This window comes from Streptomyces sp. NPDC057307 (assembly GCF_042667665.1).
Lineage (GTDB): Bacteria > Actinomycetota > Actinomycetes > Streptomycetales > Streptomycetaceae > Streptomyces.
The window spans coordinates 1-56,138 of the sequence record NZ_JBHUZM010000022.1 but is presented as its reverse complement, the minus strand read 5'-3'; the positions used below and the strand labels follow the sequence as shown (position 1 = coordinate 56,138).

50 protein-coding genes and 1 riboswitch (1 of these 51 running past the window's edge) are annotated in these 56,138 nt (G+C 69.6%); of the genes, 29 read left to right on the top strand and 21 right to left on the bottom strand.

Features of this window, described 5'->3' with window-relative positions:
- Positions 1 to 117: the end of a pentapeptide repeat-containing protein gene (locus tag ACFUN8_RS11730; protein ID WP_383634731.1), read on the top strand. The gene continues 687 nt to the left of window position 1, outside the view; only the last 117 of its 804 coding nucleotides appear in the window; its start codon lies beyond the left edge, outside the window; it ends in the stop codon at positions 115 to 117.
- A 17-nt stretch (positions 118 to 134) separates the two neighbouring features.
- Here ACFUN8_RS11730 and ACFUN8_RS11725 read toward each other — a convergent pair whose 3' ends face one another.
- Both ACFUN8_RS11725 and ACFUN8_RS11720 read right to left on the bottom strand, forming a co-directional pair.
- Positions 135 to 908 (bottom strand): SDR family NAD(P)-dependent oxidoreductase, encoded by a 774-nt coding sequence (locus ACFUN8_RS11725; protein WP_383634729.1) that lies wholly within the window; start codon positions 906 to 908, stop codon positions 135 to 137.
- A gap of 122 nt (positions 909 to 1,030) precedes the next feature.
- The gene (locus ACFUN8_RS11720) at positions 1,031 to 1,366 is read right to left on the bottom strand and encodes a YnfA family protein (RefSeq protein ID WP_383634727.1); all 336 of its coding nucleotides are present in this window, start codon (positions 1,364 to 1,366) and stop codon (positions 1,031 to 1,033) included.
- Positions 1,367 to 1,463: 97 nt separating this feature from the next.
- Between ACFUN8_RS11720 and ACFUN8_RS11715 the strand changes: the two genes are divergently transcribed.
- Positions 1,464 to 1,970 (top strand): hypothetical protein, encoded by a 507-nt coding sequence (locus ACFUN8_RS11715; protein ID WP_383634725.1) that lies wholly within the window; start codon positions 1,464 to 1,466, stop codon positions 1,968 to 1,970.
- Positions 1,971 to 1,994: 24 nt separating this feature from the next.
- On the opposite strand, the gene ACFUN8_RS11710 is transcribed toward ACFUN8_RS11715, so the two are convergent.
- Complete coding sequence (locus tag ACFUN8_RS11710; RefSeq protein ID WP_383634723.1) at positions 1,995 to 2,729, bottom strand: Mut7-C RNAse domain-containing protein; 735 nt, start codon at positions 2,727 to 2,729, stop codon at positions 1,995 to 1,997.
- 169 nt (positions 2,730 to 2,898) lie between these two features.
- Positions 2,899 to 3,423, bottom strand: coding sequence for a GNAT family N-acetyltransferase (locus ACFUN8_RS11705; RefSeq protein WP_383634721.1), 525 nt, complete (start codon positions 3,421 to 3,423; stop codon positions 2,899 to 2,901).
- A 59-nt stretch (positions 3,424 to 3,482) separates the two neighbouring features.
- On the opposite strand from ACFUN8_RS11705, the gene ACFUN8_RS11700 reads away from it, so the two are divergent.
- Positions 3,483 to 4,124: a hypothetical protein gene (locus ACFUN8_RS11700; RefSeq protein WP_383634719.1), complete on the top strand. Its 642-nt coding sequence runs from the start codon at positions 3,483 to 3,485 to the stop codon at positions 4,122 to 4,124.
- Here ACFUN8_RS11700 and ACFUN8_RS11695 read toward each other — a convergent pair.
- Positions 4,118 to 4,957 (bottom strand): DUF6597 domain-containing transcriptional factor, encoded by an 840-nt coding sequence (locus ACFUN8_RS11695; protein WP_383634717.1) that lies wholly within the window; start codon positions 4,955 to 4,957, stop codon positions 4,118 to 4,120. The genes ACFUN8_RS11700 and ACFUN8_RS11695 overlap by 7 nt on opposite strands.
- 62 nt (positions 4,958 to 5,019) lie before the next feature.
- Between ACFUN8_RS11695 and ACFUN8_RS11690 the strand changes: the two genes are divergently transcribed.
- Positions 5,020 to 5,598, top strand: coding sequence for a TIGR03086 family metal-binding protein (locus ACFUN8_RS11690; RefSeq protein ID WP_383634715.1), 579 nt, complete (start codon positions 5,020 to 5,022; stop codon positions 5,596 to 5,598).
- On the opposite strand, the gene ACFUN8_RS11685 is transcribed toward ACFUN8_RS11690, so the two are convergent.
- The 3 genes from ACFUN8_RS11685 to ACFUN8_RS11675 form a co-directional block, all read right to left on the bottom strand.
- Positions 5,588 to 10,582, bottom strand: a complete 4,995-nt coding sequence (locus ACFUN8_RS11685) for a DNA repair ATPase (RefSeq protein WP_383634713.1) — start codon at positions 10,580 to 10,582, stop codon at positions 5,588 to 5,590. The genes ACFUN8_RS11690 and ACFUN8_RS11685 overlap by 11 nt on opposite strands.
- 97 nt (positions 10,583 to 10,679) lie before the next feature.
- Positions 10,680 to 12,695: an SPFH domain-containing protein gene (locus ACFUN8_RS11680; protein ID WP_383634711.1), complete on the bottom strand. Its 2,016-nt coding sequence runs from the start codon at positions 12,693 to 12,695 to the stop codon at positions 10,680 to 10,682.
- 151 nt (positions 12,696 to 12,846) lie between these two features.
- Positions 12,847 to 13,491, bottom strand: a complete 645-nt coding sequence (locus ACFUN8_RS11675) for a hypothetical protein (protein ID WP_383634709.1) — start codon at positions 13,489 to 13,491, stop codon at positions 12,847 to 12,849.
- A gap of 274 nt (positions 13,492 to 13,765) precedes the next feature.
- Here ACFUN8_RS11675 and ACFUN8_RS11670 point away from each other — a divergent pair, with 274 nt between their 5' ends.
- The 5 genes from ACFUN8_RS11670 (at position 13,766) to ACFUN8_RS11650 (ending at position 19,118) form a co-directional block, all read left to right on the top strand.
- Positions 13,766 to 14,857 (top strand): PucR family transcriptional regulator, encoded by a 1,092-nt coding sequence (locus ACFUN8_RS11670; protein WP_383634707.1) that lies wholly within the window; start codon positions 13,766 to 13,768, stop codon positions 14,855 to 14,857.
- 117 nt (positions 14,858 to 14,974) lie between these two features.
- Positions 14,975 to 15,370 carry a DUF1992 domain-containing protein gene (locus ACFUN8_RS11665; RefSeq protein ID WP_383634705.1) on the top strand — a complete coding sequence of 132 codons (396 nt, stop codon included), beginning with the start codon at positions 14,975 to 14,977 and terminating at the stop codon, positions 15,368 to 15,370.
- 196 nt (positions 15,371 to 15,566) lie between these two features.
- Positions 15,567 to 17,003, top strand: a complete 1,437-nt coding sequence (locus ACFUN8_RS11660; protein WP_383634703.1) for a hemolysin family protein — start codon at positions 15,567 to 15,569, stop codon at positions 17,001 to 17,003.
- The gene (locus ACFUN8_RS11655) at positions 17,000 to 18,019 is read left to right on the top strand and encodes a hemolysin family protein (protein ID WP_383634701.1); all 1,020 of its coding nucleotides are present in this window, start codon (positions 17,000 to 17,002) and stop codon (positions 18,017 to 18,019) included. Before ACFUN8_RS11660 ends, ACFUN8_RS11655 begins: the two co-directional genes overlap by 4 nt.
- A gap of 145 nt (positions 18,020 to 18,164) precedes the next feature.
- Positions 18,165 to 19,118 (top strand): IS481 family transposase, encoded by a 954-nt coding sequence (locus ACFUN8_RS11650; protein ID WP_383634699.1) that lies wholly within the window; start codon positions 18,165 to 18,167, stop codon positions 19,116 to 19,118.
- On the opposite strand, the gene ACFUN8_RS11645 is transcribed toward ACFUN8_RS11650, so the two are convergent.
- Positions 19,115 to 19,720, bottom strand: a complete 606-nt coding sequence (locus ACFUN8_RS11645) for a histidine phosphatase family protein (protein WP_383634697.1) — start codon at positions 19,718 to 19,720, stop codon at positions 19,115 to 19,117. The genes ACFUN8_RS11650 and ACFUN8_RS11645 overlap by 4 nt on opposite strands.
- A 181-nt stretch (positions 19,721 to 19,901) precedes the next feature.
- Positions 19,902 to 19,993: riboswitch (cobalamin riboswitch) on the top strand.
- Positions 19,994 to 20,052: 59 nt separating this feature from the next.
- Between ACFUN8_RS11645 and ACFUN8_RS11640 the strand changes: the two genes are divergently transcribed.
- From ACFUN8_RS11640 to ACFUN8_RS11610, 7 genes are all read left to right on the top strand, one after another.
- Entirely contained in the window at positions 20,053 to 20,289 is a 237-nt protein-coding gene (locus ACFUN8_RS11640) for a CbtB-domain containing protein (protein WP_382568803.1), read from the top strand.
- A gap of 36 nt (positions 20,290 to 20,325) precedes the next feature.
- Entirely contained in the window at positions 20,326 to 21,141 is an 816-nt protein-coding gene (locus ACFUN8_RS11635) for a CbtA family protein (protein ID WP_383634694.1), read from the top strand.
- Between the two features lie 285 nt (positions 21,142 to 21,426).
- On the top strand, positions 21,427 to 21,516 hold the full coding sequence (gene kdpF / locus ACFUN8_RS11630; protein WP_382568807.1) for a K(+)-transporting ATPase subunit F: 90 nt from the start codon (positions 21,427 to 21,429) through the stop codon (positions 21,514 to 21,516).
- Between the two features lie 6 nt (positions 21,517 to 21,522).
- Entirely contained in the window at positions 21,523 to 23,187 is a 1,665-nt protein-coding gene (gene kdpA / locus ACFUN8_RS11625; RefSeq protein ID WP_383634692.1) for a potassium-transporting ATPase subunit KdpA, read from the top strand.
- The gene (gene kdpB / locus ACFUN8_RS11620) at positions 23,184 to 25,445 is read left to right on the top strand and encodes a potassium-transporting ATPase subunit KdpB (protein WP_383634690.1); all 2,262 of its coding nucleotides are present in this window, start codon (positions 23,184 to 23,186) and stop codon (positions 25,443 to 25,445) included. Before kdpA ends, kdpB begins: the two co-directional genes overlap by 4 nt.
- Positions 25,446 to 25,450: 5 nt before the next feature.
- Positions 25,451 to 26,161 (top strand): potassium-transporting ATPase subunit C, encoded by a 711-nt coding sequence (locus tag ACFUN8_RS11615; protein ID WP_383634688.1) that lies wholly within the window; start codon positions 25,451 to 25,453, stop codon positions 26,159 to 26,161.
- Positions 26,162 to 26,620: 459 nt separating this feature from the next.
- The gene (locus ACFUN8_RS11610) at positions 26,621 to 28,417 is read left to right on the top strand and encodes a hypothetical protein (protein WP_383634686.1); all 1,797 of its coding nucleotides are present in this window, start codon (positions 26,621 to 26,623) and stop codon (positions 28,415 to 28,417) included.
- A 130-nt stretch (positions 28,418 to 28,547) separates the two neighbouring features.
- Here the strand turns inward: ACFUN8_RS11610 and ACFUN8_RS11605 are convergent, their stop codons facing one another.
- Together ACFUN8_RS11605 and ACFUN8_RS11600 are read right to left on the bottom strand one after the other, a co-directional pair.
- The gene (locus ACFUN8_RS11605) at positions 28,548 to 29,822 is read right to left on the bottom strand and encodes a sensor histidine kinase (RefSeq protein WP_383634684.1); all 1,275 of its coding nucleotides are present in this window, start codon (positions 29,820 to 29,822) and stop codon (positions 28,548 to 28,550) included.
- A complete protein-coding gene (locus ACFUN8_RS11600; protein WP_383634682.1) occupies positions 29,813 to 30,484 on the bottom strand; it encodes a response regulator transcription factor in 672 nt (223 codons plus the stop codon). The genes ACFUN8_RS11605 and ACFUN8_RS11600 overlap by 10 nt, the downstream gene beginning before the upstream one ends.
- A 136-nt stretch (positions 30,485 to 30,620) precedes the next feature.
- Between ACFUN8_RS11600 and ACFUN8_RS11595 the strand changes: the two genes are divergently transcribed.
- The 5 genes from ACFUN8_RS11595 to ACFUN8_RS11575 all read left to right on the top strand — a co-directional run bounded on the left by ACFUN8_RS11595 (position 30,621) and on the right by ACFUN8_RS11575 (position 40,163).
- A complete protein-coding gene (locus ACFUN8_RS11595) occupies positions 30,621 to 31,865 on the top strand; it encodes an ABC transporter permease (RefSeq protein WP_383634680.1) in 1,245 nt (414 codons plus the stop codon).
- 32 nt (positions 31,866 to 31,897) lie between these two features.
- Positions 31,898 to 33,274, top strand: coding sequence for an ABC transporter permease (locus ACFUN8_RS11590; protein ID WP_383634678.1), 1,377 nt, complete (start codon positions 31,898 to 31,900; stop codon positions 33,272 to 33,274).
- A gap of 5 nt (positions 33,275 to 33,279) precedes the next feature.
- Positions 33,280 to 33,966 (top strand): ABC transporter ATP-binding protein, encoded by a 687-nt coding sequence (locus ACFUN8_RS11585; protein WP_383634676.1) that lies wholly within the window; start codon positions 33,280 to 33,282, stop codon positions 33,964 to 33,966.
- Positions 33,967 to 34,062: 96 nt separating this feature from the next.
- A complete protein-coding gene (locus tag ACFUN8_RS11580; protein WP_383634674.1) occupies positions 34,063 to 39,297 on the top strand; it encodes a caspase family protein in 5,235 nt (1,744 codons plus the stop codon).
- Positions 39,294 to 40,163, top strand: a complete 870-nt coding sequence (locus ACFUN8_RS11575; protein ID WP_383634672.1) for a hypothetical protein — start codon at positions 39,294 to 39,296, stop codon at positions 40,161 to 40,163. Before ACFUN8_RS11580 ends, ACFUN8_RS11575 begins: the two co-directional genes overlap by 4 nt.
- A gap of 34 nt (positions 40,164 to 40,197) precedes the next feature.
- On the opposite strand, the gene ACFUN8_RS11570 is transcribed toward ACFUN8_RS11575, so the two are convergent.
- From ACFUN8_RS11570 to ACFUN8_RS11535, 8 genes are read right to left on the bottom strand one after another with little or no spacing between them, the layout of a single operon-like run.
- Positions 40,198 to 40,638 carry an NUDIX domain-containing protein gene (locus ACFUN8_RS11570; protein WP_383634670.1) on the bottom strand — a complete coding sequence of 147 codons (441 nt, stop codon included), beginning with the start codon at positions 40,636 to 40,638 and terminating at the stop codon, positions 40,198 to 40,200.
- Entirely contained in the window at positions 40,635 to 41,288 is a 654-nt protein-coding gene (tmk, locus tag ACFUN8_RS11565; RefSeq protein ID WP_383634668.1) for a dTMP kinase, read from the bottom strand. The genes ACFUN8_RS11570 and tmk overlap by 4 nt, the downstream gene beginning before the upstream one ends.
- Positions 41,285 to 42,832, bottom strand: coding sequence for a B12-binding domain-containing radical SAM protein (locus ACFUN8_RS11560; RefSeq protein ID WP_383634666.1), 1,548 nt, complete (start codon positions 42,830 to 42,832; stop codon positions 41,285 to 41,287). Before ACFUN8_RS11560 ends, tmk begins: the two co-directional genes overlap by 4 nt.
- 12 nt (positions 42,833 to 42,844) lie before the next feature.
- Positions 42,845 to 43,648 (bottom strand): hypothetical protein, encoded by an 804-nt coding sequence (locus ACFUN8_RS11555; protein WP_383634664.1) that lies wholly within the window; start codon positions 43,646 to 43,648, stop codon positions 42,845 to 42,847.
- A gap of 9 nt (positions 43,649 to 43,657) precedes the next feature.
- Complete coding sequence (locus ACFUN8_RS11550; RefSeq protein ID WP_383634662.1) at positions 43,658 to 44,119, bottom strand: hypothetical protein; 462 nt, start codon at positions 44,117 to 44,119, stop codon at positions 43,658 to 43,660.
- Positions 44,120 to 44,161: 42 nt separating this feature from the next.
- Positions 44,162 to 44,332 (bottom strand): hypothetical protein, encoded by a 171-nt coding sequence (locus tag ACFUN8_RS11545; RefSeq protein ID WP_383634660.1) that lies wholly within the window; start codon positions 44,330 to 44,332, stop codon positions 44,162 to 44,164.
- On the bottom strand, positions 44,329 to 44,475 hold the full coding sequence (locus ACFUN8_RS11540) for a hypothetical protein (RefSeq protein ID WP_383634658.1): 147 nt from the start codon (positions 44,473 to 44,475) through the stop codon (positions 44,329 to 44,331). Before ACFUN8_RS11540 ends, ACFUN8_RS11545 begins: the two co-directional genes overlap by 4 nt.
- On the bottom strand, positions 44,475 to 44,864 hold the full coding sequence (locus ACFUN8_RS11535; protein ID WP_383634656.1) for an ATP-binding protein: 390 nt from the start codon (positions 44,862 to 44,864) through the stop codon (positions 44,475 to 44,477). The genes ACFUN8_RS11540 and ACFUN8_RS11535 overlap by 1 nt, the downstream gene beginning before the upstream one ends.
- 207 nt (positions 44,865 to 45,071) lie before the next feature.
- On the opposite strand from ACFUN8_RS11535, the gene ACFUN8_RS11530 reads away from it, so the two are divergent.
- Positions 45,072 to 46,421: a tol-pal system YbgF family protein gene (locus ACFUN8_RS11530; protein WP_383634654.1), complete on the top strand. Its 1,350-nt coding sequence runs from the start codon at positions 45,072 to 45,074 to the stop codon at positions 46,419 to 46,421.
- A gap of 35 nt (positions 46,422 to 46,456) precedes the next feature.
- Here the strand turns inward: ACFUN8_RS11530 and ACFUN8_RS11525 are convergent, their stop codons facing one another.
- Both ACFUN8_RS11525 and ACFUN8_RS11520 read right to left on the bottom strand, forming a co-directional pair.
- Entirely contained in the window at positions 46,457 to 46,999 is a 543-nt protein-coding gene (locus tag ACFUN8_RS11525; protein WP_383634652.1) for an NUDIX domain-containing protein, read from the bottom strand.
- 236 nt (positions 47,000 to 47,235) lie between these two features.
- Entirely contained in the window at positions 47,236 to 47,826 is a 591-nt protein-coding gene (locus tag ACFUN8_RS11520; protein ID WP_383634650.1) for a hypothetical protein, read from the bottom strand.
- 272 nt (positions 47,827 to 48,098) lie between these two features.
- On the opposite strand from ACFUN8_RS11520, the gene hemL reads away from it, so the two are divergent.
- From hemL to ccsB, 7 genes are all read left to right on the top strand, one after another.
- Entirely contained in the window at positions 48,099 to 49,427 is a 1,329-nt protein-coding gene (gene hemL, locus ACFUN8_RS11515; RefSeq protein ID WP_383634648.1) for a glutamate-1-semialdehyde 2,1-aminomutase, read from the top strand.
- The gene (locus ACFUN8_RS11510; protein WP_383634646.1) at positions 49,424 to 50,101 is read left to right on the top strand and encodes a histidine phosphatase family protein; all 678 of its coding nucleotides are present in this window, start codon (positions 49,424 to 49,426) and stop codon (positions 50,099 to 50,101) included. The genes hemL and ACFUN8_RS11510 overlap by 4 nt, the downstream gene beginning before the upstream one ends.
- Positions 50,102 to 50,259: 158 nt before the next feature.
- Positions 50,260 to 51,513 (top strand): hypothetical protein, encoded by a 1,254-nt coding sequence (locus ACFUN8_RS11505; protein ID WP_383634644.1) that lies wholly within the window; start codon positions 50,260 to 50,262, stop codon positions 51,511 to 51,513.
- Between the two features lie 109 nt (positions 51,514 to 51,622).
- Positions 51,623 to 52,252 (top strand): TlpA family protein disulfide reductase, encoded by a 630-nt coding sequence (locus tag ACFUN8_RS11500; RefSeq protein ID WP_383634642.1) that lies wholly within the window; start codon positions 51,623 to 51,625, stop codon positions 52,250 to 52,252.
- A gap of 31 nt (positions 52,253 to 52,283) precedes the next feature.
- Positions 52,284 to 53,021, top strand: coding sequence for a cytochrome c biogenesis CcdA family protein (locus tag ACFUN8_RS11495; RefSeq protein WP_383634640.1), 738 nt, complete (start codon positions 52,284 to 52,286; stop codon positions 53,019 to 53,021).
- Between the two features lie 4 nt (positions 53,022 to 53,025).
- Entirely contained in the window at positions 53,026 to 54,888 is a 1,863-nt protein-coding gene (locus tag ACFUN8_RS11490; protein WP_383634638.1) for a cytochrome c biogenesis protein ResB, read from the top strand.
- On the top strand, positions 54,885 to 55,976 hold the full coding sequence (gene ccsB, locus ACFUN8_RS11485; RefSeq protein WP_383634636.1) for a c-type cytochrome biogenesis protein CcsB: 1,092 nt from the start codon (positions 54,885 to 54,887) through the stop codon (positions 55,974 to 55,976). Before ACFUN8_RS11490 ends, ccsB begins: the two co-directional genes overlap by 4 nt.
- Positions 55,977 to 56,138 lie beyond the last annotated feature (162 nt).

Genomic DNA, 56,138 nt, shown 5'->3' with positions numbered 1-56,138 from the left:
CTGCGGGGCGCCGATCTCACCGGCGCCCTGTTCCTCACGCAGTCACAGCTCAACGCGGCGAGGGGCGACGCCGCGACCGTACTGCCGGCCGCCTTGGCGCGCCCCTCGCACTGGTGACAGCGCGCCCGTGGCCGTCAGAGTTCCCTGTGCACCTTGGTGTTGGACGCCTGCGCCCGGGGGCGGACCACCAGGAGGTCGATGTTCACGTGGTGGGGGCGGGTGACCGCCCAGGTGATGGTGTCGGCCACGTCGTCCGCGCTGAGCGGCTCGGCGACCCCCTCGTACACCTTCTCCGCCCGCTCCGTGTCCCCCCGGAAGCGCGTGGACGCGAACTCCTCCGTCTTGACCATGCCGGGCGCCACCTCGATCACACGGACCGGCGTGCCCACGATCTCCAGCCGGAGCGTCTCGGCCAGCACGTGCTCGCCGTGCTTGGCCGCGACATAGCCGCCGCCGCCCTCGTACGTGGCGAAGCCGGCGGTCGAGGAGAGGATCACGACCGTGCCGTTGCCGCTCGCGGTGAGCGCGGGGAGCAGGGCCTGGGTGGTGTGGAGGGTGCCGATGACGTTCGTCTCGAACATCTGGCGCCAGTCGTCCGGGTCGCCGCTGGCGACCGGGTCGGCGCCGAGCGCGCCGCCCGCGTTGGCGACCAGCACGTCGACGGACGGGAGGCTGTCGAGTTCGGCGGCGAAGGCGTCCACGGCCGCGCGGTCGGTGACGTCGAGGACGTACGCCGTGGCGGAGTGCCCGGCCGCGTTGATCTCGGCGGCCAGCGCCTCGATACGGTCCTCGCGGCGGGCGGTCACGACGACGTGCAGGCCCGCGGCCGCGAGCTGGCGGGCGGTGGCGGCTCCGATGCCGCTGCTTGCTCCGGTGACGACAGCGGTGGGTCTACCGGCGGCGGTCATGACGTGCTCCTCGCGCGTGTGGGCTGCTGATGCGTGCGGTCGGGCTGATCGACTTCCGGCCAGGATAGGCACGCGGTACGGGTCGTGGTCACGCGGTACGGCTCATAGGCGCGCGGTACGGGTCAGTGGTCGCGCGGGGCGTACATCAGCACGGCCATGCCGACGAGACAGATCAGCGCGCCGATGATGTCGTAGCGGTCGGGGCGGTAGCCGTCGGCGACCACGCCCCAGGCGATCGATCCGGCGACGAAGACGCCGCCGTACGCCGCGAGGATGCGGCCGAACTCGCCGTCCGGCTGGAGGGTGGCGACGAAGCCGTACAGGCCGAGCGCGATGACTCCGGCGCCGATCCAGATCCAGCCCTTGTGTTCGCGTACGCCCTGCCAGACGAGCCAGGCGCCGCCGATCTCGAAGAGGGCGGCGACGGCGAAGAGGGCGACGGAACGGGCCACGGGCATGGGATCAGCCTGCCACGCGGGCGGCAGGGCCGACTCGCCACACTGACGGTTGGTCAAGTATGCGAGGCTTTAGCGGTATCTTCCGATTATGGGCGTAATGCGTAGAGCGGTGTTGGTGGTGTCCACCGCGGCCACGGCCGTGGTCCTGAGCGCGGGTTCGGGCGTGGGTTCGGGCGTCGGGTCCGGTGTGCACGTGGACCTGGGGTCCGAACGGGGCCCCGTGGAGGCCGACGTGGCGCACCACGGGCATGTCTCCCTGTGGGGCGGACGCCTCGCCGTACGGCTCTCGACCGGCAACCACGGTCCGTCGGACCTGGCCGGCGCGACGGCCCGGCTGGGCTTCTCCGTACCGCTGGCCGTCGGGCAGAAGCTGCCGGACGCCTGCCTGTGGGGCGGGAACCAGGTCGTGTACTGCCAGGCGGGCGCGTTGCGGGCGGACGGGCGGGACAGCGAGTTCCTGCTCGACCTGCGGACGGTCGGCGATCCCGCCGAGGTGTCCGTGGACATCGCCACCGTCTGGAACGGCGGCGCCGACGACCGCAACCCGGACAACGACAAGCACCATGTGCTCGTCCCCGCGACCGGCGATCTGTACGTGTACTGAACCGCGCCTGCCGGGCCGTTCCAACTACGCCGCCGCGCCGCCGAATTCGCGTACGGCCTCGTCCACGATCGCCGCCAGACGCGCGTGGTGCGCACCGCGCCAGTAGACCCTGCCGCAGGCCGTGCACTGCGCGAACACGTCGTACGTACGCTGCGTGCCCTGCTCCAGCCGGTCCTCGACCGAGTCCTTGTCCGCCGCCCCGAGCGGCCCGTTGCACGCCGTGCAGCGCGTCCACGGGGCGAGCGCGGGCGCGAACCGTTCCAGCACGTCCCGCAGCTGGTCGTCCGTGCGGTCGCTGTAGATGTACGCCCCCGCCCAGATCTCCCGGCGCCGCAGCAGACCCCGGTCGCGGGAGAGCATGGCCCGCCGCTCCCCGGCCGAGAGCGTGGCCAGCGCCGCGTCCCCGATGTCCTCGCTCTCGTACGCCGCGTCGATTCCCAGCAGCCGCATCCGGCGCGCGAGGGTGCCGAGGTGGACGTCGAGCAGGAAGCGCAGCGGCGCGCCCGGCACGGGCTGCGGGCGGACCACCGCCCGTACCTCCACCGACTCGCCCGCCGACGGGATGTGCGAGGTGGCCACCGGGCGTCCGTCGACGAGGAGTTGGCCGGCCTCGGTGAGCGGGACGCCCAGGGATTCCACGACATGGCCGAGCGTGGACGAGCCGTCCGTGGCCACGGCCGTCGGTCCGTCACGCCGCCCGGCCGGGACGAAGACATGCAGCTCAGGGGCGAAGGTGAGGTGGATCTCCGGTCCGTTCACGCCGTCAGCATGACATCGGGCCGGGAGGCGGGCCAGGGCTTTCCGCGCGGGTGCGTCCCCGGGCGGAAAGGTGCTTCGTTCCGTATCGCGCTTCGTTCCGTACGGCGCTTCGTTGCTGGTCGTGCCTTTGTTCCGTGACGCGCCTCGTGCCGTGTCGCGTCCGTGCGGCTCACGCCGCTTCGAGGTCCAGCCGCCACTCGTTGCACCGCATCATGTGGCCGACCGGATACTCGAAGTCGCTCTCCCCGATCAGCTCGAAGCCCGCCTTGCGGCACACCGCGTTCGACGCGCCGTTGCCCACCGACGGGTACGCCATCAGCCAGCGGTGCTTGCGCTCCGCCCGCGCCTGCTCGACCACCGCCCTCGTCGCCGCCACCGCGAGCCCGCGGCCCTGGAACTCGCCGAGCACGCCCCACCCCGTCTCGTACACGTCCTGCCCCTGCCAGGTGGTCTCCCAGAAACCGGTGTTCCCCACCGGCACCTCCTCCGGCAGCAGGACGATCCGGAACATCCTGCCCCGGCCCGTCCGGTCGGCGCTCAGCGTGACGTACCTGTGGTGCCTGGCCAGCACCTGGTCCTCCGTCTCGGGACCGCCGAGATGCGTCATCAGCTCCGGCGCGTTCCCGGCGCGCAGCAGCCCAAGATCCCCCTCCGCCCATGGCTCCAGCCGCACCCGGGGTGCTTTCATCTCCATGGAACCGACTGTAGATCGAGGCACTGACAACGGAACCTCTGAACGGGAGGTGCGGTCGTATGAGCTACACCGGCGTCTGGTCCGTCGGCGCCGTCCCCGACGCCGAGGTCGTCGCGCTGCCCCGGCGGTTCGCCCATCTCGACGAGACCTGGACCGTTCCGGACGGCTGCGCCGACGACCTGCGCTGGTGGCTCGGCGGCGGCGACCGTGAGCCGTACTTCACGCCGGGACCGACCGCCGCCGCGCATCGCTTCGCCGCCTTCGCGCGCGGCGGCGGCCCCACCGCGCCCGCCGTGGTCGCGATGCGGGAGGCGGCGACCGACCTCCTGGGCCGGGCCGAAGCCGACGGGACCGACCCGGACGGGCTGTTCGCCGTGGCCGTACGCAAAGGGGAGCCCGCGACCGCGCTCCTCCACGGACTGGGCGCCGAGGCGTCCGCCCAACTGCCGGGCTGGTTCGGGGACTTCCTCCTCACCGCCGACGAGGTGCGGGCCGTGCTGCCGGACGCCGAGTCCGTGCTGGACCTGACGGGGCCCCGCCGTACGGAAGTGCTCGCCCGCGTCAATGCCTGGGCGTACGCGATGACCGACGCGCCGGAGGGGGAGTTCGACGCCGCCGGACTGCTGGCCGGGCCGCTTCGGGTGCTCCGGTACGCCGCCGCTCATGGCCTGGGCGTCGTCGCCGTGACCGGGGCCTACTGAACCGGGTGCCCCTGCGCGTACGCCGTCGGCGGCACACCCACCGTCGCCGTGAAGTCCCGCACCAGATGCGCCTGGTCGCTGTAGCCCAGCTCGGCCGCCAGAGCGGCCCAGTCCAGCTCCTCGTCCGCCTCGGCGCGCTCCAGTGCCTCGTGGATGCGGTGGCGGAGGATGACCCACTTCGGTCCCACTCCCACGTACGTGGCGAACAGCCGCTGCAACGAGCGCACCGAAAGACCGGCGGCGCTCGCCAGCTGCGCCGCCCGCCGGATCGTGCGGTCCTCACCGAGCAGGCCGACCACCCGCATCGCCTCGTCGGCCCCCGGTTCCGGCCGCGCGCCCAGACCCAGCAGGTACGTGTCGAGCGCGGCGACCCGCGCGTCCTCCTCAGGAGGATCGAGGATCGCCGCGACGTCCGTGGTGGTGTCCGTGGCGGCGTCCGTGTCCGTCGCGGGCAGCACCTCGTCGATCGGCACCCGCCGCCCCGACCACTCGGAGACCGGCCACGCGGGCGCGAAGGGGTGGAAGCCGCCGGGGCGGAACTTCACCCCGCACACCCGCCCGCGCGCCTCCAGCTTCTGCGTGAACAGTTCGAGGCCGATCCCCGCGACCTCACCCCACGGCGGCGCCGTGCCGAACCGCTGGAAGACCACGTTCACCGAGGGGTGCGGGACGACGTGGGAGGCGTACGGATCCGAGAGATCCCAGTCGATCAGCCAGTACAACTCCACGTAACGACGCAGCTCCGGGGCCGGCAGCCGACGGCGGAAATCGACCCGTGCGAAGAGCGCGGAGGCATCGACGATGCCTCGTGTGTCGCGCCGTGGAGCTGTCATGGCCGGATCCTATGTCGCGTTTGTTCAAGACGCCGAGATGCGCCGTCCGTAGCGTCGGACGCATGAACGCCAAGATCAGCACTCTCATCGAAACGGCCGCCGCCGACGCCCTCCCGGTGCTCCGGGGAGTGCGCGACGACCAGCTCACCCTGCCCACGCCGTGTGCCGAGTACGACGTGCACGGCCTGCTGGATCACCTGTTCCAGGTGATCACCAACTTCCAGGCGCTCGCCGCCAAGGGCGAGTCCGACTTCGGCGCGGCGGCGGAGCGGCTGGCGGACGACCGGCGCGAGCGGTTCGCCGCCGAGATCGCCGAGCTGATCAAGGCGTGGGACGCGCCGGGTGCGGAGGACGGCCTCACCGGAGGCATGAACATGCCCGCGCGGACCGTCGGCGCGATGGCGCTGGGCGATCTGGTCGTGCACTCCTGGGACCTGGCGCGCGCGACCGGGCAGCCGTACGAGCCGGACGCCGTCGTCGTGGCGATGCTCAACGACGAGTTCACGGCGCTGGCGCCGACGGCCCGGAAGATGGGCGTCTTCGGCGAGCCCTTCCCCGTAGGGGAGGACGCGCCGCCGTTCGAGTCCCTGCTGGCCGAGACCGGGCGCGACCCGGCGTGGCGGCCGTCCGTCAGCGCGTAGCGCCCTCGGCCCGGCCGGCAGGGGCCTCGGTCCGGCCGAAACCGGTGATCGCCGACTCCACCGCCGCCACGCGGTCCGCGAGCAGCCCCAGCGCCGCGACCGCCCGTGTCATGGGGTCGCCCTCCGGGCCGCCGAGTGCCTGCCTCCGTACGTAGGTCGCCTTGATCTCCGCCCAGCGGTCGGCCTGTTCCGGTGTCAGCGACGACCGAAGCTCGGCCAGCCGCAGCAGGTTCGCCTCGGCGCCCGTGGTGAGCGTCTGGGCCTCTCCCGCGTAGTGGTCGTCCACGACCGCCGCCAGCTCGGCGTCGTTCATCACCGGGTCGATCCGCGCGGCGATCTTGTTCATGTCGCGGTACGAGCCCTGGAGCCGGAACGGCGGTGCGGTGCGCGACTCGTCCGTCCGCGCCGCCGACGCGATGTACGCCTCGTTCACGGCGAGGACCGTGCGCCGGGCCGTCAGCAGATGCCGCAGGACGGCGACGACCCGGTCCACCTCGGCGGGGGCGTACGGATGGACCAGGGTGTCCGACACGGCCGTCGGGTCGCCCTCCGCGAGGCGCACCAGGACGTCGAGATCGCGCCGGTCGCGGCCCGCGAGCGGCGCGAGCACCGGGTTGGACGTCAGCGCGTTCTCCACGAAGCTCAGCGCGAACACGTCCTCCTTGCCGGTCAGTACGTCCCCGAGGTTCCAGACGTCCGCGCGGTTCGCGAGCATGTCGGGGACCCGGAAGCGCCCGCCGGCCCCGGTGTACGGATTGCCGGCCATGCAGACCGCGAACCGCTTGCCCCGCAGGTCGTACGTGCGCGCCTCGCCCTGCCACACGCCCTCGATACGGCGTTGCGCGTCGCACAGCGCGATGAACTTCTGCAGCAGCTCCGGTGACGTGTGCTGGATGTCGTCCAGGTACAGCAGCGTGTTGCTGCCCGCCGCCAGCGCGAAGTTGATCTTCTCGACCTCCTGGCGCGCGGTCGCGTTCGGCGCCTCTGCCGGGTCGAGCGAGGTGACGGCCGTCCCGAGCGCCGGCCCGTCGATCTTCACCAGGAGGAGGCCGAGGCGGTCGGCGACGTACTCCATGAGCGTCGTCTTGCCGTAGCCGGGCGGTGAGACGAGCAGCAGAAGGCCGTTGGTGTCGGTGCGCCTGCTGTCGTCGGAGGTGCCCAGCTGCTTGGCGAGGTTGTCGCCGACGAGCGGCAGGTAGACCTCGTCGACGAGCCGGTTCCGTACGAAGGAGGACAGGACCCGGGGCCGGAACTCGTCCAGCCGCAGCCGGGCCCGCTCGGCGGCCACCAGGGCGGTGCGCTGCCGCTGGTAGGCGCGGAAGCCGGGCACCGTGCGCTCACGGAAGTCCCGCGTCCTGAGGAGGAGTTCGTCGATCCGTACGGTCATCCGGCGGCCGGTGACGCGCGGATGGCTGCCGAGCAGGCCGTCGACCTCGGTGGTGAGGCGCGCCGTGGAGCCGTGACGGTCGAGTTCCGGGCAGAGTTCGACGGCCACCGCCTCGGTCAGATCGCCGGGGTCGGTGTCTTCGCCGGAGGTGGCGCTGTACGAGGTGAGCCAAGCCTCCACGAGCTGTCGGCGGGCGGTGAGGCCGTCCTCCCGCGCCTGCTTCAGGTCCTCGGCGAGCGCCGGGCCGCCGGGGGAGCGGTGGAAGCCGTCGAGCAGCGCGCGGGCCGCCGCACCCGTGACGAACCCGGGCGGGCCGCTCGTCAGCTCCTCGAAGAGGTAGTCGGCGACGTGAAGGGGGTCGGCGGCCGTGCCGGTGTCGCTGTTCGCGCCGAACTCCCTTACCGCCGACGCCACCTCCGTAAGGAAGGCGTCGATCGCGACAGCAGGCCCGAACGTCTCGCGCACCCGCGCCAGCGACACCGCCCGGCGGGTCCAGCTCTCCCCGGCCTCCTCCGTCACGCCGTACGCCCAGAACAGCTGCGCCGCCGCGCGGGCCGCCGGCGGGTGGCGCAGCAGGCCCGCCTCCTCGTGCAGGCGCAGCAGCGCGGTGAGGACGGCCGTCGCGTCGTGGTCGTGGACGCCGCGCTGATGGCCCTCGTCGTACGCGGCCTCCGCCGCCGCCCTGACCAGCGCGGGGAGGTCGGCCGTGGCCCGGAGCCCGGCCGCGCCGTGTTCGGCCAGCAGACGGGCGGCCAGGTGCTCCGCGCGGTAGACGTCGGGGGACTCTGAGGGCAGCAACTGGTCCCAGTACGGGCGGGTCGCCTCGAACGCCGGGTCCGTGACGGGGCTGCGGTAGTCGGTGCCGGTGAGCGCGAGCGCCGTGCGGTCGCCGTGCGGGACGAGGGTCAGCTCCGGGACCCGGGTGTTCACCGCGAAGGTGTGGCGGCCGAGCCGGATCGTGGCGCCGCCGTCCGCGTACAGGTCGGTGCGGTCGCGCAGGGCCCGCGCCGCCTCCTGGCGGGCGGACATGAGCCGCCCGTCCAGCTCCTCCGCCCGCACCCGGTCGCCCAGCTCCCGCAGTTCGTCGGCCGTGCGGCGGACCTTGGCGACCATCGGGTCGGCGGCGAAGTAGGTGTTGACGGCGTCGGTGTCGGCGAGCGAGGGGAGCCGGCGGGAGATCGAGCCGAGCACGCGGACGGCCGAGTCGGCCAGCCGCTCGGCGCGCCGGGCGCGGGTGTCCTGGAGGGACTGCCTGCGGGCGGCGAACGCCTCGTAGACCTCGGTGCGCTTCGCGTCGAGTTCGGCGAGGAAGCCCTCGTACTCGACGAAGCGCGACTCCAGGTCCTCCAACTGCAGCAGCAGCCCGGCGAGTTGTTCGTCGCAGGTCTCGGGGGTGTCGGCGGCGGCGAGCGCGCCCGTCACCGCCTGCCCCAGCAGGGCGAATTCGGCGGCGAACTCGGCCCGGCCCTCGTGGTCGAGCAGTTCGGCGCGGCGCGCTTCGAGCGTGGCGCGGGCCCGGTTGACGCCGCCGAGGACGTCCGCGACGCGCTCCAGGACCGATGTACGGACGACGGTGTCGCCGATGTCGAGTCCCGTGACGACCTCGGTGACGGTCCGCAGCCCGGCGGCGTGCTCCTTGAGACGGGCGGCGACCGGCGCGGCCTCGGCGACCGTCGTGACGGCCGCCGCGTCGGCCGTCAGCCGCTCCACCTCGGCGTGGTGGTCCCCGAACGCGTCCTCGCGGCCGAGGAAGGCGACGGCACGGCGCGCGGCCGCGTCGATGTCGCCCTCGGTCGCCGCGACGAGGCTGTCGATCCGCTCGGTGTCCGCGTACCGCAGCTCTTTCAGGGTCATCAAGTGGCCCTGCGCGCGCCGGAGTTCGGTGAGCCGGTCCACCCAGTCGGCCGCGCTGCGGGGTGCCTCCCCGCGGACGCGGCGTACGAGCGCGGCGACCTGTGCGGCGGACTCGGTGAGCGCGTCCGCCGCCCGCCGGGTGAGGGTCCGTACGGTCCGGAACTCGCCCAGCACCTGCTCGGCGGTGGCCCGGATCTCGGCCAACAGGCCGTGCGGGGCGCCCAGTTCGGGATCGGTCAGCCAGTGGTGGCGGTCGGCGGCGCGGGCGCACGCGGTGACGAGCGCGTCGTACGCGGCCGTCGTCGGGGTCGCGGTGGGCGCCGTCGTCGCGGCGACCGCGCGGGCGATCGACAGGCAGTCCGCGATACCGCGCACCAGGTCGGCGTTGCCCACGCGCGCGAGGGGGCCGGTGCCGGCGGGGCGGGTCGCGGCGTACGTGTCGGAGACGTACGGCGACCGCCAGAGCTGGAGCGGATGCACCCGCGCGGGCTCCTGGGCCGCGCGCAGGGTGATGAGGGTGCCGTCGTCGAAGACGGCGTAGCCGCTGCCGGTCAGGGGCGCCGCGGCCTCCTTACGGATGACGTTGTACGGAAGGAGGAGGGTGCGGCCCTCGGCGCGGTCCTGGAAGACGTACAGCACGTCCTCCCCGTTGGGGGAGTGCACCGCCCGCTCGAACTCCAGGTCTCCGGCGGATCCGGAGGCCGTGCCCGCGCCCGCGCCCGCGCCCGTGTCCGTGTCGAACGTCTTGGGCGTGCCCGCGGCCGCCAGGTAGTAGCCGCCCGGGAAGACGACGCCCTGTTCCTCGGGGAGCCGGCGGCACGACCTGCCGATGCCGTCGAGGCGGACGACCGTCCCGGAGAGGGTGTTGAGGACGAGATGGCGCCAGGCGTCCTCCTTGTAAGGACGCACGCGCAGCAGGAGCAGCGCGCCCACGCGCGCGTGGGCGACGTCGGCGTCCGCGAGGGACTGGAGGGGTTCGGCGACGGGCTCGGAGTAGATCCCCTCGGCCGTCTCGGTGTCGTCGGCCGTCTTGAGGGTGAGGGCGCCGCCGACCGTGGAGACGTACACCTCGCCGCCGACGCGGATGTGCGGATGGCGGCCCGGCACGTGGTCGTCGCGGGTGGCCGCCGTCCACTGCACGTCGTGCGACGGCGGGAAGACATGGTCCCGGTCGCCGCGCGCGTCCAGGAACTCCGCCGTGCCGTCGGTGCGCAACGCCCACCGCAGTACGCGGATGTCGGCGGCCTTCTCGCCCGTACGGAACACCGCCAGCAGTTTGCCGCCGAGATGGCGCAGCCGGAGCAGCCGCGCGCCACGGTAGTAGCGGAACAGCGCGCCCAGCTCTCTTACGAAGGCGGGGTCGTCCAGCAGCCCGGGGACCGCGTCCTCCGGGAGCGGTTCGAGAGCGCGGTCGTGGAGGGCGAAGACGTCCGAGACCGCGATCTCGGGGCCATGGTCCGCGGCCGTGGCGGTGTCGACGGCATGGCCGAAGAGGAGCGTGTCCCCGACGGCGACGATGTCGCGCGGCACGCTCGCGTACGGCGTCCGGACCTGTCCGGTGCCGGTGAGGCGCAGCTCGGTCGAGCCGAAAGCCTCGGTGCGGCGGGAGTTGAGCGCTTCCGTACGGAGGGCGAGTTCCCCGCCCCGCGCGGCGAGCCGGTCACGCAGCACCTCGTAGGCACCGGCGTCGATGCCCGTATCTGTACCCGTACCCTCGCCCGCCTCGTTGGCCGTCGTCGTCATGTGTGGTCACTCCCTGCGGGGTCGTCGGCGAAGAAGGGCCGGAGCTGCCACACCCCCGTGGCGGCAGCTCCGGCCGGTCTTGATGAGAGGGCGGCCGTCAGGCCTTGAGCGCGCCGTTCACGCCCGCGCTCGCGCCCGTACCGCCCAGCTCCGCGATCGGCATGTCCGCGAGCCCCAACTGCTTCGCCTTGTCGAGCAGTTCACCGAGCTGCCCGCTCCGCGGCCCCGTACCGCCGCCCGACGCCATCAGCTTCGTGAGCAGTGCCGACACCGTCAGATTCCGCACGTCGGCCGTCGACACCGACCCGAGCATCTTCGCCAGGTCGTCCGTGAAGCTCGCCGACCCGTCCAGCCACGGGCCCGCCAGCGCCTGCGCCGTGTCCGAGTGCCGCATGAAACCGTCCAGCCCCTTGCCGAGCGAGATCGACGACACGAGCCGGTCGAAGAAGACGGTGTCCCCGCCGACGATGCTGATGTCCGCGCTCTCCAGGCCCGTCGCCAGCACGGCGGCCTGCGCCTCGGCGACCTGCCGCTGCGTCTCCAGTCCCGCGAGCCGTACCTCCTTGTCGGCCTCCAGGCGCAGCCGGTACTCCTCGTGCCCCCGCGACGCCTCGTCCAGCGCGGCCATCGCCGCCGCCTTCTCGGTCAGCCCGGCCGCCTCGGCACGCAGGCGCGCCTCCGTGGCCCCGGCCTCCGCGCGGCCGGCCTTCTCGACCGCGTCGGCCTCCTTCTCCCGTACCTGCACCGCCGCCAGGCCGACGGCCGCCGTCTCGGCCTGGATGCCCTCCGCCAGCCGGGTCTTGGCCGTCGCGTCGAGGTCCGCCGACTTCACCCGTGCCTCGGCGAGCGTGATCTGCTCGGCGGCCCGGTGGACCGCCGCCTGCTCGGCGGCCTCGGCCGCCTTGATGTCCTTGACCAGCCGCTCCTGGGCTTCGGCCTCGGCCGCGATGATGATCGACTGGCGGTCGCGCTCGGCGGACTCCACGGCGCGCAGCCGCTTGATGGACTCCTCCTGCTCGGCGACCGTACGGTCCACGGCGATCCGCTCGCGGATCACCTCGGCGATCTCCCGGCGCTCCGTCTCGACCTCCTTCTCGGCCGAGATACGGGTCAGTTCGGTCTCCCGCTCGCGGGCGATGACCTCAAGGAGGCGGTCCTTCTCGATGCGCTCGGTCTCGATGGCGATGACCCGCTCGCGGTTCTTCTCGGCGACGGCGACCTCGCGCGCCTGGTTCTCGCGCTGGACGCCCAACTGCTCCTCCGTACTGAGGAAGGCACTCTGCGCCCGCAGCCGCTCCTCCTCGCGCACGCGCGCCGTCTCGGCCTCCTCGCGCGCCCGTACGGTGTCGATCTCACGCTTCTGCTTGCTCTCGGCGTCGGCCTGCCGCCGCTCCAGCTCCAGGATGGCCTCGCGGGCGTCGACGTTCTGCCGGGTGGTCTCCTTCTCCTCGGTACGGAGGAACTCGTTGGTGCGGACATGCTCGATCGCCGTCAGCTCGGTGATCTTCCGGATGCCCTGCGCGTCCAGGATGTTGTTCGTGTCGAGCTGTGCGAGCGGCGTCTGCTCCAGATAGTCGATCGCCGCGTCCTCCAGGCTGTAGCCGTTGAGGTCGGTGCCGATGACCTGGATGATCCGGTCCCTGAACTCGTCGCGCTTGGTGTAGAGATCGGTGAAGTCGAGCTGCTTGCCGACCGTCTTCAGCGCCTCCGAGAACTTGGCGTTGAACAGCTCCTGCAACGTCTCCTTGTCGCTGGCCCGCGCCGTGCCGATGGCCTGCGCGACCTTGATGACGTCCTCGGTGGTCTTGTTGACCCGGACGAAGAACGAGATCCGGATGTCGGCGCGGATGTTGTCCCGGCAGATCAGTCCGTCCCGGCCGGTGCGGGTGATGTCGATGGCCTTGACGGAGATGTCCATCGTCTCGGCCTTGTGGAGCACGGGCAGGACGACCTGGCCGGTGAAGGTGACGTCGACCTTCCGCATCTTCGACACGATCAGGGCCTTGCCCTGCTCGACCTTGCGGAAGAGCCGGCTGACGACCAGGAGCAGGGTCACTGCGATGAGCAGGACGACGGCGACGAGCACGCCGACGCCCAAGGTGATGGCATCCATGAGAAGTCCTTGCGTGGAGGCATGAGGAGGCATGAGAAGGCGTTGAGCAGCCATGGCGAGGCACGGGGGCCGACCGACGAGGGTCGGGTGAAGGACCAGATGAAGGGATCGGGCGAAGGGATCGGCCGAGGGGAGTGGGTCGCGGCAGCGGTCAGGCGGCCGAGGCGCGCGGGTCGAGCGCCGTGTCGTACGGCGCGACCCAGAAGAACTCACCGGCGTCGTCGTAGGCGTACAGCAGCCCCGTGCTGCCGTTGCCCAGCGCCGGCGCGCCGGCCTTCGCGGTGTCCGCGCGGTGCTGCCTGACCTGTACGACGGCGGTGGAGCCGTCCCGCGCGGCGACCTCGGCCTGGCCGAACCAGGCATCCACCCGTCCTGTCCGGATGGTGCAGGTCAGTCCCACGAAGTCGAGCCGGGACGGCCCGGGTTCGTCGGGGAAGAGCGTGTGCAGCGGCCGTACGAGCAGCCGGGTGGCCCACCAGGCGAGCAGTACCGCGCCGACAAGGACGGCGAGAGCCGACACGGCGCGGACGAGACCGGAGGCGCCGAAGGCACCGAAGCGGTGCAGAGTCACGGAAGCGGCGAGGCTGGTGAACCACGCGACGGCTGTCAGCAGTGAGAAGGCCACGGTGACCGGCACTCCGCCGATCCCGGCGGTGTCGAGGTCGACGTCCGAGTCGAAGCTGTCGGTCTCGGCGACGCCGGTCAGCACCAGCAGCCAGAAGCCGACGACCACGATCAGTGCGGCGGTGAACAGGAAGGTGGGGAATCCGAGTGCCGCGTCGATGAATTCACGCATTCCCGTTCCCCCTCGCCCCCGGCGCTCCGCCGCCGTACCGACCGGACCGGCTCCGGATGCCGGAGTGCGAGTGCGCGCACTCCGGCACCGGAATCCGTCCCCCGTTTTCCGTGGTCCGATCCTGTCAGCCGACCGGCCCGGCACGCATTGCCGGATCCCGGCAATCTTTACGCGTCCTTAATGCCGGGTGTCACCGCCTGATCGGCGTCTGACAGGCTGGACGGCACTCGCGTTAAGAACACGTCAGGACGGATCAGGAAGCCGGGGGGCTGCGATGGCGGACCACACGACAGGCCGGACCACGGACCACGAGATGTTCCAGGAGTACCTGACCGGCTACGACCGGATCCTCTCGGACGTCTCGATGACAGGGCGCCGCCTCACCCGCGACGAGCTGGACTCGCGCCGCGCGCTGGGCGAGCAGGCCGCAGAGGCCGGGCACGGCCTGCGGGCCCTCGTCAGCAGGCATCTCACCGCGACCCGCGCCGCCTGGCCCGTCTCGTCGGCCGACACGGCGTCCGCCGACAGCGTCCTGGCCGCCGTCGAGCAGGCGGTCGACGCATTCGCCGAGGGGTACGAGCGGGCCCAGCGGCTCGCCGTACGCCGCGAGGAGGCGTCCCGGCGTGAGTTCATCGACGACCTGCTGCACGGGCGCAGCGACCTCGGCAGGCTCGCCGAACGGGCCGGGCGCTTCGGGCTCCAGCTCTCCCACGCGCACGCCGTGGCCGTGGCCGTCGGGGAGGCCGCGTACGCCGAGACCGACCCCGTCACCCGCAGCGTCGAACTCGCCCTCGTCTCCCGCTTCGGCGACCGCCGCATCCTGCTGACCACCAAGGACGGGCGGCTCATCTGCGTCGCGCCCGCCGACGAGGGCGACGTCCTCACGTACTTCGCGAAGCAGGCGCACGCGGCGACGGACGGCGGACGGGTCGCCATCGGGCGCGCGCACCCGGGGGCGGGCGGCGTCGTGCAGTCGTACGAGGAGGCACTCAACGCCCACGACCTCGCCGACCGTATGGAGCTGGACGAGCCGGTGCTGCGCTCGGCCGACCTGCTGGTCTACCCGGTGCTCAGCCGGGACCGGGAGGCGATGACCGATCTCGTACGCAGCGCCCTCGGTCCTCTCAAGGAGGCGCGTGGCGGCGCCCGGCCGCTGCTCGACACGTTGACGGCGTACTTCGACGCGGGGTGTGTGTCGGCGGAGGCGGCGCGGCGGCTGAATCTGAGTGTGCGCGCGCTGACGTACCGGCTGGAGCGCATACACAAACTCACCGGGTCCGACCCGGCGGCGCCGCTCCACCGCTACACGCTCCAGACGGCCGTGATCGGCGCGCGGCTGCTGGACTGGCCGGCGAAGGAGATCTGAGCATTCCGAGCCGCCGCGCCTCCCAGGCACTATGGAGGAGGCCGGTGCCGCACCGCCTACGGCGCCACTGCCTCACCGCCCCACCGCCCCATGTCACGACGAACAGGAGATCGCAGGATGACCGAGCGCAAGCCACCCGGCATCAACTTCGAGACCTGGGTCGACAGGCAGGTCCGGGAGGCCGCCGAGCGCGGCGCCTTCGACAATCTGCCGGGGGCGGGCAAGCCGCTGGCGTCCGACTCCGCCCCGTACGACGAACTGTGGTGGATCAAGGGAAAGATGGAGCGGGAGGGAATCTCCCACCTGCCGCCGACGCTGAGCCTCCGTAAGGAGGTGGAGGACGCGCTCGCCGCCGCCCACGAGGCGGCGTCGGAAGCACAGGCGCGGCGGATCATCGTCGCCGTCAACGAGAAGATCCGCGCCGCGATCGCCAGGCCGCCGGCCGGGCCGCCGCTGAACAAGAAGCCGTTCGACGTCGAGGAGATCGCCGCCGAGTGGCGCGAGCGACATTAGTCACTCTCGGTCACCCTTTCGGGCACTCCCCTTCTGTTTGCCATTCCTTTACTATGATGTTTCGTCCCCTCCGCCGATCACGGCAGGGACACCCGACCGACAAAGAAGGAAGCAGCAGTTCCACGATGGAGCCTCCTAGTACCAGCCGTGCCATTTCCCCTCCGCTTTACCTGACCGGCGGAGCGGGGGTGGCACGGTGACCGAGATCTTCTTCCTGCTGATCGCCCTCGGGCTCACACTCGCCTGTGCCGTCTTCGTGGCCGCCGAGTTCTCGCTGACCACGGTCGAGCGCGACAGCCTGGAGCGCGCCGCCGCGGCCGGTGAGCGCGGCGCGGAAGGCGCCCTCAAGGCCGTCCGGCGCCTCACCTTCCAGCTGTCCGGCGCACAGCTGGGCATCACTGTCACCTCCCTGGTCATCGGCATGCTCGCCGAGCCGTCCATGGCCGTGCTGCTGCGCGGACCGCTGGAGGCCGTCGGGCTCGGCTCGGCCGCGTCGGTCGTGGCCACCGTCCTCGGTGTCGTGATCTCCACGATCGTGCTGATGGTCATCGGCGAGCTGGTCCCCAAGAACTGGGCGATCTCGCGGCCCCTGGCCGTGGCCAAGGTCGTCGCGGGCCCGCAGCGCGGCTTCACCGCCGCCTTCGGTCCGCTCATCCGGCATCTCAACAGCACGGCGAATCGTTTCGTCCGGCGCATGGGCCTGGAGCCCACCGACGAGCTGGTCTCCGCCCGTACACCGGACGAGCTGATCTCCCTCGCCCGGCACTCCGCCGCCGAGGGCGCGCTGGAGCAGGACTCGGCCGAGCTGTTCGTACGGACCCTGCGACTCGGCGAGCTGACGGCCGAGAACGTGATGACGCCCCGCGTCGACGTCCAGGCGCTGGAGGCCGGCGCGACGGCGGCCGACGCCGCCAACCTGACGTACGCCACCGGCCTCTCCCGCTTCCCCGTCTACCGCGACAGCCTCGACGAGGTCATCGGCACGGTCCACATCCGTGACGTCCTCGCCCTGGAACCGGAGCGGCGCGCCCGTGTCTCCGTCACCGAGCTGGCCAGCGAGCCGCTGCTGGTGCCCGACACCCTCACCGCCGATCTGCTGCTGGACCGGCTGCGCGCCGCGCGCACGATGGCCGTGGTCATCGACGAGTACGGCGGCACGGCCGGCGTGGCCACCATGGAGGACATCGTCGAGGAGGTCGTCGGCGAGGTACGCGACGAGCACGACCCCGTCGAGACCCCCGACCTGCTGCCCGCGCCGCCGAACGCGGACGGGCGCGCGACCTGGGAGGCGGACGGCAGCGTACGGATCGACGAGCTGGCCCGGATCGGTCTCGTCGCCCCGGAGGGGCCGTACGAGACCGTCGCCGGACTCGTCGCGGCCCGGCTGGCGCGGATCCCCGTCGAGGGCGACACGGTCGAACTGGACGGCTGGCGGCTGGATGTCCTGGACATCGAGCACCACGTCGCGGAGCGCGTGCACATCACCGAGCCGGCGCGGGCCGCGACGGCCTCGCCCGCGAGCCTCTCCGCGCCCGGCGCCGTATCCGAAGCGGAAGCCGAAGATCGCGCCGCCACCGCCACCGCCACCGACACCGAAGACCCCTCTCGCCAGTACGCCGGAGAAGCCCGATGACCGCCCTGCAACTCGCCATCGGCGCACTGACGCTGCTGACCAACGCCTTCTTCGTCGGCGCCGAATTCGCCCTCATCGCCGTCCGCCGCAGCCAGATCGAACCGCACGCCCGCAAGGGCGACAAGCGGGCGCACACCGTGCTGTACGGGCTGGAACACCTGTCGGCCATGATGGCGACCGCCCAGCTCGGCATCACCGTCTCGTCGCTGGTCCTCGGCGCCGTGGCCGAACCGGCCATCGCGCACCTGCTGGAGCCCGGCTTCGAGGTGGCGCGGGTCCCCGAGGCCCTGGTGCACCCGATCGCGTTCGTGATCGCGCTGACCGTGGCCACGTATCTGCACATGCTGTTCGGCGAGATGGTCCCGAAGAACATCGCGCTCGCCGCGCCCACCAAGACGGCGCTCGTGCTCGGCCCGCCGCTGGTCGCCCTGACCCGCGCGCTGCGTCCGCTGATCTTCGGCATCAACGCGTTCGCCAACGTCCTGCTCCGGCTGATCAAGGTGGAGCCCAAGGACGAGGTCGCCGCCGTCTTCAACGACGACGAACTCGCCCGCATGGTCGCCGTCTCCAGCCAGGCCGGGCTGCTCTCACCGGCCGACGGCGAACGGCTCCGGGACGCGCTTGAGCTGGGCACCCGCCCGGTCGGCGAACTCCTCGTACCGCTGCGCCGGATGGTCACCGTCGACCACCGGGTGACCCCCGAGCAACTGGAGCGGATCGCGTCGTCGGCCGGCTTCTCGCGGATCCCGGTCACCGGGCCCGCCGGCGCCGTCCTGGGCTACCTGCACATCAAGGACACCCTCGGCGTCGCCGACCGCACCAAGCCGTTCCCGCGCAGCACGCTCCACGCGGTGACCCGGGTCCGGATCGACACCCCGCTGGACGACACGCTCACCGCGCTGCGGGCGGCGGACAGCCACCTGGCGGCGGTGACGGGCGAGGCGGGCACGGTGCTCGGCTTCGTGACGATGGAGGACGTGCTCGGCGAACTGGTGGGACCGGCCGCGGCGGCGTGACCGGCGCGAATCCGCCTGGGCCGATCCGCTGGACACGGCCTAGCTGTATTGATCACGAGCGTTGTTGACACTGGTCGGGCTTGATCATGGCGAAGACCTCCGGTGTGGTGGGAGCTGTCTGGGAACTCACCGCACGGAGGTCTTCGTGTCCCACCGTAATGCCCGGCTGACTGTCTTCGGTAGGCGGCTGCTGGTCGAACGGGTCCGCTCGGGCCGCCCTGTCGCGCACGTCGCAGCCGAGATGGGTGTCTCACGGGCCACCGCGTACAAGTGGATGAGCCGGTGGCGGGCCGAAGGTCCGGCAGGGCTGTACGACCGCTCCAGCCGGCCGCACACGACGCCGCACCGGACCCCGGCCGATATCGAGGCCCGGGTGTGCGACCTGCGCCAGGCCCGCAAACTGGGCCCCGCGAGGATCGGCCCGGTACTCCGCCTTCCGGCCTCGACCGTGCACCGGATCCTGACCCGCCACCGGCTGAACCGCCTGACCTGGATGGACCGTCCGACCGGCACCGTGATCCGCCGCTACGAACGCGAGAAGCCCGGCGAACTGGTCCACATCGATGTGAAGAAACTCGGCCGGATCCCCGACGGCGGCGGCCACAAGGTCCTGGGCCGCGAGGCAGGCCGGCCGATCCGCGGCATGGGCTTCGACTACATCCACTCCGCCGTCGACGACCACTCCCGCCTCGCCTACAGCGAGATCCACCCCGACGAGAAAGCGGCAACGTGCGCGGGCTTCCTCACCCGCGCGGCAGCGTTCTTCCACCGGCAGGGCATCGACCGGATCGAACGTGTCCTCACCGACAACGCGTGGGCCTACCGCAAGGGCCTGGCCTGGAAGAACGCCCTGGCCGACCTCGGCGCGACCGGCAAGCTCACCCGCCCCTACCGGCCGCAGACCAACGGCAAAGTCGAACGCTTCAACCGCACCCTTCTGGAGGAATGGGCCTACCTCCGGCCCTACACCTCCAACGACGAACGGACAGCGGCCCTGGCAGACTTCCTCCACACCTACAACCACCACCGCAGCCACACCGCACTCGGAGGCCAACCCCCGATCACCCGCGTCAACAACGCTGCGGGTCAATACACCTAGCGGGCAGCGCCCTGCAAGGGACGGCCGCTGCGCAGATTCCAGCGGCCGTTCCGCCCGCTCAACTCCGTGACCGTCAGCGGCTGTACGTCGATACGCCAGAACACCTGCGTCGGCGCGCCGATCGCGTGCACCGTCAGCGCGCGTACGACATCGGGCTCGGCCACCGCGAGGATGCGCGCCGAGTCCGGGCGCGCGTCGGCGCCCAGCGCGTCGAGCCAGTGGCCCAGGCGCACATGCAGCGCCTTCAGCGACTCCCCGCCGTGCGGCGTCGCCGTCGGGTCGGCCAGCCACGCGGCGACCGCCTGCGGATCGGCGGCGCTGACCTCGTCCAGGCGCTTCCCGCGCCAGCGGCCCATCGCGCACGTACGCAGCTCGGGCAGGGGCTCCGCGACCAGGCCGAGGGCTTCGGCCGTCTGGTGGCAGCGCACCGAGGGGGACGCGAATATCCGGTCGGCGGTGGCGCGTTGCTCGGCGAGGGCGTGCGCGCCCCGTACGGCCTCGGCCTGGCGCAGCCCGGTCGCGTCCAGCGGTCCGTCGGCGAAGCGCGCCTCGCGCAGCGCGGTGCTGAGCGCCGGTGAGATCAACGTCACGCGTGTGGTCATAGGGCTCTCCAGGGTCGTGCGTTCGCGGGACGCCGCCCGCCGCGACACCCGCCACAGGCCGGTCGAGCACCGGCCGAGCACCGGCCGAATACCGAGGCCGGGCGGTGGTACGGGAGGAGTCGCCCTCTTGGCCCACCTGCCCGATCGCGGTACGTTCACGTCGATATCACGACGGCGAGACGGAAGTCCGGTGAGATTCCGGCACGGTCGCGCCACTGTATGCCGAGCAGCCTTCGCCACGTACGCGCGGACAGGCGGCCCGGTGAGTCAGACCCGATGGTCGTCGTGCCAGCTCCACTGAACGGGACGCGAGTTCCCAAGGAGGTTGTGCCATGGCTCAGTCCATCGTGCCCCCGGCCGTTTCCGCTCCCACCGGATCAGCGATATCCCCCCTGACTCCCCTGCCCCTGCGGGCGGTTCTGCCCTGGGCGGTCTTCGTGGGCACGCTGATGCTGGTGCTGCTGTACTTCGTCGGTGCCGAACAGGGCGCGACGTCGGTGTTCTCCGGGGCGGGGGTGCACGAGTGGGTGCACGACGGCCGTCATCTGCTCGGCTTCCCCTGCCACTGATCTGACGGAAGCGGGACACCCTCGGAGTACATCGCCATGCAATCGTCCACCGTCAGAAACCTGCTGGTCCGCGGCATGATCGCGGGCGTCGTCGCCGGACTGCTCGCCTTCGCGCTCGCCTATGTGGTGGGGGAGCCGTCCATCGACTCCTCCATCGCGTTGGAGGAGGCGGCGTCCGCCCCGGCCCATGAGCACGACGACGCGGCAGCCGCCCCCGCCGAGGAAGAGGAGGAGCTGGTCACGCGGCCCGTCCAGTCGACCTTCGGCCTCGCCACCGGCGTTCTCGTGTACGGAGTGGCCCTGGGAGGCATCGCCGCACTGGCCTTCGCCGTCTGTCTGGGCCGGGTCGGCCGGTTCCGGCCCCGGGCGACGGCCGCGCTGGTCGCGGGCGCCGCCTTCACCACCGTCTATCTGGTGCCGTTCCTCAAATACCCCGCGACCCCGCCCGCCGTGGGCAATCCCGACACCATCGGGAAACGCACGACGCTGTTCTTCTTGATGATCGTGCTCAGCGTGCTGGTCGCGGTCGTCGCCGTCATCGCCGGGCGGCGGCTCGCGCCGACGCTGGGCAACTGGAACGCGACCGTCGTCGCCGGCGGCGGTTACGTGGTCGTCATGGCCGTGGCGTGTCTGCTGCTGCCCGCCAACACCGACGCGGTGAAGGAGACCTTCCCGGCCGCGCTGCTCTGGGAGTTCCGGCTGGCCTCGCTGGGGGTCCAGGCGCTGCTGTGGACGGCCTTCGGGCTGATCTTCGGCGCGCTGGCGGAGCGTGTGCTGCGTCCCGCGACGGACCCGGACGCCGTAGACGCCGCGACTGTCACATCGGGCACGTCGGCGGCCCGTACCGGCTGACGCCGGGAGCGACCGCCGCTCCCTACGCATCTTGTGCCCGGCAGGAATCCTGCCGGGCACAAGTCATGTATGGGCCATCCGTGTATGAGAACCGTAAAACGCACGCCTCGCGCCGTATGGGACCCGTCAACGTCGCTCGTGTCCCCGAAAAAAGCGGCTTTCCTCTAGAGGTCCAAGAATTTCCGACCTCTTTCAGGAGCTCACGATGGCCGATGTGGCCTTCGTCGTCACCACGATCGCGCTGTTCGCGTTGGTGGCTTTCGTCGCCAAGGGGGTGGCGAAGCTATGACCGTGGAGAACGTCGTCGGTCTCGTCATCGCTGTCGCCCTGCTGGGCTATCTGGTCCTCGCCCTGCTGTTCCCGGAGAGGTTCTGAGCCCTGATGAGCCCCGTCCTCGCCGGTGTGCTCCAGCTGCTCGCGCTCATGGTGGCGCTGGCCCTGGCATACCGCCCGCTCGGCGACTACATGGCCGGTGTCTATTCCTCCCCGAAGCATTTGCGGGTGGAGAAATGGATCTACCGCGCCATCGGCGCCAATCCCGCCACCGAGATGCGCTGGCCCGCCTATCTGCGGGGAGTTCTCGGCTTCTCGTTGGTGAGTGTCCTCTTCCTCTATCTGATGCAGCGGATCCAGGGCAGCCTGCCCGGTTCTCTCGGCTTCTCGTCGATCGATCCGGACCAGGCGTTCAACACCGCCGCCTCATTCGTGTCGAACACCAACTGGCAGTCGTACTACGGCGAACAGGCCATGGGCCATGTCGTGCAGACCGGCGGCCTGGCGGTGCAGAACTTCCTGTCGGCCGCCGTGGGCATGGCCGTCGCCATCGCGCTCGTACGGGGCTTCGCCCGCTCCCGCACCGGTGAACTCGGCAACTTCTGGGCGGACATGGTGCGCGGCACCGTGCGTATCCTGCTGCCGATCGCGCTGGTCGGAGCCGTACTCCTGGTCGCCTGCGGGGCGATCCAGAACTTCGCGGGCATCCACTCCGTCGGTCAGTTCATGGGCGGCGGCCAGCAGTGGAACGGCGGCGCCGTGGCCTCGCAGGAGGCCATCAAGGAGCTGGGCACCAACGGCGGCGGCTACTTCAACGCCAACTCCGCCCACCCCTTCGAGAACCCCAACGGACTCTCGAACCTCCTGGAGATCTTCCTCATTCTGCTCATTCCGCTGTCCCTGACCCGGACCTTCGGGCGGATGGTCGGCAGTGTGAAGCAGGGATACGCGATCCTCGCCACGATGGTGACGATCTGGATCGTGTTCACCGCGCTGATGATGTGGACCGAATTCCACCACGGCGGCCCGGCGTTCGACATCGCCGGCGGTGCGTTGGAGGGCAAGGAGACACGGTTCGGAGTCGGCGCCTCGTCCATCTTCTCGGTGGCGACGACCCTCACCTCCACCGGCGCGGTGAATTCGTTCCTCTCCTCGTACACCGGTTTCGGCGGCGGAATCGCCATGCTGGGAATGCAGTTGGGCGAGATCGCACCCGGTGGTGTGGGCTCCGGACTGTACGGAATCCTCATCATGGCCGTCATCGCGGTGTTCCTCGCGGGGCTGATGGTGGGCCGCACACCGGAATATCTGGGCAAGAAGATCGGGACCCGGCAGATCAAATTCGCCGCGTGCTACATCCTCATCACCCCGGCCCTGGTGCTCTGTTTCACCGGTGTGGCGATGGCGATGAACACGCCCGGCAATTCGATGACGAACAGCGGCGCGCACGGATTCTCCGAGATTCTGTACGCCTATACGTCGGGTGCCAACAACAACGGCTCGGCTTTCGCGGGGCTCAACGCCGACACGCAGTGGTTCAACAGCACGATCGGTATCGCGATGCTGCTGGGGCGTTTCCTGCCGATGGTGTTCGTCCTGGCGCTGGCCGGCTCGCTGGCCGAGCAGAAACCTGTGCCGATGACCGCGGGCACCCTGCGTACCGACAAGCCCCTGTTCAGCGGGCTCCTCGTCGGCACGATCATGATCGTCGCCGGTCTGACCTACTTCCCCGCACTCGCGCTGGGACCGCTCGCCGAAGGACTCGCGTCATGAGCACTGCCACCTCAACCCCCACGCCCGACCCCGGGTCGGGCCCCTCGCGGGCGCCGCACCCGGACGTGCCGACCTCGCACCGGCCCGGCGACGACGGGCGGGTCGGCGGCGGTCTGTTCGACCCCGGGCAACTGGTCAAGTCGTTCCCCGACGCGATCAGGAAGCTCGATCCGCGGGTGATGGTCAAGTCGCCGGTGATGTTCGTGGTCGAGGTCGGCTCGGTGCTCACCACCGTCCTCGCGATCACGAAACCGGGCGACTGGTTCGGCTGGGCGATCACCGCCTGGCTGTGGCTGACCACGATCTTCGCCAACCTCGCGGAGGCGGTCGCCGAAGGCCGCGGCAAGGCGCAGGCCGACACGCTCCGCAAGGCGAAGACCGACTCGGTCGCACGGCGCCTGATCAGGCGGAACGCGGAGCCCGTAACGAAAAATCGGGCGGCCGGGAGCGGGGCCGGGATCTCGGCGGGGGCCGGGGTCGAGGAGCGGGTGCCGGGCACGGACCTGCGCGTCGGCGATCTCGTCGTGTGCGAGGCCGGCGACATCATCCCCGGTGACGGCGATGTCGTGGAAGGCGTCGCCTCCGTCGACGAGTCCGCGATCACCGGTGAATCGGCCCCTGTCATCCGGGAGTCGGGCGGTGACCGCAGCGCGGTCACGGGCGGGACGAAGGTCCTCTCCGACCGTATCGTCATCAAGATCACGACCAAGCCCGGCGAGACGTTCATCGACCGGATGATCGCGCTGGTCGAGGGCGCGGCCCGGCAGAAGACCCCCAACGAGATCGCGCTGAACATCCTTCTCGCGTCCCTCACCGTCGTCTTCCTGCTGGCCGTCGTCACCCTCCAGCCGTTCGCGATCTACGCGGGCGCCCAGCAGTCGATGATCGTGCTCACCGCGCTCCTCGTCTGTCTCATCCCCACCACCATCGGCGCGCTCCTCTCCGCCATCGGCATCGCCGGCATGGACCGGCTGGTGCAGCGCAACGTCCTGGCCATGTCGGGCCGGGCCGTGGAGGCCGCGGGCGACGTCTCGACGCTGCTGCTGGACAAGACCGGCACCATCACCCTCGGCAACCGCCAGGCGGCGGCCTTCCTCCCGGTGGAGGGGGTCACCGCCGTCGAACTCGCGGACGCCGCACAGCTCTCGTCGCTCGCCGACGAGACACCCGAGGGCCGGTCCGTCGTGGTGCTGGCGAAGGAGAAGTACGGCCTGCGGGAGCGCAGGCAGGGTGAGTTGGGGCAGGCGGACTGGGTGCCGTTCACGGCCCAGACTCGGATGTCGGGTGTCGACATCACGGGGGCGGGGGCGGAGGGCGAGGGTACGGGAGCCGGCGCTCTGCGCAAGGACCGTACGGCGACCGTACGCAAGATCCGTAAGGGCGCGACCGGTTCGGTCGTCGCCTGGGTCGAGCAGCACGGCGGCCGCGTCGCGCCCGACGCGCACATCCTGACCGACCGCATCTCCGAGGACGGCGGTACGCCGCTGCTCGTCGCCGTGGAGGACGAGCACGGGGCGCGGGTCCTCGGCGTGATCCATCTCAAGGATGTGGTGAAGGAGGGCATGCGGGAGCGGTTCGAGGAGCTGCGCCGCATGGGGATCAAGACCGTGATGATCACGGGCGACAACCCGCTGACGGCGCGGGCCATCGCGGAGGAGGCCGGGGTGGACGACTTCCTCGCCGAGGCCACGCCCGAGGACAAGATGGCCCTCATCAGGCGTGAGCAGGCGGGCGGGAAACTCGTCGCGATGACCGGCGACGGTACGAACGACGCTCCCGCGCTGGCCCAGGCCGACGTCGGTGTCGCGATGAACACCGGCACCTCGGCCGCCAAGGAGGCCGGGAACATGGTCGACCTGGACTCCAACCCGACGAAACTCATCGAGATCGTCGAGATCGGCAAGCAACTCCTCATTACCCGGGGCGCGTTGACGACGTTCTCGATCGCCAACGACGTCGCGAAGTACTTCGCGATCATCCCGGCGATGTTCGCCGTCGTCCATCCGGGCCTGGACAAGCTCAACATCATGAGCCTGTCGTCGCCCGAGTCGGCGATCCTCTCGGCCGTCGTCTTCAACGCGCTGGTCATCGTCGCGCTCGTGCCCCTGGCCCTGCGCGGTGTGCGCTACCGCCCCATGAGCGCGGACCGGATGCTGCGGCGCAACCTCGGGATCTACGGCGTCGGCGGCCTCGTCGCGCCCTTCGTCGGCATCAAGATCATCGACCTGCTCATCTCACTCATCCCCGGAATCGGCTGATGTCCATGAACACGTCCGTCGGAAGTACCGCACGGCTCCTCGGCGCCGGGCTCCGCGCCCTGCTCGTCCTGACCATCGTGTGCGGCGTGATCTACCCCCTCGCCGTCATGGGCGTCGGGCAAGCCCTCTTCAACAACAAGGCCAACGGCTCCGAGATCACCTCCAACGGCAAGGTCGTCGGCTCCGAACTCATCGGCCAGCGCTACGACCTGCCCCTGAAGAAGGGCGAGGAGACGCCGGCGCCGGACCTCAAGTGGTTCCAGCCCCGGCCGTCCAACGGGCTCGGCACCAACAGCGTCAACACCCAGTACAAGCTGATCCTGTCCGGAGCGACCAACAGGGCCGGTGACAACGAGGAGTTGATCCAGTGGGTGAAGGACGCCAAAGCCGCCGTCGTCAAGGACAACTCGGTGGACGGCTACCAGGTCAGGCCGGCCGACGTACCCGCTGACGCGGTCACCTCCTCCGGCTCCGGCCTGGACCCGGCGATCTCGCCGGAGTACGCCGACATCCAGGTCCAGCGGGTCGCGAAGCTGAACGGGCTGGACGTGGGGGCGGTTCAGAAGTTGGTGGACGAGCACAAGGACGGCCGCATCCTGGGCTTCATCGGCGAACCGCGGGTGAATGTACTGGAGTTGAACATCGCGCTGAAGGCGCTTGAGTCGACGGATGGGTCGGCGGATGGGTCGCCGCAGGGGTCACCGACGGGGGAGTGAAGGGGGCGGGCCGGGTCCTGGGGCCGGGGCTCGGCGCCCCGGCCGAGACCGCGGCCTGTCCGCCGGCTCCGAGGTGCGCTGTGTGCCGCGCCTGGGGCGGAGTTGTTCTCCGCGTACCCGCAAAGTCGCCCTCACCCGCGTCGCCCCCCTCGTCCCCGTCGCCCGCGTCACCCCTCCCTTCGTGAGCGGTACCGACTTACTTCGCAAGGCACCCGGAATGGAATTGGAGAAATCTCACCGAATCGGACTGATGGAAATTAAGTCCATTGACAATAGATTTCCGGGAAATGTCGAACCTATTGCGCGATCGGTGGTCGACATCGGATGATGACGATGCCTGTGTGGCGCCCATCCGGCATGTGAACTTCCCGTTCGCCGTGCCGCCCCCCACCGCATAGCCGTCCCACACACGCGATCAACTGGTCCCGCTCAGTCGGTAATTCCGCCAAGGGGTGACATATGTTCCGAAGAGGTTTTTCCATCCTCTGTGGCAGCGCGTTGCTCGCTGTCTGTGCCCTGTCCGTTCCTCCCCACGACGAGATTCGCACGGACGTCGTCGCCGCGGCCGCCGCCGGTGCCACGACCCCCTTCGTCACGCTCGAAGCCGAAGCCGGCCAGCGCGGCGGCGGCGCCACTCTCCGCTCCATCAGCCCCGGCGCTCCGGCTCCGACCAAGGCCACCCTGGAGACCGAAGCCTCGGGTTACGCGCTGGTCGAGCTGAAGAGCAACGGCGATTCCGTGACGCTGCCGAACAGCACGGGCAAGAACGCCAATACGCTCGTGGTCCGCGCCTCGATTCCGGACGCACCGGCGGGCGGCGGCATCACCGCGACGCTGAATCTGTACGTGAACAACGTGTTCCGCCAGGCGATCACGCTGGACTCGCGCCAGGCGTGGAACTACCGGGGCGCGACCACCAACCCGGACGACCCCCGCGCGGGTGGGGTGGCCTACCGCTTCTACAACGAATTCCCCGTCTGGGTCACGGGCGCTCCCATCGCGGCCGGCAGCACCATCAAACTCCAGAAGGACGCCGCGAACACGGCCGCCGTTTACGACATCGATTCCGTGGATCTGGAGAATGTCGGGGGTGCGCTGGCCCAGCCGGCGAACTCGATCTCCGTCGTGAGCAACGGCGCGGACCCGCAGTTCGTGAAGGATTCGACGGTCGCCATCCAGAACACGGTGAATGCCGCCCGTACTCAGCAGAAGTCGGTGTGGATCCCGCCGGGCAAGTACCTGACCAACAGCCTGGTGTCCAAGCCGCTGGACTTCACCGGCGTAAAGGTGCAGGGCGCCGGCATGTGGCATTCCACGATCTATCGCAAGGTTCCGCTGCCGGCCAATTCATGGCGTTCGCAGATCACGGTGGGCTCGGGCACCACGCTGACCGACCTGCAGATCGATGCCAACGCCGTCTGGCGGGGAATCGGCGGCACCGGCGGTTCTGATTACGGAATCAACGCCGGCGGCGCCGGTGGCTGGCTGGTCGACCGGCTCTGGACACGGCACATCGACGCCAACTGGCTGTCGGGTACGAATGGTGTTCTCCAGAACAGCCGGACGGCGGACAGCTACGGCGACGGCTACAACATCAACAACGGCAATACGCCGAATCCGGACAAGCTCGGCCTCAACATCACCGTCCGGAACAGCTTCGCCCGGAACACCGGAGACGACTCGTACGCCACGTACTCCGACGCCGGCGCCGCCGGGAACAACGGTCAGATCAGCGGTGCGAAGATCCTGAACAACACCGCGATCGCGCCCTGGTGGGCCAACGGCATCCGGATCGCCGGCGGGCGCAACGTCGAGGTGAAGAACAACCTGGTGAACAGCGTGTCCTCCAACAACGCGATGGACATCAGTGTGTTCGGCGACTCGGGGCACCCCCTGGAATCGGCCACGGTGAGCGGAAACACCTTGATCGGCGGGGGCGGTTGGAACGGCGTCCGGCACGGCGTGCACATCGGTTCCCCGTCCAGCACCTCGCTCTTTCCGAACGCTTTCACGAACGTCACCATGAGCGACAACATCATTCGCGGATCCCTCAACGCCGGGATCAACATTGATCGAACGCGGGTCAATGCCACGCTCACGAACAACACGATCGACCGCCCGGCCAAGCAGGGAATCCTGATCAACTCGGGAGTCACCGGCACGGGGAAATTCACGGGTAACAAGATTCAGAATCTGCTCCCGGGTCAGGTGGCCCAGAAGAACGATTCACCGGCCACCTTCAAGATCACCGGCTGAGCCGGGGAGGCCCGACGCCCTGAACCGGGCGCGTTGCCTGAACCGGGCGCCTGGACCGGGCGCGACGTCCGAACCGGGCCTGGCGTCCGGTTCAGACGCCTGGTTGAGGTGTCCGGTTGAGGCGCCTGGTTCAGGCGTCGCCGAAAGTGACGGAGACGGTGAGCCCTCCGTCGTCGCCCGGCCGGGCGGCGATGCGCGCGCCGTGGGCCACGGTGATCGACTTGGCGATGGAGAGGCCGAGCCCGTGGCCGGTGCTGCCGGTACGGTCCTCGCCGAGGCGGCGGAACGGTTCGAAGAGATCGCTGATCTGGTCGGGACGTACCGGCTTGCCGCTGTTCGCGACCGTCAGCGTACGGCCGGCGAGGCTCAGCGACACGGCCCCGCCGGGCCGGTTGTACTGGACGGCGTTGTGCAGCAGATTCGTCAACAGGTGCCGTAGCAGCACCGGGTCACCCTCCACCGGCAGCGGCCGGTCGGCGATCAGCGTGACGGACACACCCCGCTCCCTCGCCAGGGGCTGCGCTCCGCCGACCAACTGACTTGCCACCTCGGTGAGTTCGACCAGTTCGGTCTCGACCAGGCCGCTGTCGCTGCGGGCCAGCAGAAGCAGCGAGGCGACGAGCTTCTCCGCGTCGCGGTTGACGGTGAGGAGGTCGTCGCGGACATCGGCCAAGCCGTCGGGGAGGGGGTCGGCGAGCCCGACTTCGAGGCTCGCGCGCTGCGCGGCCAAGGGGGTGCGCAGCTCGTGCGAGGCGTTGGCGACGAAGCGGCGCCGGCTTTCGAAGGACTTCTCCAGACGGTCGAGCATGGTGTCGAACGTGTCGGCGAGCCTGTGGAGTTCGTCGTCGGGGCCGGTGAGGGCGAGGCGCTCGTGGAGGTTCCGCTCGCTCATCCTGCGGGCGGCGTCCGTCACGGCGACGACGGGGCGCAGGGCCCGGCCGGCGAGCCACCAGCCCATGACGGCGGCGAGCAGGGCGATGAGGATCAGCCCGATCCCCGACCAGAGGAGCATCTGGTCCAGCGCCGCGTCCTGCACGGCGCTGACGGTCCGGTCGACGAGCCGGATGGCGATGCCGTCGCCGTCGGCGTGCTGCGTGGGCGTCGGACCCGTCGGGTCGACGGGTGAGGCGGGGCCCGATGTGCCGTACGGGCTCACGCCGGTCCACCCCCCGGCCCCGACCTCGGAACCGGCCCCGCGAATGATCTCGCTGTCCATCACCTGCCGCGTGGTGCCGTAGCGGGCCAGCACCACCACGAACGTCAGCAGCGCCACCCCGGACAGCAGGAACAGACCGGCGAAGGCGCCCGCCAGCCTGACGCGGAAGGGCAGTCCCCGCAGGGCCGCGAGGGGATGCGCCGGCGCGCGGCGTACGAGGCGCGGGCGCACAGGCCGGGTCAGCGCCACAGCCGGTACCCCTCACCGGTGTCGGCCACGACGGCGTCGGGGGCGCCGGGGGTGCCGAGCTTGCCGCGCAGTCGGCTGACGGTGGCGCGTACGGCACTGGTGCGCGGGTCCAGGTGCTCGTCCCAGACGGAGCGCACCAGTTCCTTGTGGGAGACCGCCTCGCCGCGCGCCTCGATCAGCATCCGCAGTACGTCGAACTCCTTGGGCGTCAGCTCGACCTTCCGCCCGTCGACCCGCACTTCGCGCCTGCCCCGGTCCAGGGAGATGCCCTGGTGCCCGATGACGAGCGCCAACGGCTTGGGAGCACGGCGGCTCAGCGCCCTTACCCGGGCGACGAGTTCGGCGAAGTCGAAGGGCTTGGCGAGGTAGTCGTCGGCGCCGAGGTGCTCCAGTCCGTAGACCTTGTCCTCGATCCCGCCGGCCGCCGTCAGCATCAGAATGCGCGGCGGGTCCGTGAGTTCGCGGACCCGGCGGCAGACCTCGTCCCCGCTCAGCACCGGCAGGTCGCGGTCGAGGATCAGGACGTCGTAGTCGGTGAGCAGGCACATCCGCTCGGCCTCGTCGCCGGACGCGGCGAGGTCGACGGCCATCGACTGTCTGCGCAGGCCGGTCGCGACGGTGCGCGCCAGTATGCGGTGGTCCTCGGCTACCAGAACTCTCATGAGCCGCAGCAAAGCACGGGGCGGTTCGCAGCGGCATAAACATCGCTCCGGCCTGCCTCGCCCTGCCGGAGCGATGTTTATGCCGCGGTAACGGCCCTTATCCCGCTGCGCGGGCCGCTTTGCTGTTCTTCTCGCCATGAACTTCGTCAAGCGCGCGGCACTCAGCCTGGTGGCCAGAAGAGCCAAGACCGCCCTGCTGCTGGGGATCTTCCTGGTGATCTGCACGCTGCTGCTCGGCGGGTTCCTGCTCCAGGGCGCGACGAGCCGGCAGGAGGCCGAGGCACAGCGCCGTATCGGAGTGGATGTGACCGTGCGCGGCGACGGACTGACCCTCGCCACGGCCGACGCGCTGGGCTCCTCCCCGCCGGTGGTGCGGTACAACCCGCTGCTGCGTGGGGTGGTGAAGCCGCGGGGCCTCTCGCCCCTCACGTCAGACGTACCGAGGCCCGGTGATGCGACGGACGGGTCCGGTGGGGACGGCCTGACGGTGACAGGCATCCGTGATTCGGAGATGCTGCTCGACTTCGCCTCCGGCCGTAACCGGATCGTCTCGGGCCGCGCGCTCACCGAGAAGGACGCCCGGCGCGACGTCGTACTCCTTGAGCGACGCCTGGCCGACAAGAACGAGTTGGCGGTCGGCGACACCGTCGAACTGCGCTCGCGCGACGGCAAGCGCGAGGAGCCGTTCGAGATCTTCGAGATCATCGGCGTCTACGAGGACCCCCGCCCGGACCCACCCCAGTGGATGACCCCCAGCGAGCTGATCGCCAACCAGGTGTACGCCCCCGTCGCAGCCGTATCGGCACTGGGTTTCGGTACGAGGCCGAGTGAGGCCGTTTTCAAGATCGGGTCCCCGGAGCAGGCGGAGCGGCTGCACACCGAGGCGGCCCGGTTGCTGGGCGGTGAACGCTTCCGATTCGACGTCAACGACAAGGCGTTTCGTGACCAGATACTGCCGCTGCGGCGCGTCGGCGCGTTCGCGGGCTCCCTGCTCTGGCTGATCGGGCTGTCGGGTGCCGTGATCCTCGGTCTGATCGTGCTGCTGACGATCAGAGAACGCCGCGACGAGCTGGGGATGCTGCTGGCCCTGGGCGAGAAGAAGTGGAAGCTCATCGGCCAGCACACCGTCGAGGTGGCCGTTCTCCTGGTTCCCGCGCTCGCGTTGGCGGCCCTGGCCGGCCAGTCCTTCGCCCAACAGGCGGGCGAGACGCTCCTGGCCCGCGAAGAGCACACCACCTCCCTGCCGGAGATACGGATGCAGGCGGCCGACCTCGGCAGGGTCGCCGGGATCGGGCTCGGCATCGCGCTGGTGGCCACCGTCGTCCCCGGCATCGGGATCCTGCGCCTGCACCCCCGCTCCATCCTCACCGACACCGAATGAATACCGAATGAATGAAGAGGCCGACACCCACCATGAACTTCACCAAACGCGCGGGCCTGAGCCTGTGGTCCCGTAAAGGCAAGACCCTGATCATGCTGGGTACTTTCCTCGTCATCTCCGCCATGGTGCTCGGCGGAGTCCTCATCAGATCCGCCACCGCGCAGGCGACGGAGGCCGCCAAGGGCAGGCTCGGCGCCGAGGTCACCCTCGAAGTCGACCTCGACGAAGCGGTCCTGCCCCAAGCCCCGTTGATCAGCTCGGACCTCGTGGACAAGATCGGCGCGTCCCCGCTGGTGGAGAAGTACAACCACAAGTCGTTCGACGGCGCCAAGCTGCTCGGCGGGGCCGAAATCGTCAGCGACGAGCCCCTGTTCCCCGACGCGCCGCCCAACTACACCCTGGCCCTGGGCGTCCTGGACTCCACACTGCTGCCCCAATTCAGCGACGGCACCTGGAAGTTGCTGTCCGGCGGGCCGATCACCTCCGCCGACAAGGGCCGCGACAGCGTCCTCATCGAGGAACGCCTGGCGAAGAAGAACAACCTGAAGGTCGGCGACACGCTCACGTTGGGCGAGAACGACCCGAAGGGCACGAAGAAGGCCGACTTCACCCTCAAGGGCGTCTACCGCGACCCGTCCGACGAACCGGACCCCGAATACATGCAGTTCCCCGGCGACCGGATGATCGTCCCGGCCGACGCCCTGGGCAGGCTCAACTCCGGGGGCCAGGACGGTCCCACGCAGTTGCAGGGCGCCACGTTCCAACTCAAGGACCCCACCACGCTCGACGCGTTCCGCTCCCAGGCCGGCGAGGCGGCGGGCGACGCGCTTAAGGGGTTCAAACTCAGCATGAACGACAAGGCCCTCAAGCAGATGACCGGCCCCCTGGAGAGCATCACCTCCTCCGCGACCGCGGCCATGTGGCTGGTCGGAGTCGCCGGAGCCCTCGTCCTGGGCCTGCTCGCCACCCTCGCGGTCAAGCAACGCCGTACGGAGTTCGGCGTCCTCCTGGCGCTGGGCGAGAAGAAGTGGAAACTCGTCGCCCAGCAGGCCGTGGAGACCGTCGTGGTCGCCGCCCTCGCCATCGGCCTGAGTGCGTTCTTCGCCGAGAGCCTGACCCAGAAGGCGGGCGACACGCTGCTCAGCGACGAGGCCACCGCCGCCCAGCGGAAGATCAACGCCTGGCAGCCACCGCCCCCCGGCTCCACGGGAGTCCGGGAGGGCATCGACCCGAACGACGAACCGGTCGAGGGCGCAGACCCCATCGACACCATCACCGTACGACTGGACCCGGCGGACCTCGCCACCGTCGCCGGCATCGGGCTGGGCATCGGCCTACTGGCCACCGCGATCCCCGCCGCCTCCGCGCTGCGCCTCAACCCCCGCACCATCCTCACGAAGGGCAAGTAAGCGCCGTGACCGAGACCCCCGTACTCCAACTGTCCGCGGTCAGCCACACCTACGAGGGCCGCCGCCGCCGGACCACCGTGCTCCGCCAACTGGACCTGTCCTTCGAACGGGGCACCTTCTACACGATCCTGGGCCCCTCGGGCAGCGGCAAGACCACCCTCCTCAGCCTGGCGAGCGGCCTGGACAGCCCCACCCAGGGCACCATCCGCTTCGACGGCCAGGACCTCACCGAACTCGGCCTGGGCCGCTACCGCAACAGGCACGCGGCCACGGTCTTCCAGCAGTACAACCTGCTCACCTACATGTCGGCCCTGCGCAACGTCACGACGGCCATGGAAATCACCGGCACCAGCCCCACCACCGGTCGCCGCAAAACCCACGCCCTGAACCTCCTGGCGAAGGTCGGCCTCGACACGGACATGGCCCACAGCAACGTACTCAAACTCTCCGGCGGCCAACAACAACGCGTGGCCATAGCCCGCGCCCTCGCCTGCGACGTCGACATCCTCTTCGCCGACGAGCCGACCGGAAACCTCGACGAGGACACGGCGGACGGCATCATCGACATCTTCCGCCAACTGGCCCACGAACAGAACAAATGCGTGATCGTGGTGACCCACAGCCAAACCCTGGCGACCGGCTCGGACCGCACGCTGACGCTCCGCAAGGGCAAGATCACCGCCAGAACGTAACCGGCTTGCCCCACAAGGTTGTTGACCCACACGTATCGCCCGTCTTCTCGCTACAGTCTTCGCAGATTCGGTGACACTGAGCAGTGAGGCGGTTGAGTGAGTCGGCGGTACCTCATAGCGCTCGGCAGCGGTCGATACCGCCATCTGCCCGAGGAAGAACAACTGCCCTCCGTCTCGGGGGACGTTCGCGCGATCGCGGCCCTCTTCGGCTCTTTCGGGTACGAGTCGGTGCTGCCGGGTCTCGGCGAGTACGACGGCGCCGAACAGATCCGCCAGAAGCTCTCTCACTGGTCGGAAGACACCGGTCTGACCAGTGATGACGTGGTGGTCGTGTACTTCGCCGGCCACGGCGCCGTGGCCGAGCGTGACCGTCATTACCTGCTCTGCTGGGATTCACGTGACGAGGACCTCGCGACCACGGCCCTGGCCACCGAGGACCTCGTGCGCATCCTCTGTCGGGGCAACCTCCGGCACCTGCTGCTGATCCTCGACACGTGCGCGGCCGGCGCGGGCGGGGCGGAGGCGTCCGCGGTCGCGCTGCGGACGATCGCGTACCGCAACGCGCACGCCGACTCCACCGGGCTCTGGTTCCTCGCCTCCGCCCGCCGCAAGGACATCGCCGAGGACGGCGCCTTCGTGGCCGCCCTCGGCGAGGCGGTGGGGACGACGACGGGACGTACCGGTCAGCGGCAGCAATACCTCGACCTCACCGAACTGGTGAAGGCGATCAACGAGCGCTTCGAAGGCGAAGGACGGGGCCAGCGGGCCGAGTTGGCGAGTGGACTCGTCACTGGGCTGGCCCCCTTCCTGCCGAACACCGGATACGAGGAGGAACTGCCGCCCCTCGGCACCGACCTCGAAGTGCAGCGCCGGGTGGTCGCGCGGGACCTCACCGAACACTTCGGACCACGCTCGCGCGGTGTGGAGTTCGAGTCGGAGCAGGGCTTGTACTTCAGCGGTCGGGTGCGCGTCCTCTCCGAACTCGTGGCCTGGCTGACCGCCGAGGTCGGCGACGGCCGGGGGCGCGTCGTCACCGGCAGTCCTGGCTGTGGGAAGTCCGCGGTCCTCGGGCGGATCGTCGCGCTGTCGGACGGCCCGTACCGTTCGCGGCTGGACCTCGCCGGTGTCGTCCCCGAGACCGTGGTCCCTCCGGGATGCGTGACGGCGGCCGTGCACGCCCGTCACAAGCGGCTGGAGGAGGTCGTGGAACGCCTCGCCACCGCCCTCGACGTGCGGGCGGACGGCGCCGCCGCGCTGCTCCAGGAACTCACCCGGCGGGGCCGCCAGGGACCCCCGCTGATCATTGTCGTGGACGCCGTGGACGAGGCGGGGTCGGACACCGCGGCGGACGCGGGCGGCCACGGCGAGCCGCGCAGGATCACCCGGGAACTGCTGCGCCCCATGTCGGAGATTCAGGGCGTACGGCTCCTGGTGGGGACCCGCCACGAGTTGGTCGCACCTCTTGGGCCCACCTTCCTCTGCATGGACCTGGACCGGCCCGAGTACCGCGCCGGTGTGGACGATGTCGCCGGGTACGTCACACGGGTGCTGCTCGCCACGGAGGAGGCCGACGTACGCACTCCCTACCGCGGCCGCCGCGAGCTCGCCAGGCTCGTCGCGAGAGGCGTCGCCGAGAAGGCCGCGGGGGTCTATCTCTACGCGAGGACCACCGCGCGCACCCTGCGGTCGGACCGGACCGCGGTGGACGTCGGCCGGCCCGGCTGGGCGGAGACGCTGCCCAGTGAGATCGGCGAGGCGTTCGACGACTATCTGGCCCGCTTCGGCCCCGACGAGCCCCGGGTGCGGCGCATGCTGCTCGCCCTCGCCTTCTCCGAGGGAAAGGGACTGCCCCGGGGGCTGGTCTGGACGGCGCTGAGTTCGGTGATCTCGGGGATTCCCTGTACGGAGGAGGATGTCTCCTGGGTCTTGGACGTCGCCGAGGCGTACATCGCCGAAGTCATCGACGACGACCGGCGTTCCGCCTATCGCCTGTACCACAAGGCGCTGGCCGAGCATTTGCGCGCGACCGCCGACCGCCCGCCGGAAGACATCCAGCGGTCGGTTGTCGAAGCCCTCAAGTCCCTTGTCCCGACAGCGTCGGACGGACGCCTCGACTGGTTCCTGGCCGTTCCGTACGTACGTCAGCACATGGCCACGCACGCGGCGGCGGCGGGAGTGCTCGCCGGGCTCGTCGAGGATCCTGGCTTTCTGCTTGCCACTGAACGCCTCTCCCTGCTGGGGGCGTTCGCGTCGATCGAGGGCGAGGGCCCCAGGCGGATCCGTGGCTCGTACGAGCAGGTGGCGCACCGGCTGACGAGCGACCGCGCCATGGGGGAGCGGGCCGCCGATCTACAGCTGTCGGCCCGCCGCTGCGGGGCCGACCAACTGGCGGACCGTATCGGCGAATTGGGTGTCGCGTTGCCTTGGTCGGCGCGCTGGGCCTGGTGGTCGACCAGCGGGGTGCACCGGCTGCTCGGCGGTCACGGCAAGTCGGTCGGCTGTGTCGCGGTCGGGAGCCTCGACGGGCGGCCCATCGCGGTGACGGGAAGCGCCGACGGAACGGCCCTCGTGTGGGACCTCACGTCCCAGCGGCGGATCGGCGAACCGCTGTCAGTGGGCATCGCGGTGAGTGCCGTGACCATCGGAGACCTGGGCGACTACACCGTCGCCCTCACTGGCGCGGAGGACGGCACCGTACGGATCTGGGACCTGTCGGCGGGCCAGGAATACGGACGACCGTTGACGGGGCATACCAACCGGGTCGAGAGCATCACCGTAGGAGACGTCCAAGGGCGCCCGGTGGTGTTGACGGCGAGCGCCGACGGTACGGCGCGCATCTGGGATCTCGTCAGCAGGGAACAGCTCGGCGGTGAACTGAGCGCGCACAGAAGAACGGTCTGGGACGCCGATCTGGGCGAGCTCGACGGCCGTCCCGTCGCGGTCACCGGCGGTGAGGACAAAGCTGTCTATGTCTGGGACCTGAGCGAGGTCTTCAACGGTGGTGACGCGCGTGTCGACGGCACCCCGCTCATCGGCCCGGCGCAAGCGGTCACCTCGGTCTGCGTGGCACAGCTGGACGGCAGGGCCGTGGCACTCGTCGGAGACCGGGCCGGAATGCTCAGCCGGTGGGATTTGGCCGACCGCCGTCAGATCGGCGAACCGGTCGCCGCCCACGTCTACTGGGCCTACAGCGGAGTCACTTCGGCCGTGATCGGGGAGTCCGACGGTCGTCCGGTGGCGCTGAGCAGTGGGCGGCACGAGGCACGCCTATGGGATCTGCGGACCCTTCAGCCGCTTGGACATCCGTTGCGCGGTCATGTCGAGGGCATCACCGCAGCCGCTCTCACCAACCGCGGAGACGCCTCCCTGGCGGTCACTGTCAGCGACGACCGCACCGCGCGTATCTGGGATCTGACGGCCGATCAGCCCGACGAGGGCCACACACGCCCGGTGTGTTCCACCGCCTACGGCGAGTTCCAGGGCCGCCCGCTGGTCGTCACCGGAGGAGAGGACGCCACCGCACGGCTCTGGGACTTGAAGACGCGGACACCGGTCGGCAGCCCCATGGAGGGACATTCCGGTGAGGTCTCCGCCGTGGCTCTTGGCCTCTCAGGAGGACGGGCGGTGGTCGCGACGGGCGGGTCCGACACCACTGTCCGGCTCTGGGACCCGTTCCGGGGCGCCGCCCTGGTCCTGCCGCTGACGGGGCACACGAACGCGGTGCGCTGTGTGGCGTTCGGCGAGCTGGGAGGTGCGGTGGTCGTCGTTAGCGGTGCCGAGGACGGTACGGTCCGGCTCTGGGACGCGGTCTCCGGAGAGGTGGTCGGTCATCCACTGGTGGGGCACATCGGAGGCGTCTCCCACCTCGCCGTAAGGCGTGTCGGCCGCGGACTGGAGATCGTTCTCGCGACGACGTCCGACCATGCGTATGTGTGGCACCTGACCGGTCGTGGGGCGGACTGGCCGACCGAACCTCACGCGCACTTCAACGTGGAGGATCTCACCCCCGCGGCGTTGGCGGTCGGCGTGGGGTTCCACGGGACACGGCCGGTGGTGCTCTCCAAGTTCGAGGGCAACAGCGTTCATCTGCACGATGTCGTGAGCCGCTCGGCCGTCGGCGGTCCGTTTCTCGGGCACACCGAATTCGTGTTGGCGGGAGCCCTCGGCCGGCTCGGCAGGAACGCGGTCGTCGCGACTATGGGCCACGACAACACCGTCCGGATCTGGAATCTGGAGACAGCGACACCGGTGGGAGAGCCGTTGGAAGGCTTCACCGGGGGCCGGAGGACGCTGCGCGCGGCGCCGCTGTTCGCCCAGGTCGACGGCGCACCGGTGATAGTGGTCGCGACCTCACGGGATGTGCGGGTCTGGGACGCGGTCGCCATGCGTCCCCACGGAGAGCCGCTGTGTGGCGAGGACCGGAGCCTACTGTCGGTCGACATCCTTCAGCCGTCCGACGGCCGCGCGATCGTCGTCACGGGAGCCGACAACGGTGTTGCCCGCACACATGATCTTGAGGACGGACACCAGGTGGCGGCACACCTCACCTCGGTGGCACAGTGGATGACCGACTCGACGGCCGTTCAACTGGACGGTGACAGCCTGCTGGTGCGCAGCAACTGGATGGACGCCGAGGTCTGGAGCCTCGGCTCCCGAAGGCGTATCGGCAGACGGTCAGGGACTTCCAGCCGCGCCTGTCTACAGACGGTTGACGACAGGGCCGTTGTGGTGTCGGTCGCGGGTGACTATGCGCTCCATGCCTGGGATCTGCACACTCAGGCCCCTGTATGTCCCCCGATGTGCGGCCACACGGCCGACGTGACGACGCTGCGCACGGCGCTGATCGACGGTGTCCCGATCGTGGCGAGCGCCTCCCGTGACGGGACGGTGCGTCTGTGGGACCTCAGCACGGGCAGTCCGTACGGCGACCCGCTCGGCGGTCATGAGATGGGTGCATACGGCCTGGAGATCACGCGCCTGGACGGCCGGGACGTCGTCATCTCCGGGGCGGGCGACGGCCGTCTGCGATTCTGGGACCTGGCCGACGGGCAGGACTCCGGGGTGGAACTCGCGCCCTTTCCCTCCGCGGTCCGGGTGATCCGCGCCGCAGATGTCCACGGCACACCCGTCACGGTCGCGGCCGACGGCTACGGGCTGATGCGCGTCCGGGAGATGGACTCCTCCGTATGGACGGCCGAACTCGACATCGGCAGTGGAATCAACGGCATCGCGCTCGACGGTGACGGCCGGGTCTGCGTGGCCACCGACATGGGAGTGGTCGCGCTCCGGCTCAATCCGTCCCGACCCGCGAAGGAAAGAGGCGCCCGGTGACCCGTGTCGTCCTCGTCCACGGCATCGCCCAAGAGATGAAGGGCCCGGAGACGCTGCTCGCCGACTGGTATCCGGCCCTGAGTGACGGTCTCGCCCTGGCGGCCGGCCCACGGGTGGCGCGCGACGACGTCTCCATGGCCTTCTACGGTGACCTCTTCCGCCCCGCCGGTCATCGCGGTCTCGGCACACCGGAGTTGGACGCGTCCGACGTTCAGGAGGGCATTGAGCGCGACCTGCTGCTCCAGTGGTGGCAATCCGCCTCCGACCTGGAGCCACGGGTCGCGGGCCCGGCCGCCCCGGCCCGGCTCCGTACGCCCCTCCTCGTACAGAGAGCCCTGAACGCGCTCAGCCACTCGTCCTTCTTCGCCGGCCTCAGCGAACGCATGATGATCTCCAGCGCCCGGCAGGTACGCCGCTACTTCACCGAGCCCGATGTACGGATGGACATTCAGGACAGGATCGCCCGCAGCGTCACCCCTGAGACCAAGGTGATGGTCGCCCACTCGCTCGGGACGGTCGCCGCGTACGAGGCGCTGCACGCGCTTCCCGACTGCCCAGGTCTGACATTGGTGACGCTCGGCTCTCCCTTGGCCGTTCGTAACCTCGTCTTCGAACGCTTGCTGCCCCGGCCCTCAGATGGTCACGCTGACTGGCCGACTCCGGTCGAGCGCTGGACCAACATCGCGGACGTGGGTGATGTCGTGGCGCTGGCAAAGGAGTTGGCGCCGTTGTTCGGGGATCGCGTTCGTGATCTCCGAGTCCACAACGGCGCTCGTGCGCACGACGTCCGCCCGTACCTCACGGCTCGTGAGACGGGCCGGGCGATTGCCGAGGCACTGCGCGGGGACGCAGTGGGCTCTGGGTGACGACCGGTCCGCCCGTGTGGACTCTCCGGAGGTGTTACCAGCCATGTTCTGCCAGAGTGCCGGAGGCTTCGAGGTATCCGAGCAGCCCTTCCTCCGGGTACTCGATGATGTCTTCGGGCAGTTCGTGGACGCTGAACCATTGGAGCGCGAGGCACTTCGCGGGCTCCTTGTTGACGGGCTCCCCGACCCAGTCGGTTGCCTCGAAGAAGAACCCGATCCTTTCCACGGTCTCGCTCTGCTTGTGGTGCACGACATGCACCAGTCGCAGATGAGCGGGGTCGACCTCGACGCCGGTCTCCTCCAGTAGCTCTCGCGCGGCGCCGATGCTCATGGGCTCGCCCTGGTCGAGCTTTCCGGACGGCATGTGCCAGCGCCCGTAGCCGTACGGGCCTCCGCGCTGGGAGAAGAGGATCTTGTCTCCGTCGCGGAGGAGGACGTGCGTGTCGATGACGGGCTGTGCGGGGTGCGGATTCATGGTTCCTGGGGGGTGCTTGGTGGTCGTGGGGCGACTGACGTTACCGACGGATGGGGGATCGCGTCGGCGATTGAGACCGCAACCTCCGTTGGAGTGGCGTCCTCGGTGTTCACGATCAGCACCTTCACTTCTGCCGTCATGAGGGTGTGGGCGGCCTCGTCGTACAGGTCGACTTCGCGGCTGGGTACGGTCGGGTCGAGGTGGAAGCGGTTACGGGGACCGCGTGCGGCTATCCGTTCGGCGATCAGGCTGGGGGACGCGGTGAGGATGACGGCGAGGTCCGGCATCAGGACGTGCGCGTTCAGGTCGAGCAGGAACTTCACCGGCACACCGTCGAGTTGCTGCATGACAAGCGTCGAGGCGAGGTACCGGTCGCAGACGACGGTGTCGCCCGCGCCGAGCCGGGGTTCGATCTCGTGCTCGATGTGTTCGTAGCGATCGGCGGCGACCAGGCAGGCCAGGGCGTGTCCGCGGATGTGGCTGAAGTGCTCGCGGACGAAGGCGCCGAGGACACTGGTGGTGGGTTCAACGGCGCGATGGACGCTCTGGCCCCGTCTGGCCAGTTCCCCGGTCAGTGCGTGGACGGTGGTGGTCTTCCCGACGCCGCTGGGACCGTCGAGGGTGATGAACCGGCCGCGTGCCGACGTCATACGGAGATCTCCCCGGCCGCCGGCTGGTTGCGTTCGTGTTGTTCGCGGGTGAGCGTGGCCAGGGTTGTGCGCACTTCGCGCAGCGGGACGTCGCCGAACTGGATGCCGACGGAGAAGTTGAACTCGTCGCGCTGGCGCATCGATTCGTCGGCTCCGTCCGCGGTCAGGTCGACGTCCGCGTATGCGAGGAGCGTGTCGGGATCGTGGCCTGCGTCGGTGAGCGTTCTCCACACGGGTGTGCCGGGGTAGGGGCGGAACTCGAACACGCTGGCCCGCACGCTGCCGGGATTGGCGTCGGCAATGCTCCAGAGGTTTCGGATGTGGCGCACGGTCGCCCGGATGTCCTCGCGGGTTTCGCCGGGGAAGCCGAGGATGAAGTACCCCTTCACGCCGATGCCGCGTTCGACAAGGCGGCGGGTGACGCGTTCGGTCATCTCGGCGTCGATCCGCTTGTCCATCGCGCTCAGAATGCGGTCGCTTCCCGACTCGATGCCGAGGGCCACTTCTCGCAGCCCGTTGTTGACCAGGAGTTCGAGCGCGGTGTTGTCGAGCCTGTCCAGGACGTTGATGCGTCCGGTGGCGTCCCACACGTACCGGTCGCCGATGCGATGCCGTGTGAAGGCCGCCATCTGGGTGGTGATGACGCGGGAGACGCCGAGGAAGAGGTCATCGACGAACCGGAACGCAGTGACGCCGTACTCGGCATGGAGCAGGTCGAGTTCGCCGATGATGTCCTCGGGCTCGCGAACTCGAATCGCGACGTCGGGGTTGGCGCTGACGGCGGCGCCGCAGAAGGTGCAGTTGTACGGGCAGCCCCGGGAACCGACGATGTTGGCCTCCAGGTGCCCGGTGCGGGCGGCCCGCGTCAGGAAGTCGGCACCGCGGCTTCTCGCGAGTCGGCGGTCGGCCTCGCCGGGCGCCGCTCGGTAGGGATCCTGAGGCAGGAATGCCCGGTTGACGTACGGCAAGGCGTCGATGTCGGGGCTCAGCATCTGCGCACTCGTTCCACCGACCGGGATCCCTGCCGCGCGGGTGCCGAGCAGGCGGTCACGCCAAAGGACTCCGGGAAGTTCACGTCGGCGTTGTTCGTCCTCCAGGAGGGCGGCGACGCGCAGTTCGCCTTCGCCGAGGACAAGCGCCCGCAGGTTGGCCATGCGAGGGTCGGCGAGGACACGGTCCGGCATGGCCTTGGCGTGGTGGCCGCCGACCATGAGGGCGATGTCCGGGGACAGATCGGCAGCGATACGGGCGGACATCTCGTAGGTGGGGGCGAGCAGGTTCATGGCCGCCCACCGAGGCTGTGCGGCGTTGACGATCCGCGCTGTCTCCGTGATGCCGAGACCATGAGCCTCGGCGTCAAGAACGCCTACGTTGAAGCCCCCGACCTCCCTCGCGTACGTGGCGATGTACGCCATGCCCAGCACAGGGAGTGTGTAGTCGTTGGTGCGTGGCCGTTCGTCGTAGTCGCGCAGGGGCGCGTTCACGAACAGCGCGTCGAGCGTGCGAGTCGGATCGGCGCCATTGATCAGGGATAACGGCGGCATGATTCCTCCAGATCAGCGGGCATGGGAGCCCCAGGTGAGTGTGGAGAGCGTCAAGGTGTGCAGTGCGGTGCGGTCAAGGCCGGCCATGGCGGTCCACATCGGGCCGAACGCCTTGTCCTTCTTGCCCGGCCACGCGTGCGCGGGCGCGATCTGCGCGGCCCAGGTGCGCACGGCGAGATCGTCGTGCGGGTAGATGCTGAAGTCGCCGGTGTAGTCGGCGGCTGCCGCGGCGGCGGTCCATGGACCGATGCGCGGGACACTCGTGAGCGCGGCGACCAAATCACGGGAGCCCAGACGCCCCCATTGGGCGTGACGCTGCTCGTAGTGGGTGGCGGCGGCTTGTAGGACGGTGCGGTGGAACTTGACCCCGACGTCCGTGAACTGTTCGTCAGTCAGTTCCAGAACTCGCGCGGCGGTGGGGGCGATGAGCAAGTCACCCGTGGCACTTTCAACGGTGGTGCCGAACGTGCCGCACCACGCCCGGTACAGCTTCCGGGCCTGCCCGGCGCGTACGACCTGACGCAGGATCGCCGTGGTGATGGCGTCCCACAGCCAGGGGTTGGCCAGACGCCGCGTCGGTCCGAGATCATCCAGGCCGGCTTTCAGCTCGGCAGGGACGCTGTCGGGCAGACATGAAGGATCCGTGGTGACGAACACCGGTTTCACGTCCTCGGCGCCCTGTACGCACCTCAAGTGTGGGCCTTCCTGATCCCACGACAGAACCCAGACGCCAGATGCCGTACGCACGATGCGTGCGCGGGCGCCGGGCGCCGTTTCGATCCAGGCCGGGTGGTCGGTGGTCAGAACGCCGGGCATGAAAGCTCCTCATGATGCGTGCGATTGATGTGCCGTAGCCTCTCGCGTTTGGCCGGACGGAGAGGCCCCTCTCGACAGGGAGGAAAGGAGACGTTGTGCGTCGTGCTGGTTGATTGGGCCGAGCGTCAGAGCGGCGTCGCGGTCGCAGCGGACGCAGTCGTGGTGGAAGTACAGGTCGAGGAAGCCGCCGCCGGTGGCTGTTCTGAATGCCGCGCCCAGCCGACGCATGACCTGCTGCGCCTCGGGCCATTCCGCCAGGTTCCGCTCGACTTTCTGTACGGGCGCGCCCAGGAGGCGCGCGAGCCGGTCGGCGGTGGTGGCGGTGACGTCGCCCAGGCTGACCTTGCCTTGCTCCACCGAGAGGCCGGGTAGGTCGAGACCGTGCTCACGCAGCGCGGCGCGTAAGGCATCGGCGGTCTCGTGAACGGGTGTTGCGTAGTCTGCGTGCGCATCATCGGGCGGGGTGCTCATGGAGTCTCCGGGGAGTGCGTGGTGCTTACGGGCGTATCGCGCTCAGCCCCGAACCGCGACGGCGGCGGTCAGGGCGAGGAGGAGGCTTGTGACGCTGAGGTAGGTGTAGAGGCCGTGGACCAGTACGGGGTGTTCCCGGCGAATGGCTCTGAGCGCGGCGAGAGCGGTTCTGGGGAAACTGGTACGCGGACGGGAGCCGGGCCTGTTGCTCATGGCGGGCCGTCCGGCTCCGTCCGCTGCCAGCGGCGGAGGGACTCCAACAGGAGTCGCAGCAGTTCGGTGTCCGTCTTCGGGACTTGTGGGGGCTCGCCGCCGGGGGTGAGGACGACCGCCGGTCGCCTGTCATGTGAGGCCATCACCCGGTCACCGGCCCGACCGGAACCGTGCACCAGGTGCAGGTCCCTTTGCGGCCCCAGTCGCGGGCGAAGTACGTGACGAGCCGCATGCCGCGACCGCCCTCGTCCTCCGGGCCCGCGTCCCGTACCTCCGGAGCGCCGGAGGAGTGATCGTCGACTTCGATCAGCGCCTCACCGGCGGTGTCACAAGTGATCCGGAACGACACCGAGTTGGCGTCGCCGTGGACGATCGCGTTGGTCACGATCTCGCTGACCAGCAGCTGGACCGTACCGATGGTGTCGCTGTCCCGTACGCCGGCTTCGCCGAGCACGGCGGCCGTGACGCGGCGCGCGGTCTCCACGTGCCTCGGCTGCGCGTCGAACGACAAAGCAGCCTGTGCGGCCCTCATCGGCTCTCTCCAGGTCGCCGTCTTCGTCCCAACCGCCTGTGCCAGTGGGGTCGGGAACGCAGGATTTGTCACGGTGGTCACCACACGTCTCCTCTCATGGCCGCTTTTGATCGCGGTGCGTGTAGAGCTAACTCCGCAACGTGCTCGGCCCGGTACCGTGAGAAGCAGGTGCAACCGTGAAAGCCATGAATTAACCGGGGAGTTGGCATGGCCCAGGCATCTCAGAACGGCCGCAACGCAGGTCTCGAAACATTGCTTGAACAGGCGCGATGGTCCCGAACCCAGCTCGCCAACGCCGTGAATCGCATCGGCGCCCAGGCCGGCATGTCCCTCAAGTACGACCAGTCCGCCGTCTCGCACTGGGTGGCCGGCACCCAGCCGAGGGAGCAGGTCAGACCGGTGATCATCGAGGCGCTCGAACGCAGACTCGCGCGCCCGGTGACGTATGCGGAAGCGGGGCTTCGGCCGCCGAAGGGCGGGAGAGGGTCCGTCAGCGGAGACACTGTCGAGTCCCTGATGGATCTCGGAAGGGCAGACATGGACCCGTCGCGCCGTGGCGTTCTCACTGCCGGCCTGTACTCGGCCGCCCTCGCCGTGCCTCTGTTCGCCGGTGAGGCACACGCGGAGGAGCGCGAACGCGCCACCAAGCCCACCACCCACATCGGCGTGGGCGAAGTGGCGACCGTGCGAACGATGACCGAGCGCATCGCTGACATTCTCGACGAGTTGGGCGGCGGACACGCCAGGCCCATGGCAGCGGCCTTTCTCGTCAACACGGTCGCCCCCTACCTGCGGGCTTCCGCCTCGGAGCAGGTCAGGAAGGACATGCTCTCCGCAGCCTCGGACCTGACGTACCTCACAGGCTGGATGGCCATGTTCGAGCGTCAACACGGGCTCGGACAGCGGTACTACGTCAAGGCGTTGGACATCGCGCGCGAGGCGAATGACCACGTGACGTACTGCCGCACCCTGCGTGGCATGAGCCTTCAAGCGTCGCACTTGCGTTACGGACGCAAGGCCCTGGAACTCGCGGACTCGGCCGCGGAGGCGGCACCGCAGTCCGGGCCCCGACTTGTGGCCTTCTTGCGGGGCCAGCAGGCACACGCATCAGCGATGGTGGGCGCCAGACGTGCGGCGTTCGACCGGTTGCGCGAGGCCGAGGTGGCGCTCTCGAAGGCGGACTCTCGCGGAGAGTCCATCGGCGGGTACGACCAGGCCGCCTACCAGTTCCATGTCGCCCACGTGCTCTACGAGACCGGCGACCTGCCCAGCTCGATCGCCGCCTTGAAGACAGCGCTGCGGGCGCAGCCGAAACAGGAGCGTCAGGGGCGGGTGCACTTCAACGCAGTTATGGCGCAAAGGCAGTTCGAGCTCGGTCACATCGAGGAAGCCTGCGCGACGTGGGGCGCGTTCCTGGACGGGTACGCGGGTCTGTCGTCCGCACGAGGCGACGAGCACTTCGCGACCATGCGCAAACGCATCGCTCCGTACAAGAAGGTGCGCGCGGTTCGGGAGCTCGGCGCGCGAGCTCAGCAGGTCGCAGTGCTGAAGAGCTGACGACCAGAACTACCCGAGCGGCGCGAAGCCGTCGGTTAACCAGCGGCGCCGGTGGCCTCATCCAGCAGGAGGTACAGCAGCCCGACCAGGCTGCCACTGCTGACGACTTCACGGCGGTCGATCATGCCGCGAACTTCCGAGAGCGGGATCCACTCGATGCGGTCCGTCTCGTTCAGCTCGGTCGGCGGGCCCGCGTAGGTCGCGGCGTCCGCACGGAAGACGTGATGCTCAGAGTCGGTGATGCCGTTGGCCGGCTGTGCGTAGACCAGGGGCTTCAGGGACTCCACCCGCCATCCGGTCTCCTCCTCCACCTCCCGCGCCGCCGCCTCTTCAGGGCTCTCGTCGGCCTCGATCAGCCCCATAGGCAGCTCCCAGCCCCACGTATCCGTGATGAACCGATGACGCCACATCATGAGCACCCGCTTCTGCTCATCCACCACGGCGGCGACGGCGAGATGACGCATGCGGACAACGTGGTGCTCCCAACGCCGGCCATCCGGCTGCTGGACCTCCACGAGCCACAGGTTGACCCATGGGTTGCTGTAAATCTGGCGCTCGCCATGAACCGTCCACCGCATGAGCCGACTTCCTTTCGCTGCCGTCCCCCAAGAATGTCACTTGGACGAGAAGTCGTCCGCCCATCGAAAACTTCGGGTCGGTGCTCGCGAGGCGCTGTGCAGTGGGTGACGCTCATGTGCTTGAAGGTGCCTGGGCGGCCTGACGAGCCGTCTGAAAGCCATCTGGGACGCCCCCTTGAGAGGGGCGCCCATTGAGGGCAGGCGTCCGCCCCTCGTCGGAACGGAACCTCAGCGCCTCACGGCCACACCAAGCAGTACGGCTGATGCCCCGCCTCGTGCAGCCGGTGGCTGAAGTCCTGCCACTCGTGGAGCAGTTGGTAGACGTAGAACGCGTCCCGCGGGCCGCCCCGGTCCGGGACCGTCGACCAGATGAAGGCCGCCGCTCCCACCGATTCCTCGCCGATGCCGCGCAGGGGGTCCACCACCGTCATCGGGAGTTTGACCACCGCGTAGTCCGGGTGCAGCACGACCAGTTCGAGTGGGGGGACCTTGTTCAGGGGCATGCCCTGGATGCCCGTGAGGACCATCGCGGCTATCGTCTCGGGCTTGATCTTGGTGAACATGCCGCCCATGCCCAGCTCGTCGCCGCCCAGCTCCTCCGGGCGCATCGAGATGGGGACGCGGGCCGCCGTCGCCCCGTCCGGGGCGCCGAAGTACTTGTACGTCACGCCCACCCGGCCGCTCCCGCCCCCGGGAGGCCGGCTGTCGTTTCTGCTGGAGGGCGGCTGCGCGCGGGCCTCTCGCTCGCGGCGCCGGTGTTTTCCCCGTCGGGCAGGGTCGGGCCCGAGGTCATCGGTTCCCTCGCCCAGTCCGCCACCGCGATGCATATCTCCACCCGACCACTCGCAGCCCCGGCCGCGCAACCCGATCATCGTGACAGTGACCTCCCCCACGGACGACCGGTGAAACACCTGTCCGCAGATACTTCGAAGGCTCTGACACCATGGATTGCGTGAGCTTCCCCTATGACGCCCCAGTTTCGCAGACGCGGGGGCGTTGACGCCCTTATGTAATACGAGGAGACCGCGCGCCCCGCTCATCGGTGGCCGAGATCCTTCGTCCCCGGCCACCCGACCCCGAATCGCAGATCAGGACCAAAGTGTCGTATTCATACGAAGCCCCCGTTTCGCAGGCGCTTTTCGACCGTGCGTCGATCGTGACGCCCGGCGGCGTGAATTCTCCCGTCCGTGCCTTCAAGGCCGTGGGCGGTACGCCCCGGTTCATGGTGTCCGGTGACGGTCCGTACCTCACCGACGCCGACGGGCGCGACTATGTCGACCTCGTCTGTTCCTGGGGGCCGATGATCCTCGGGCACTCGCGGCCCGAGGTCATCGAGGCCGTCCAGGCCGCCGTCGCCCGGGGTACGTCCTTCGGGACGCCCGGTGAGGGCGAGGTCGCGCTCGCCGAGGAGATCGTCGGCCGGGTCGCGCCCGTCGAGCAGGTACGGCTCGTGTCGTCCGGCACCGAGGCCACCATGTCGGCGATCCGGCTCGCCCGCGGGTTCACCGGGCGCGCGAAGATCGTCAAGTTCGCCGGCTGCTACCACGGGCACGTCGACGCGCTGCTCGCCGCCGCCGGGTCCGGTGTCGCGACGTTCGGGCTGCCCGACACGCCCGGGGTGACCGGCGCGCAGGCCGGGGACACCGTCGTACTGCCGTACAACGACCTTCAGGCCGTACGGGACGCCTTCGCCGCGCACCCCGGCGAGATCGCCTGCGTGATCACCGAAGCCTCGCCCGGGAACATGGGCGTCGTGCCGCCGCGTGACGGGTTCAACGCCGGGCTCAAGGAGCTGTGCGCCGCGAACGGCGCGCTGTACATCTCCGACGAGGTGATGACCGGATTCCGTACGTCGAAGGCCGGCTGGTACGGCATCGACGGTGTCGCGCCCGACCTGATGACCTTCGGCAAGGTCATGGGCGGCGGATTCCCCGCGGCGGCCTTCGGCGGCCGTGCCGACGTCATGGCGCACCTCGCGCCCGCCGGGCCCGTCTACCAGGCGGGCACGCTCTCCGGGAACCCCGTCGCCACCGCCGCCGGGCTCGCGCAGTTGCGGCTGCTCGACGACGCGGCGTACGCGAAGGTCGACGCCGTCTCCGCCGAGATCCGCGGGCTGGTCTCCGACGCCCTCGGCAAGGAGGGTGTCGCGCACCGGGTGCAGACGGCAAGCAACATGTTCTCCGTCTTCTTCACCGCCGACGAGGTCCGCGACTACGACGACGCCAAGCGGCAGGAAGCGTTCCGCTTCACCGGCTTCTTCCACTCGATGCTCGCCGACGGCGTCTATCTGCCACCGTCCGCCTTCGAGTCCTGGTTCGTCTCCACCGCCCACGACGACCGCGCCGTCGAGCGCATCGCCGCCGCCCTGCCGGCCGCCGCCCGCGCCGCGGCGGAAGCCACGGCGCCCGAGAGCGGGGTGCGGGCATGAGCGCCGAGACCACCGTCGTGCACGTCGTACGGCACGGAGAGGTGCACAACCCCGACGGAGTCCTCTACGGGCGCCGCGACGGCTACCACCTCTCCGAACTCGGCCGGCAGATGGCCGACCGCGTCGCCGAGCACCTCGCGACCCGCGACATCACCCATGTCGTCGCCTCCCCGCTGGAGCGCGCCCAGGAGACCGCGACCCCCGTCGCCAAGTCCCACGGCCTGACCCTCCACACCGACGACCGCCTCATCGAGGCCGCCAACGTCTTCGAGGGCAAGACCTTCGGGGTCGGCGACGGCGCCCTGCGCTCGCCCGCCAACTGGCGCTATCTCACGAACCCGTTCCGGCCCTCCTGGGGCGAGGCGTACGTCGACCAGGTCGCCCGGATGAAGTCCGCCCTGGCGGACGCGCGCGACGCGGCCCTCGGGCACGAGGCCGTCTGCGTCAGCCACCAGTTGCCGATCTGGATCGTGCGCAGCCACTTCGAGCGCCGCAGACTCTGGCACGACCCGCGCCGCAGACAGTGCACGCTCGCGTCCCTGACGACATTCACGTACGAGGGGGAGAAGCTGATCTCCGTCGCCTATACGGAACCGGCGCGCGATCTCGTACCCGCGCATCTCCTCGCGGGCGCCAAACCGGTGAAGGGCGCGTCAAAAGCTTTCGGAGCGTAGTCGGCCAATCGCCCACGGTTCGGCGGTAAATGTCACATCTGCTGTTACAGGCCGATGCTTTACCAATTTCTGGAACCTGTGAGTTCCCTATGCCCTCTAACGTGTTGTCGTCCGCATGACCGGCGGACGTTACATGAGCGAGTGCGGATGGGACCGATATGCGCGACATGAGCCGAAGGAGCCTGCTCGGAGCCGGAATTGGGGCGGCTGCCGCAATCGGAATCGCGGGCTGCGGTACCCACACGGGTGCGTCCGGAAATACCGGTGGGGACACCGCGGGGGCCGGGGGCGAGGGCGGGGGCAGGCCGAGCGGCAAGGCGAGTGAGAAGAATGTGCGGCTGATCGGTGACGGTTCGACGGCCGACACCGGAAAGCAGCCGCACCAGCCGCCCAAGCCCGTACCGCTCGAACCGGGTGAGACCCCGCCGCAGTTCGTGATCTTCTCGTGGGACGGCGCGGGCGAGGTGGGCAACGGCCTCTTCCCGCGCTTCCTCGACCTCGCCAAGGACCACGGCGCGGCGATGACGTTCTTCCTCTCCGGCATCTATCTGCTGCCGGAGTCGAAGAAGACCCTCTACCGCCCGCCGGGCAACGCCGTCGGCGCCTCCGACATCGGCTATCTCACCGACGCGCACATCAAGGACACGCTGAAGTACATACGCCAGGCATGGCTCGAAGGGCACGAGATAGGCACCCACTTCAACGGGCACTTCTGCGCCGGCTCCGGCTCCGTCGGCAACTGGTCGCCGAAGCAGTGGCGCGACGAGACCGAACAGGCCATCGGCTTCGTCACCGAGTGGAAGACCAACAGCGGCTGGAAGGACCTCGACCCGCTGCCGTTCGACTACCGCAAGGAACTGGTCGGCGGCCGTACGCCGTGCCTGCTCGGCCAGGACAACCTGCTGCCCGTGGCGGGCAAGATGGGCTGGCGATACGACGCCAGCTCGCCCGGCGGCCGGCAGATGTGGCCGGGCAAGCGAGGGGACGTATGGGATCTGCCGTTGCAGGCCGTGCCGTTCCCCGGGCATTCCTTCGAGGTGCTGTCGATGGACTACAACATGCTCGCCAATCAGTCGAAGAATTCGACGAAGGGCGTGCCTTCGAATTATCCGGGCTGGCGCAAGCAGGCCACCGATGCGTATCTTTCCGGATTCCGCCGCGCCTACGAATCGAATCGCGCCCCCTTCTTCATAGGGAATCATTTCGAGGAGTGGAACGGCGGCATATACATGGATGCGGTCGAAGAAGCGCTGAAGGGGATGGCGGAGAAGAAGGACGTACGGCTCGTCTCCTTCCGGCAGTTCACCGACTGGCTCGATGTCCAGGACCCGGCCGTGCTCGCCAAACTCCGTACGCTGGAGGTCGGCCAGGCTCCGGCGGGCGGCTGGAACACCTTCTTCAAGGCCGCCTGAGCCCGTTGTCACGGAGGCCGGCCGGGCCGCCGACAGCGCGCGGTCAGGGCTTCTTCGGGACCGAGGGGGGCGAAGAAGATCCCTGAATGGCCCATGCGAAACTTTTCACATGAACTTTGGCCGAGCCCCCCGAAGCCGCTCGAACCGACGCCCACGCGCCGTACTTCCGGCCGTTGTCGCGTCGGCGGCCATGCTCACCCTCGCGGCGTGCAGCGGCGGTGCCACGTCCGGCGGCGGCGGTGACACCAACTTCGTCACCAACACCGGCGGGGTGCAGACCGTCGCCAAGGGCGAGCGCAAGTCGGTCAACAAGATCGCCGGTGAGACGCTCGACGGCAAGCAGCTCGACGTGGCCGACCTCAAGGGCCAGGTCGTCGTGCTGAACGTCTGGGGCTCCTGGTGCGGACCCTGCCGCGCCGAGGCGCCGTACTTCGCGAAGATCGCCAAGGAGACCGAGGCCAAGGGGCAGGACATCGCCTTCGTCGGACTCAACGCCCGCGACGCCAACAAGGGCGCGGCCATAGCCTTCGAGAAGGACTACGGCGTCGCGTACCCGAGCATCTACGACCCGGCGGGCAAACTCATCGTCAACGGTTTCCCCAAGGGCACGCTCAACCCGCAGGCCATCCCCTCCACGATCGTGCTCGACCGGGACGGGAAGATCGCGGCCCGCTCGCTCAAGGCGCTCGACGACAAGAAGCTGCGCGAGCTGATCGACCCGCTGATCGCGGAGAAGTGATCCCGTGGAGGTTCTCGCCGCTGTTCCCGGCATGAATGAGACCGTCTTCGACGGGGCGTTGATGGTCGCGCTGCCGATCGCGCTGCTGGGTGGTCTCGTCTCGTTCTTCTCACCGTGCGTGCTGCCCCTCGTGCCCGGCTATCTCTCGTACGTCACCGGCATCAGCGGCACCGATCTGGGCGACGCCCGGCGGGGGCGGATGGTCACCGGCGCGGTGCTGTTCATCACCGGATTCACCGCGGTCTTCGTCTCCGGCGGCGCGCTCTTCGGCTACTTCGGCAACACCCTCCAGGACAACCGGGCGGTCATCTCCCGGATCCTCGGTGTACTCATGATCGCGATGGGCGTGTTCTTCATGGGGCTGCTGCCCTGGCTCACGCAGCGCGAGTTCCGCGTCCACAAGAAGCCGGTGTCGGGCCTCGTCGGCGCACCGCTGCTGGGCGCGATGTTCGGGGTCGGCTGGACACCGTGCATCGGACCGACGCTCACCTCCGTGAACATGCTGGCCTTCGACCAGGCGACCGCGGGGCGAGGGGCCATACTGACCGTCGCGTACTGCGTCGGGCTCGGCGTGCCCTTCGTGCTCGCCGCCGTCGCCTTCCGCAAGGCACTGGGGCTGTTCGGCTGGGTCAAGCGGCACTACCTGTGGGTGATGCGGGTCGGCGGCGTGATGATGATCGCGACCGGGGTGCTGCTGGTGACCGGCGTGTGGGACAGCATCATGCAGGACATGCAGGCGTGGACCAACGGCTTCACGGTGGGGATCTAGTTCCATGAGCAAGACAGAGACGACAGCGGCAGCCGCCGACGGCACCACGGCCGAGACGCCTGAGGCAAGCGAGGCGCACGAGACGGCCGAGTCGCCCGAGGCGCGCGAGACCCGTGAACTCGGCGCCGCCGGATCGCAGCTCTCCACCGCCCCCCGCGAGGAGTCCGCCATCGGCGGCCCCAGCCTCGGTCCGCTCGGCTGGATCCGCTGGTTCTGGCGTCAGCTCACCTCGATGCGCGTCGCGCTGATCCTGCTCTTCATGCTGTCGCTCGCCGCCATCCCCGGCTCGCTCATCCCGCAGAACAGCGTCGACGAGCTGAAGGTCCAGACGTTCCAGGAGAAGCACGAGACGGTCACGCCGATCTACGACAAGCTCCAGCTGTTCGACGTCTACAGCTCGGTGTGGTTCTCGGCGATCTATCTCCTGCTCTTCATCTCGCTCATCGGCTGCATCGTCCCGCGCACCTGGCAGTTCGTCGGGCAGCTGCGCGGCCGTCCGCCGGGCGCCCCCAAGCGGCTCGACAGGCTTCCCGCGTACACGACCTGGCGTACGACCGCCGAGCCGGACGAGGCCCGCGAGGCCGCGCTCACCATGCTCAAGCGGCGGCGCTTCCGCGCGCACACCGTCGGGGACGCGGTCGCCGCCGAGAAGGGCTACCTCCGTGAGACCGGCAATCTGCTCTTCCACATCGCGCTGATCGTGATGCTGGTGGCCTTCGCCACCGGGCAGTTGTTCAAGTCCGAGGGCGGAAAGCTGATCATGGAGGGCGACGGCTTCTCCAACACCCTCACGCAGTACGACGACTTCAAGTCCGGCTCGATGTACGACACCGACGACCTGGAACCGTTCAGCTTCAACCTCGACAAGTTCGTCGGGACCTTCGAGCGCAAGGGACCGCAGGTCGGCACCGCCCGCGAGTTCGAGGCCCACGTCAGCTACTCGACGGACGCGAGCGGCAAGGAGCGCAAGGCCGTCATCGAGGTCAACGAGCCCCTGGAGGTCAAGGGCTCGAAGGTCTATCTGATCGGCCACGGATACGCCCCCGTCCTCACCGTCCGGGACGGCAAGGGCAAGGTCGTCTTCAAGGGCGCGACCCCGCTGCTGCCGATCGACAACAACATCACGTCGACCGGCGCGATCAAGGTGATGGACGGCTACAAGGACAAGAACGGCAAGAAGCAGCAACTCGGCTTCAACGCCTTCTTCGTCCCGACCTTCGCGGGCAAGGGCAACGGCAACATGTTCTCCCAGTTCCCCGAACTGGACTATCCCGTTCTCGCGCTCACCGGCTACCAGGGCAGCCTCGGCGTCGACTCCGGTCTGCCGCAGAACGTGTACCAGCTGGACACCAGCAAGATGAAGCAGTTCAAGGACGCCGACGGCAACAAGCTCGCACAGCGGCTGCTGCCCGGCGAGACGATGAAACTGCCCAACGGCGCGGGCTCGGTGACCTTCGAGAAGGACATCAAGGAGTGGGCGACCTTCCAGATCTCCCAGCAGCCCGGCAACGGGCTCGCCCTCACCGGTGCGATCGGGGCCGTCCTCGGCCTTGTGGGCTCGCTCTTCATCCAGCGGCGCCGGATCTGGGTCCGCGCGGTACGGGGCGCCGACGGCGTCACCGTCGTGGAGATGGCCGGCCTCGGGCGCAGCGAGTCGGCGAAGCTCCCGGAGGAGTTGGGCGACCTGGCGCTGACGCTCAACGCGGAGGCGCCGACCGCGCCGACCGCGCCCACAGCACCGACCGAGCCCACAGCACCGACCGCGTCGGCAGCACCCGAAGAATCCGAAGACACCGCAGAAGCCGCGGAAACACCCGCCGACCCCGCCACACCTACCGGAGAGCCTGTCGAAGGGGCTGAGAAGTGATCCTCGCCGCCACCACCAACGAGAACCTGGCGCACACCGCCAACGTGCTGGTCTATTCGTCCATGGCCGTCTACACCCTGGCCTTCTTCGCCCATATCGTCGAATGGGTCCTGGGCAGCCGCAGCAAGGTCGGCCGTACCGCCGCCGCGCTGACCGGTGCCGGTGCGACGGCCGCCGCCACGGTCGAGGTGCGCACGGCGGAGAAGGAGAACGGCGGCGGCACCGCCGTCCTGGAGCGGCCCAAGGTCGTCACGCGCTCGGCGGCCGGGCGCCGCGACGTGCCCGACGGCCCCGGCGCGGCGGGCGGCACGCTCAAGGGCGACCTGTACGGACGTATCGCCGTCGCCCTGACCGCGCTCGGCTTCCTGATCGAGGCGGCCGGCGTCGTCAGCCGCGCGATGGCGGTGCAGCGCGCGCCGTGGGGCAACATGTACGAGTTCTCCACCACCTTCTCCACGGTGGCGGTCGGCACGTACCTCGCCTTCCTCCTCACGAGGAAGAACGTCCGCTGGATCGGACTGCCGCTGGTCACCACGGTCCTGCTCAACCTGGGCGTCGCGACGACCGTGCTCTACACCGACAGCGACCAACTGGTCCCGGCCCTGCACTCGTACTGGCTCTGGATCCACGTCTCCACCGCGATCTTCTGCGGCGCGGTCTTCTACCTCGGCGCCGTGGGCACGCTCTTCTACCTGCTGCGTGACGTGTACGAGTCCAAGATCGCCCGCGGTGTCACCGTCGGCCGCGCGTGGTCGTCCGTCATGGAGCGGCTGCCGGCCGCCGCGACGCTCGACAAGTTCTCGTACCGCGTGAACGCCGCCGTCTTCCCGCTCTGGACCTTCACGATCATCGCGGGCGCGATCTGGGCCGGCGACGCGTGGGGCCGCTACTGGGGCTGGGACCCCAAGGAGGTCTGGTCCTTCATCACCTGGGTCGCGTACGCCACTTATCTGCACGCGCGCGCCACGGCGGGCTGGAAGGGCCGCAAGGCGGCGACGCTGGCGCTGGTCGCCTTCGGCTGCTGGCTGTTCAACTACTACGGCGTCAACATCTTCGTCACCGGAAAGCACTCGTACGCGGGAGTGTGACAACGGACGACGGACGACAACCGACAACGACGCAGACGAACAGCGGCGGGGGCCGCCCCCAAACGGGCGGGGGCGCGGGGGGAGGCCGGGGGGGGTGGGGGGGGGGCGTCCGGCCCGGGCGGGGGGCGGAGGGGGGCGGACGGCCCGATGAAGAGAGCGGGG

Bases quoted from the DNA above. Each gene is read 5' to 3' on its own strand.
- ACFUN8_RS11725 (WP_383634729.1), bottom strand. From the start codon at position 908: ATGACCGCCGCCGGTAGACCCACCGCTGTCGTCACCGGAGCAAGCAGC.
- ACFUN8_RS11685 (WP_383634713.1), bottom strand. From the start codon at position 10,582: ATGACGACGACGGCCAACGAGGCGGGCGAGGGTACGGGTACAGATACG.
- ACFUN8_RS11590 (WP_383634678.1), top strand. From the start codon at position 31,898: ATGAACTTCACCAAACGCGCGGGCCTGAGCCTGTGGTCCCGTAAAGGC.
- ACFUN8_RS11490 (WP_383634638.1), top strand. From the start codon at position 53,026: ATGAGCAAGACAGAGACGACAGCGGCAGCCGCCGACGGCACCACGGCC.
- tmk (WP_383634668.1), bottom strand. From the start codon at position 41,288: ATGACGTCGGCACGCGGCCGGTTCATCACCCTCGACGGTCCCAGCGGC.
- ACFUN8_RS11495 (WP_383634640.1), top strand. From the start codon at position 52,284: ATGAATGAGACCGTCTTCGACGGGGCGTTGATGGTCGCGCTGCCGATC.
- ACFUN8_RS11680 (WP_383634711.1), bottom strand. From the start codon at position 12,695: ATGGATGCCATCACCTTGGGCGTCGGCGTGCTCGTCGCCGTCGTCCTG.
- ACFUN8_RS11610 (WP_383634686.1), top strand. From the start codon at position 26,621: ATGTTCCGAAGAGGTTTTTCCATCCTCTGTGGCAGCGCGTTGCTCGCT.
- ACFUN8_RS11540 (WP_383634658.1), bottom strand. From the start codon at position 44,475: ATGGCCTCACATGACAGGCGACCGGCGGTCGTCCTCACCCCCGGCGGC.
- ACFUN8_RS11600 (WP_383634682.1), bottom strand. From the start codon at position 30,484: ATGAGAGTTCTGGTAGCCGAGGACCACCGCATACTGGCGCGCACCGTC.
- ACFUN8_RS11550 (WP_383634662.1), bottom strand. From the start codon at position 44,119: ATGAGCACCCCGCCCGATGATGCGCACGCAGACTACGCAACACCCGTT.
- ACFUN8_RS11635 (WP_383634694.1), top strand. From the start codon at position 20,326: ATGCAATCGTCCACCGTCAGAAACCTGCTGGTCCGCGGCATGATCGCG.
- ACFUN8_RS11500 (WP_383634642.1), top strand. From the start codon at position 51,623: ATGAACTTTGGCCGAGCCCCCCGAAGCCGCTCGAACCGACGCCCACGC.
- ACFUN8_RS11535 (WP_383634656.1), bottom strand. From the start codon at position 44,864: ATGAGGGCCGCACAGGCTGCTTTGTCGTTCGACGCGCAGCCGAGGCAC.
- ACFUN8_RS11510 (WP_383634646.1), top strand. From the start codon at position 49,424: ATGAGCGCCGAGACCACCGTCGTGCACGTCGTACGGCACGGAGAGGTG.
- ACFUN8_RS11720 (WP_383634727.1), bottom strand. From the start codon at position 1,366: ATGCCCGTGGCCCGTTCCGTCGCCCTCTTCGCCGTCGCCGCCCTCTTC.
- ACFUN8_RS11530 (WP_383634654.1), top strand. From the start codon at position 45,072: ATGGCCCAGGCATCTCAGAACGGCCGCAACGCAGGTCTCGAAACATTG.
- ACFUN8_RS11525 (WP_383634652.1), bottom strand. From the start codon at position 46,999: ATGCGGTGGACGGTTCATGGCGAGCGCCAGATTTACAGCAACCCATGG.
- ACFUN8_RS11675 (WP_383634709.1), bottom strand. From the start codon at position 13,491: ATGCGTGAATTCATCGACGCGGCACTCGGATTCCCCACCTTCCTGTTC.
- ACFUN8_RS11655 (WP_383634701.1), top strand. From the start codon at position 17,000: ATGACCGCCCTGCAACTCGCCATCGGCGCACTGACGCTGCTGACCAAC.
- ACFUN8_RS11645 (WP_383634697.1), bottom strand. From the start codon at position 19,720: ATGACCACACGCGTGACGTTGATCTCACCGGCGCTCAGCACCGCGCTG.
- kdpB (WP_383634690.1), top strand. From the start codon at position 23,184: ATGAGCACTGCCACCTCAACCCCCACGCCCGACCCCGGGTCGGGCCCC.
- ACFUN8_RS11690 (WP_383634715.1), top strand. From the start codon at position 5,020: ATGAACGCCAAGATCAGCACTCTCATCGAAACGGCCGCCGCCGACGCC.
- ACFUN8_RS11695 (WP_383634717.1), bottom strand. From the start codon at position 4,957: ATGACAGCTCCACGGCGCGACACACGAGGCATCGTCGATGCCTCCGCG.
- ACFUN8_RS11555 (WP_383634664.1), bottom strand. From the start codon at position 43,648: ATGCCCGGCGTTCTGACCACCGACCACCCGGCCTGGATCGAAACGGCG.
- ACFUN8_RS11670 (WP_383634707.1), top strand. From the start codon at position 13,766: ATGGCGGACCACACGACAGGCCGGACCACGGACCACGAGATGTTCCAG.
- ACFUN8_RS11715 (WP_383634725.1), top strand. From the start codon at position 1,464: ATGCGTAGAGCGGTGTTGGTGGTGTCCACCGCGGCCACGGCCGTGGTC.
- ACFUN8_RS11570 (WP_383634670.1), bottom strand. From the start codon at position 40,638: ATGAATCCGCACCCCGCACAGCCCGTCATCGACACGCACGTCCTCCTC.
- ACFUN8_RS11505 (WP_383634644.1), top strand. From the start codon at position 50,260: ATGCGCGACATGAGCCGAAGGAGCCTGCTCGGAGCCGGAATTGGGGCG.
- ACFUN8_RS11545 (WP_383634660.1), bottom strand. From the start codon at position 44,332: ATGAGCAACAGGCCCGGCTCCCGTCCGCGTACCAGTTTCCCCAGAACC.
- ACFUN8_RS11520 (WP_383634650.1), bottom strand. From the start codon at position 47,826: ATGCATCGCGGTGGCGGACTGGGCGAGGGAACCGATGACCTCGGGCCC.
- ACFUN8_RS11700 (WP_383634719.1), top strand. From the start codon at position 3,483: ATGAGCTACACCGGCGTCTGGTCCGTCGGCGCCGTCCCCGACGCCGAG.
- ACFUN8_RS11615 (WP_383634688.1), top strand. From the start codon at position 25,451: ATGAACACGTCCGTCGGAAGTACCGCACGGCTCCTCGGCGCCGGGCTC.
- kdpA (WP_383634692.1), top strand. From the start codon at position 21,523: ATGAGCCCCGTCCTCGCCGGTGTGCTCCAGCTGCTCGCGCTCATGGTG.
- kdpF (WP_382568807.1), top strand. From the start codon at position 21,427: ATGACCGTGGAGAACGTCGTCGGTCTCGTCATCGCTGTCGCCCTGCTG.
- ACFUN8_RS11640 (WP_382568803.1), top strand. From the start codon at position 20,053: ATGGCTCAGTCCATCGTGCCCCCGGCCGTTTCCGCTCCCACCGGATCA.
- ACFUN8_RS11560 (WP_383634666.1), bottom strand. From the start codon at position 42,832: ATGCCGCCGTTATCCCTGATCAATGGCGCCGATCCGACTCGCACGCTC.
- ACFUN8_RS11665 (WP_383634705.1), top strand. From the start codon at position 14,975: ATGACCGAGCGCAAGCCACCCGGCATCAACTTCGAGACCTGGGTCGAC.
- ACFUN8_RS11595 (WP_383634680.1), top strand. From the start codon at position 30,621: ATGAACTTCGTCAAGCGCGCGGCACTCAGCCTGGTGGCCAGAAGAGCC.
- ACFUN8_RS11705 (WP_383634721.1), bottom strand. From the start codon at position 3,423: ATGGAGATGAAAGCACCCCGGGTGCGGCTGGAGCCATGGGCGGAGGGG.